This window comes from Porticoccus sp. W117 (assembly GCF_030341905.1).
GTDB lineage: Bacteria > Pseudomonadota > Gammaproteobacteria > Pseudomonadales > Porticoccaceae > SCSIO-12696.
This window is the reverse complement of sequence record NZ_JATAAF010000007.1, coordinates 57,672-115,342: the sequence shown is the minus strand read 5'-3', so window position 1 is coordinate 115,342 and position 57,671 is coordinate 57,672. Positions and strand designations below refer to the sequence as shown.

General features: G+C 53.4%; 54 protein-coding genes, 1 tRNA gene and 1 other RNA gene (2 of these 56 cut by a window edge). 21 read left to right on the top strand and 35 right to left on the bottom strand.

The window, feature by feature from the left end:
• The 4 genes from clpX to QSV34_RS07370 all read right to left on the bottom strand — a co-directional run.
• Positions 1-584, bottom strand: partial view of an ATP-dependent Clp protease ATP-binding subunit ClpX gene (gene clpX, locus QSV34_RS07385; RefSeq protein ID WP_289153333.1) — the start only. The gene continues 706 nt to the left of window position 1, outside the view; the window shows 584 of its 1,290 coding nt (coding positions 1-584); it begins with the start codon at positions 582-584; its stop codon lies beyond the left edge, outside the window.
• Between the two features lie 93 nt (positions 585-677).
• Positions 678-1,313, bottom strand: coding sequence for an ATP-dependent Clp endopeptidase proteolytic subunit ClpP (gene clpP / locus QSV34_RS07380; RefSeq protein ID WP_289153332.1), 636 nt, complete (start codon positions 1,311-1,313; stop codon positions 678-680).
• 154 nt (positions 1,314-1,467) lie between these two features.
• A complete protein-coding gene (gene tig / locus QSV34_RS07375) occupies positions 1,468-2,811 on the bottom strand; it encodes a trigger factor (RefSeq protein WP_289153331.1) in 1,344 nt (447 codons plus the stop codon).
• Between the two features lie 54 nt (positions 2,812-2,865).
• Positions 2,866-2,950: transfer RNA gene (locus QSV34_RS07370), tRNA-Leu, on the bottom strand.
• A gap of 168 nt (positions 2,951-3,118) precedes the next feature.
• Here QSV34_RS07370 and QSV34_RS07365 point away from each other — a divergent pair.
• Positions 3,119-3,439, top strand: a complete 321-nt coding sequence (locus QSV34_RS07365) for a hypothetical protein (protein ID WP_289153329.1) — start codon at positions 3,119-3,121, stop codon at positions 3,437-3,439.
• A gap of 206 nt (positions 3,440-3,645) precedes the next feature.
• Here the strand turns inward: QSV34_RS07365 and fadA are convergent, their stop codons facing one another.
• The 3 genes from fadA to QSV34_RS07350 form a co-directional block, all read right to left on the bottom strand.
• Positions 3,646-4,824 (bottom strand): acetyl-CoA C-acyltransferase FadA, encoded by a 1,179-nt coding sequence (gene fadA / locus QSV34_RS07360; protein WP_289153328.1) that lies wholly within the window; start codon positions 4,822-4,824, stop codon positions 3,646-3,648.
• Positions 4,825-4,826: 2 nt separating this feature from the next.
• A complete protein-coding gene (gene fadB, locus QSV34_RS07355) occupies positions 4,827-6,992 on the bottom strand; it encodes a fatty acid oxidation complex subunit alpha FadB (protein WP_289153327.1) in 2,166 nt (721 codons plus the stop codon).
• Positions 6,993-7,113: 121 nt separating this feature from the next.
• Positions 7,114-7,764 carry a class I SAM-dependent methyltransferase gene (locus QSV34_RS07350; protein ID WP_289153325.1) on the bottom strand — a complete coding sequence of 217 codons (651 nt, stop codon included), beginning with the start codon at positions 7,762-7,764 and terminating at the stop codon, positions 7,114-7,116.
• 121 nt (positions 7,765-7,885) lie between these two features.
• Here QSV34_RS07350 and QSV34_RS07345 point away from each other — a divergent pair, with 121 nt between their 5' ends.
• From QSV34_RS07345 to QSV34_RS07320, 6 genes are all read left to right on the top strand, one after another.
• A complete protein-coding gene (locus tag QSV34_RS07345) occupies positions 7,886-10,210 on the top strand; it encodes a Tex family protein (RefSeq protein WP_502928998.1) in 2,325 nt (774 codons plus the stop codon).
• 184 nt (positions 10,211-10,394) lie between these two features.
• Positions 10,395-11,087: a DUF6249 domain-containing protein gene (locus tag QSV34_RS07340; protein WP_289153321.1), complete on the top strand. Its 693-nt coding sequence runs from the start codon at positions 10,395-10,397 to the stop codon at positions 11,085-11,087.
• Between the two features lie 3 nt (positions 11,088-11,090).
• Positions 11,091-11,636, top strand: a complete 546-nt coding sequence (locus QSV34_RS07335; RefSeq protein WP_289153319.1) for an RNA polymerase sigma factor — start codon at positions 11,091-11,093, stop codon at positions 11,634-11,636.
• Complete coding sequence (locus tag QSV34_RS07330; RefSeq protein ID WP_289153317.1) at positions 11,633-12,004, top strand: hypothetical protein; 372 nt, start codon at positions 11,633-11,635, stop codon at positions 12,002-12,004. Before QSV34_RS07335 ends, QSV34_RS07330 begins: the two co-directional genes overlap by 4 nt.
• An 18-nt stretch (positions 12,005-12,022) precedes the next feature.
• Complete coding sequence (locus QSV34_RS07325) at positions 12,023-12,316, top strand: BrnT family toxin (RefSeq protein WP_289153315.1); 294 nt, start codon at positions 12,023-12,025, stop codon at positions 12,314-12,316.
• A 5-nt stretch (positions 12,317-12,321) separates the two neighbouring features.
• Positions 12,322-12,522 carry a hypothetical protein gene (locus QSV34_RS07320; protein ID WP_289153313.1) on the top strand — a complete coding sequence of 67 codons (201 nt, stop codon included), beginning with the start codon at positions 12,322-12,324 and terminating at the stop codon, positions 12,520-12,522.
• A 5-nt stretch (positions 12,523-12,527) separates the two neighbouring features.
• On the opposite strand, the gene QSV34_RS07315 is transcribed toward QSV34_RS07320, so the two are convergent.
• Genes QSV34_RS07315 through QSV34_RS07300 form a run of 4 tightly spaced genes read right to left on the bottom strand, consistent with a single transcriptional unit; the run spans position 12,528 to position 15,735 of the window.
• The gene (locus QSV34_RS07315) at positions 12,528-13,487 is read right to left on the bottom strand and encodes a hypothetical protein (RefSeq protein WP_289153311.1); all 960 of its coding nucleotides are present in this window, start codon (positions 13,485-13,487) and stop codon (positions 12,528-12,530) included.
• A 47-nt stretch (positions 13,488-13,534) separates the two neighbouring features.
• Complete coding sequence (locus QSV34_RS07310; RefSeq protein ID WP_289153309.1) at positions 13,535-14,281, bottom strand: ferredoxin--NADP reductase; 747 nt, start codon at positions 14,279-14,281, stop codon at positions 13,535-13,537.
• A gap of 14 nt (positions 14,282-14,295) precedes the next feature.
• A complete protein-coding gene (locus QSV34_RS07305) occupies positions 14,296-15,489 on the bottom strand; it encodes an NnrS family protein (RefSeq protein WP_289153308.1) in 1,194 nt (397 codons plus the stop codon).
• 15 nt (positions 15,490-15,504) lie between these two features.
• On the bottom strand, positions 15,505-15,735 hold the full coding sequence (locus QSV34_RS07300; protein WP_289153306.1) for a hypothetical protein: 231 nt from the start codon (positions 15,733-15,735) through the stop codon (positions 15,505-15,507).
• Between the two features lie 93 nt (positions 15,736-15,828).
• Between QSV34_RS07300 and QSV34_RS07295 the strand changes: the two genes are divergently transcribed.
• Complete coding sequence (locus QSV34_RS07295) at positions 15,829-16,260, top strand: Rrf2 family transcriptional regulator (RefSeq protein ID WP_289153304.1); 432 nt, start codon at positions 15,829-15,831, stop codon at positions 16,258-16,260.
• On the opposite strand, the gene QSV34_RS07290 is transcribed toward QSV34_RS07295, so the two are convergent.
• From QSV34_RS07290 to ffs, 11 genes are all read right to left on the bottom strand, one after another.
• Positions 16,250-17,197, bottom strand: coding sequence for an alpha-L-glutamate ligase-like protein (locus QSV34_RS07290; RefSeq protein ID WP_289153302.1), 948 nt, complete (start codon positions 17,195-17,197; stop codon positions 16,250-16,252). The two genes, QSV34_RS07295 and QSV34_RS07290, sit on opposite strands and share 11 nt — an antisense overlap.
• A 271-nt stretch (positions 17,198-17,468) precedes the next feature.
• Positions 17,469-19,010: an inactive transglutaminase family protein gene (locus QSV34_RS07285; RefSeq protein WP_289153300.1), complete on the bottom strand. Its 1,542-nt coding sequence runs from the start codon at positions 19,008-19,010 to the stop codon at positions 17,469-17,471.
• Between the two features lie 42 nt (positions 19,011-19,052).
• On the bottom strand, positions 19,053-19,757 hold the full coding sequence (locus QSV34_RS07280; RefSeq protein WP_289153299.1) for an ATP-dependent zinc protease family protein: 705 nt from the start codon (positions 19,755-19,757) through the stop codon (positions 19,053-19,055).
• A gap of 131 nt (positions 19,758-19,888) precedes the next feature.
• On the bottom strand, positions 19,889-20,275 hold the full coding sequence (locus tag QSV34_RS07275; protein WP_289153298.1) for a hypothetical protein: 387 nt from the start codon (positions 20,273-20,275) through the stop codon (positions 19,889-19,891).
• A 10-nt stretch (positions 20,276-20,285) separates the two neighbouring features.
• Positions 20,286-20,735 carry a YcgN family cysteine cluster protein gene (locus tag QSV34_RS07270; protein ID WP_289153297.1) on the bottom strand — a complete coding sequence of 150 codons (450 nt, stop codon included), beginning with the start codon at positions 20,733-20,735 and terminating at the stop codon, positions 20,286-20,288.
• An 11-nt stretch (positions 20,736-20,746) separates the two neighbouring features.
• Positions 20,747-21,037: a YcgL domain-containing protein gene (locus tag QSV34_RS07265; RefSeq protein WP_289153295.1), complete on the bottom strand. Its 291-nt coding sequence runs from the start codon at positions 21,035-21,037 to the stop codon at positions 20,747-20,749.
• A 52-nt stretch (positions 21,038-21,089) separates the two neighbouring features.
• Positions 21,090-22,232: a ribonuclease D gene (gene rnd, locus QSV34_RS07260; RefSeq protein WP_289153293.1), complete on the bottom strand. Its 1,143-nt coding sequence runs from the start codon at positions 22,230-22,232 to the stop codon at positions 21,090-21,092.
• 24 nt (positions 22,233-22,256) lie between these two features.
• A complete protein-coding gene (gene recR / locus QSV34_RS07255) occupies positions 22,257-22,850 on the bottom strand; it encodes a recombination mediator RecR (protein ID WP_289153291.1) in 594 nt (197 codons plus the stop codon).
• A 95-nt stretch (positions 22,851-22,945) separates the two neighbouring features.
• Positions 22,946-23,266, bottom strand: coding sequence for a YbaB/EbfC family nucleoid-associated protein (locus QSV34_RS07250; RefSeq protein ID WP_289153289.1), 321 nt, complete (start codon positions 23,264-23,266; stop codon positions 22,946-22,948).
• Positions 23,267-23,293: 27 nt separating this feature from the next.
• Entirely contained in the window at positions 23,294-25,018 is a 1,725-nt protein-coding gene (gene dnaX, locus QSV34_RS07245) for a DNA polymerase III subunit gamma/tau (RefSeq protein ID WP_289153287.1), read from the bottom strand.
• Between the two features lie 201 nt (positions 25,019-25,219).
• Positions 25,220-25,316, bottom strand: an RNA gene (gene ffs / locus QSV34_RS07240) — signal recognition particle sRNA small type.
• Between the two features lie 210 nt (positions 25,317-25,526).
• On the opposite strand from ffs, the gene QSV34_RS07235 reads away from it, so the two are divergent.
• The 5 genes from QSV34_RS07235 (at position 25,527) to QSV34_RS07215 (ending at position 33,152) form a co-directional block, all read left to right on the top strand.
• A complete protein-coding gene (locus tag QSV34_RS07235) occupies positions 25,527-27,617 on the top strand; it encodes a S9 family peptidase (protein ID WP_289153285.1) in 2,091 nt (696 codons plus the stop codon).
• Between the two features lie 174 nt (positions 27,618-27,791).
• Positions 27,792-29,447 (top strand): peptide ABC transporter substrate-binding protein, encoded by a 1,656-nt coding sequence (locus QSV34_RS07230; protein WP_289153283.1) that lies wholly within the window; start codon positions 27,792-27,794, stop codon positions 29,445-29,447.
• A gap of 3 nt (positions 29,448-29,450) precedes the next feature.
• Entirely contained in the window at positions 29,451-30,389 is a 939-nt protein-coding gene (locus tag QSV34_RS07225; protein WP_289153280.1) for an ABC transporter permease, read from the top strand.
• Positions 30,386-31,267 (top strand): ABC transporter permease, encoded by an 882-nt coding sequence (locus QSV34_RS07220; protein WP_289153278.1) that lies wholly within the window; start codon positions 30,386-30,388, stop codon positions 31,265-31,267. The genes QSV34_RS07225 and QSV34_RS07220 overlap by 4 nt, the downstream gene beginning before the upstream one ends.
• A 280-nt stretch (positions 31,268-31,547) precedes the next feature.
• Positions 31,548-33,152, top strand: a complete 1,605-nt coding sequence (locus QSV34_RS07215; RefSeq protein ID WP_289153276.1) for an ABC transporter ATP-binding protein — start codon at positions 31,548-31,550, stop codon at positions 33,150-33,152.
• Positions 33,153-33,171: 19 nt separating this feature from the next.
• On the opposite strand, the gene QSV34_RS07210 is transcribed toward QSV34_RS07215, so the two are convergent.
• Genes QSV34_RS07210 through QSV34_RS07195 form a run of 4 tightly spaced genes read right to left on the bottom strand, consistent with a single transcriptional unit; the run spans position 33,172 to position 38,456 of the window.
• Positions 33,172-36,021 carry an EAL domain-containing protein gene (locus QSV34_RS07210; RefSeq protein WP_289153274.1) on the bottom strand — a complete coding sequence of 950 codons (2,850 nt, stop codon included), beginning with the start codon at positions 36,019-36,021 and terminating at the stop codon, positions 33,172-33,174.
• The gene (locus QSV34_RS07205; protein WP_289153272.1) at positions 36,018-37,028 is read right to left on the bottom strand and encodes a cytochrome-c peroxidase; all 1,011 of its coding nucleotides are present in this window, start codon (positions 37,026-37,028) and stop codon (positions 36,018-36,020) included. The genes QSV34_RS07210 and QSV34_RS07205 overlap by 4 nt, the downstream gene beginning before the upstream one ends.
• Before the next feature lie 34 nt (positions 37,029-37,062).
• Positions 37,063-37,389: a DUF4286 family protein gene (locus tag QSV34_RS07200; protein WP_289153271.1), complete on the bottom strand. Its 327-nt coding sequence runs from the start codon at positions 37,387-37,389 to the stop codon at positions 37,063-37,065.
• 17 nt (positions 37,390-37,406) lie between these two features.
• Positions 37,407-38,456 carry a phospholipase A gene (locus tag QSV34_RS07195; protein WP_289153269.1) on the bottom strand — a complete coding sequence of 350 codons (1,050 nt, stop codon included), beginning with the start codon at positions 38,454-38,456 and terminating at the stop codon, positions 37,407-37,409.
• Between the two features lie 54 nt (positions 38,457-38,510).
• Here QSV34_RS07195 and QSV34_RS07190 point away from each other — a divergent pair, with 54 nt between their 5' ends.
• The gene (locus tag QSV34_RS07190; protein ID WP_289153267.1) at positions 38,511-39,329 is read left to right on the top strand and encodes a sulfurtransferase; all 819 of its coding nucleotides are present in this window, start codon (positions 38,511-38,513) and stop codon (positions 39,327-39,329) included.
• A 170-nt stretch (positions 39,330-39,499) separates the two neighbouring features.
• On the opposite strand, the gene msrA is transcribed toward QSV34_RS07190, so the two are convergent.
• From msrA to QSV34_RS07170, 4 genes are read right to left on the bottom strand one after another with little or no spacing between them, the layout of a single operon-like run.
• The gene (gene msrA, locus QSV34_RS07185; RefSeq protein WP_289153265.1) at positions 39,500-40,138 is read right to left on the bottom strand and encodes a peptide-methionine (S)-S-oxide reductase MsrA; all 639 of its coding nucleotides are present in this window, start codon (positions 40,136-40,138) and stop codon (positions 39,500-39,502) included.
• A gap of 13 nt (positions 40,139-40,151) precedes the next feature.
• Positions 40,152-42,179 (bottom strand): transglutaminase TgpA family protein, encoded by a 2,028-nt coding sequence (locus QSV34_RS07180; RefSeq protein ID WP_289153263.1) that lies wholly within the window; start codon positions 42,177-42,179, stop codon positions 40,152-40,154.
• On the bottom strand, positions 42,176-43,150 hold the full coding sequence (locus QSV34_RS07175; protein ID WP_289153261.1) for a DUF58 domain-containing protein: 975 nt from the start codon (positions 43,148-43,150) through the stop codon (positions 42,176-42,178). Before QSV34_RS07175 ends, QSV34_RS07180 begins: the two co-directional genes overlap by 4 nt.
• Positions 43,151-43,162: 12 nt before the next feature.
• A complete protein-coding gene (locus tag QSV34_RS07170) occupies positions 43,163-44,080 on the bottom strand; it encodes an AAA family ATPase (protein WP_289153259.1) in 918 nt (305 codons plus the stop codon).
• Positions 44,081-44,273: 193 nt separating this feature from the next.
• On the opposite strand from QSV34_RS07170, the gene QSV34_RS07165 reads away from it, so the two are divergent.
• On the top strand, positions 44,274-45,428 hold the full coding sequence (locus QSV34_RS07165) for a methyltransferase (protein WP_289153257.1): 1,155 nt from the start codon (positions 44,274-44,276) through the stop codon (positions 45,426-45,428).
• Here QSV34_RS07165 and QSV34_RS07160 read toward each other — a convergent pair.
• Positions 45,425-45,988, bottom strand: coding sequence for a lipid-binding SYLF domain-containing protein (locus QSV34_RS07160; protein ID WP_289153255.1), 564 nt, complete (start codon positions 45,986-45,988; stop codon positions 45,425-45,427). The genes QSV34_RS07165 and QSV34_RS07160 overlap by 4 nt on opposite strands.
• 42 nt (positions 45,989-46,030) lie before the next feature.
• Positions 46,031-46,864, bottom strand: a complete 834-nt coding sequence (locus QSV34_RS07155; protein WP_289153254.1) for a tryptophan 2,3-dioxygenase — start codon at positions 46,862-46,864, stop codon at positions 46,031-46,033.
• Between the two features lie 55 nt (positions 46,865-46,919).
• Here QSV34_RS07155 and recQ point away from each other — a divergent pair, with 55 nt between their 5' ends.
• The 5 genes from recQ to ppk2 all read left to right on the top strand — a co-directional run bounded on the left by recQ (position 46,920) and on the right by ppk2 (position 51,590).
• The gene (recQ, locus tag QSV34_RS07150; protein WP_353738370.1) at positions 46,920-48,809 is read left to right on the top strand and encodes a DNA helicase RecQ; all 1,890 of its coding nucleotides are present in this window, start codon (positions 46,920-46,922) and stop codon (positions 48,807-48,809) included.
• Positions 48,803-49,216 carry an alternative ribosome rescue aminoacyl-tRNA hydrolase ArfB gene (gene arfB, locus QSV34_RS07145; RefSeq protein WP_289153252.1) on the top strand — a complete coding sequence of 138 codons (414 nt, stop codon included), beginning with the start codon at positions 48,803-48,805 and terminating at the stop codon, positions 49,214-49,216. The genes recQ and arfB overlap by 7 nt, the downstream gene beginning before the upstream one ends.
• A gap of 110 nt (positions 49,217-49,326) precedes the next feature.
• Entirely contained in the window at positions 49,327-49,617 is a 291-nt protein-coding gene (locus QSV34_RS07140) for a GIY-YIG nuclease family protein (RefSeq protein WP_289153250.1), read from the top strand.
• A 33-nt stretch (positions 49,618-49,650) separates the two neighbouring features.
• Positions 49,651-50,511, top strand: coding sequence for a PHP domain-containing protein (locus tag QSV34_RS07135; RefSeq protein ID WP_353738369.1), 861 nt, complete (start codon positions 49,651-49,653; stop codon positions 50,509-50,511).
• Positions 50,512-50,591: 80 nt separating this feature from the next.
• Positions 50,592-51,590: a polyphosphate kinase 2 gene (gene ppk2 / locus QSV34_RS07130; RefSeq protein WP_289153249.1), complete on the top strand. Its 999-nt coding sequence runs from the start codon at positions 50,592-50,594 to the stop codon at positions 51,588-51,590.
• Positions 51,591-51,691: 101 nt separating this feature from the next.
• Here ppk2 and htpG read toward each other — a convergent pair whose 3' ends face one another.
• Entirely contained in the window at positions 51,692-53,608 is a 1,917-nt protein-coding gene (htpG, locus tag QSV34_RS07125) for a molecular chaperone HtpG (RefSeq protein WP_289153246.1), read from the bottom strand.
• 108 nt (positions 53,609-53,716) lie between these two features.
• Between htpG and QSV34_RS07120 the strand changes: the two genes are divergently transcribed.
• Positions 53,717-54,304, top strand: coding sequence for a hypothetical protein (locus QSV34_RS07120; protein WP_289153244.1), 588 nt, complete (start codon positions 53,717-53,719; stop codon positions 54,302-54,304).
• Between the two features lie 49 nt (positions 54,305-54,353).
• Here the strand turns inward: QSV34_RS07120 and QSV34_RS07115 are convergent, their stop codons facing one another.
• Together QSV34_RS07115 and QSV34_RS07110 are read right to left on the bottom strand one after the other, a co-directional pair.
• On the bottom strand, positions 54,354-56,471 hold the full coding sequence (locus tag QSV34_RS07115) for a CapA family protein (protein WP_289153242.1): 2,118 nt from the start codon (positions 56,469-56,471) through the stop codon (positions 54,354-54,356).
• A protein-coding gene (locus tag QSV34_RS07110; protein WP_289153240.1) for an N-acyl-D-amino-acid deacylase family protein crosses the window boundary here: on the bottom strand, positions 56,461-57,671 show its 3' portion. It continues 388 nt past the right edge of the window; the window shows 1,211 of its 1,599 coding nt (coding positions 389-1,599); its start codon lies off the right edge, out of view; it ends in the stop codon at positions 56,461-56,463. Before QSV34_RS07110 ends, QSV34_RS07115 begins: the two co-directional genes overlap by 11 nt.

Here is a 57,671-nt window from a genome sequence, read left to right as displayed (position 1 = left end):
CGGGAGATCTTGTCGATCTCATCGATGTAAACAATGCCTCGCTGAGCCTTCTCCACATCGTAATCACAGCGTTGCAGCAGCTTCTGGATGATGTTCTCAACATCCTCACCCACATAACCCGCTTCGGTCAGGGTGGTAGCGTCAGCAATGGTAAAGGGCACATCCAGCAAGCGGGCAAGTGTGTCAGCCAACAGGGTTTTACCGCTACCGGTTGGGCCCACCAGCAGGATATTACTCTTGCCCAGCTCAACGTCGCCGTTAAAACCTTTGCCGTCGCTCTGCAAGCGCTTGTAGTGGTTGTAGACCGCTACGGAGAGAATCTTCTTGGCGCGCTTCTGGCCGATAACGTACTGGTCCAGAGAGCCATTGATTTCCGCTGGAGTGGGCAGCTCGTCGCGAACCGGTTCCCCTTCTGTCTCCTGAACTTCCTCGGAGATGATGTCGTTACAAAGGTCGACACACTCGTCGCAAATGAACACCGAAGGACCGGCGATCAGTTTGCGCACTTCGTGCTGACTTTTACCGCAGAACGAACAATACAGCAGCTTGCCGTTGTCGTCGTCGCCTGTGGTTTCTTTGGTCATACTGTATTTCCCGCATTCAAGCTGTAGAAAAATCTTTATAAAACAAAATGTTACAAAAACATTATCAAGACAATTGGAACCAGACTAGCGATTCTAAGGGCGCTTGTCCAGAACCTGATCAATCAGACCATATTCCATGGACTCCTGAGCGCTCATAAAGTTGTCTCGCTCGGTATCAGCAACGATTTTATCAAGCTCCTGACCAGTATGTTTGGCCATGATTTCATTAAGGCGTTGCTTCAGCTTTAGTATTTCTTCGGCCTGAATCTGAATATCTGTAGCCTGCCCCTGGGCACCACCGCTGGGCTGGTGAATCATGGTACGGCAATTGGGCAGTCCATAGCGCTTACCTTCAGCACCCGCCGACAACAGGAAGGCACCCATACTGGCCGCCTGACCAATGCACATGGTGCTCACATCCGGCTTGATAAACTGCATGGTGTCGTAGATGGACAGGCCAGCAGTTACCGAGCCGCCGGGTGAGTTGATGTAAAGGTGGATGTCTTTGTCCGGGTTCTCAGATTCCAGGAACAACATTTGCGCCACAATCAGGTTGGCCATGTGGTCTTCCACCGGGCCCACCAGGAAGATTACCCGCTCTTTCAGCAGGCGGGAGTAAATATCGTAGGAGCGCTCGCCGCGGGAAGTTTGCTCCACCACCATGGGCACCAGGCCGACATTTTGTACATCTAGTGGATTATTAGCAAAAGGAGGAACTTTATTTATCATTCTTTAATATCCTGGTAAGAACTTGGAAGGCGCAGGGCATGGAAGTTGAGGCATTTTAGCCCTGTTGCCGGGCAAAGGGAACGCACAGAATCTACAGATTACAAAAAAGGCGAGCTGGTATTACCAGCTCGCCTTTCCATACATCCACCAGCTATCAGTCGTCGGCTTGTTCCGACGCTTCTGCCTGCGGTTGAGCATCTGGCTTCAGCGCATCTTCATAGGAAACCGCCTCTTCCTTCACGTTGGCACCTTCCAGAATGTGCTCCACTACCTGCTCTTCCAGTACCGCAGACTGAATGCCATCCAGCAGTTGTGGATTGGCGTAGTAGTACTCAACCACTTGCTCCGGCTGCTCGTAAGTGCTGGCGATTTCGTCCACCTGGGCACGTACGCGATCAGCATCGGCGCTGATTTCGTTGGCTTTTACTACTTCGGCAACAATCAGCCCCAGGGTAACGCGACGCTCTGCCTGAGCCTGGAACATGTCGTCCGGCAATACAGACAGGTCAATATTCTGCTGCTGGCCACCGCCGTACTGTTGCAACATCTGCTGTTTGAGGCCTTGAATCTCTCCGCTCACCAGTGATTTTGGCAGCTCCACTTCGTGCAGCTTGGCCAGTTCTTCCATCACCCGGTTTTTCACTTTGTTGTTGACGGCGTTTTTCAGCTCGCGCTCCATATTGTTGCGCACTTCCTCACGGAATTTCTCCTCACCGCCTTCACTAACACCATAGGCGACGAAGAACTCGTCATTTAGCTCAGCCAGCTGACGCTCAGACACTTCGTTCAGTTTGATAGCAAACTCAACGTCGGCGCCTTTCAGCTCTTCCGCGTGGTAGTCCTCCGGAAAGGTCAACGGTACGGTTTTCTCGTCACCGACAGACATGCCAACGATGGCGTCTTCAAAACCCGGGATCATCTGCTTGGAGCCCAGAACGATGTTGTAACCTTCACCTTTACCACCGGCGAACTCTTCACCGTCTTTGGTGCCGGTGAAATCGATATTGGCCTGATCGCCGTCTTCCGCGGCGCGCTCAACGGCACTCCAGCTGGACTGTTGTTCACGCAATACAGAAATCATTTTATCGATGTCTTCATCGTTGACTTCCGCCACCGGCTTCGACACCTCAATTTTGGACAGATCTCCCAGCGCCACCTCAGGATAAACCTCAAAAGTAGCTACATACTCCAGGTTTTCGCCTTCTTCACCTTTCAGGGGTTCAAAAGACGGCTGGCCCGCCGGGCGCAGTTTTTCCTGTGAAACCGCTTCGTAGAAAGACTGGCTCACTACTTCGCCCATAACTTCCTGACGCACGTACTTGCCGTAACGCTGCTTAACCACCTTGAAAGGCACCTTGCCCTTGCGGAAGCCATTCATTTTGATGGTCTTGGCCTCTTTTTGCAGACGGGCGTCTACGGCACTGTCGATGCGCTCGGCGGGAACCTCTACGGTCAGGCGACGTTCAAGGCCGGAAGTTGTTTCAATGGAAACCTGCATGTTGTTCCTCTAGCGTATTGCTTTCTCATGTAAGGCCGTGGAGGCCCGATAAAATGGTGCGGAAGGGGGGACTTGAACCCCCACACCTTGCGGCACCAGAACCTAAATCTGGCGTGTCTACCAATTCCACCACTTCCGCGCTTTACGGCAGCCTGGCGGTTAGGCCCCCGCAAAAAAGGGGGCAGATTTTGCCACAGGCACTGCCACTGGGCAACCGCTCAATTTTCAGCTAGGATTCAGGTGCAAACAGGCCTGCGAAGACAGGCGAGGTTTTAAATGTAACAAACTGATTACAATGGGGATAACCATGAAAAACTTAATCACTTTTATGACTTTTATTGGTTTGGCAGCCCTGCTCACCGCATGCAGCGGCGACAGCACCACCAATACATCATCCAATGAAGCAGCCAGCAGCATTGAAAGCAGCGCTCAGGATGCGGCCAACACCGCCAACGATCTGGTTGAGCAAGGTAAGGCCGCCGGTGAGGAAGCCATGGACGCAGCCAAAGAGAAAGTAGAGGAAGTCCAAGAAGCCGCAGAAGATAAGATAGAAGAAATGAAAGACGCTGCCGAAGAGAAAGCCGACGAGCTTGGCGATAAGCTCAATGAGCTGGGTCACCCGCAGTAAAATAACATACTGACCTTAAAACGCCCCGCCAATTGGTGGGGCGTTTTTGTTTGAGTTCGGTTTGTTGGGTTGTGTGGCAATCAGGAGCCGGCGGTGCCTTTCCAGACCTTTGGCCGCAGGGATAGCGGCCAAGGAGCGCACTGGGAAGCGTTTACAGCGTGTCTGGAAACCCAAGTAGTAGATGGTTTTCACGCCAATGGTTCAAATCAATTCAGCCGTTCCACAACCGTAGTAATCCCCTGCCCTAGACCAATACACATAGTGGATACACCTAAAGTGCCACCGTGCTGCTTCATGGCTCCCAACAGTGTGCCGGTAATCCGGGCTCCGGAGCAACCAAATGGGTGACCCAGAGCAATCGCACCACCGTGCAGATTCACCTTGTCGTCCATCTTGGCCAGCAAGTCCAGATCCTTCAATACCGGCAGTGCCTGTGCGGCAAAGGCTTCGTTCAATTCCACACAATCGATATCAGCGATTTTCAGGCCAGCGCGCTTGAGTGCCTTCTCGGTGGCTGGCACCGGGCCGTAACCCATAATAGAAGGGTCTACTCCCGCCAGCGCCATGGAGCGTATGCGGGCCACCGGCTCAACACCCAAAGCTTCTGCCCGCTCAGCCGACATCACCAACATCGTGGAAGCGCCATCGGACAGCTGGGAAGAAGTACCGGCGGTAATGGTGCCGTTTCTAGGGTCAAACACCGGACGCAAGGCTGACAGCCCTTCGTAATCGGTTTCCGGGCGAATGGTCTCGTCCGCAGTCACCGAAACCAATCCACCTTCGGCGTTATGACCTTCCATGGGGATAATCTCACCCTCAAACCAGCCATTCTCGGTAGCGGCCGCGGCGCGCTGGTGAGAGCGCACACCAAACTGATCCTGCTGCTTGCGGCTGATACCGTGCAATTTGGCCAGGTATTCCGCGGTAATGCCCATCATATTGGCGGCCTTGGCCACCGACAGGCTCAACGCCGGGTTGATATCCACATCGTGGTCCATGGGAATATGCCCCAGGTGCTCTACCCCACCTACCACATAGATATCGCCGAGCCCGGCCATGATATTGGCGGCGGCAGTGTGCAGTGCTGACATGGATGAACCGCACAGGCGATTAACCGTCATACCGGTGATGGTGTGTGGCAAACGAGTACCGAGGATAATATTGCGCGCCACGTTAAAGGCCTGCTCCCGGGTCTGCATCACGCAGCCCCAGATCAGGTCGTCGATTTCATCTTCCGGCACCTTGGGGTTACGATCCAGCAATGCTTCAACCAGTCGGGCCGACATATCGTCGGCGCGCAGATGACGAAAACAGCCGTTCTTTGAGCGGCCCATGGCCGTGCGAGCATAATCAACAATTACTACATCGCGAGGATTAAGTTTCATTGTTATATCTCCTTGGCGCTGTAGTAGGTTTTACTGTTATTTGCCATAGCTCGCATGGCGTCGGTGGGTTGATAAAGTGGCCCCAGCTCTGCCAGCGGTTCCGCCATAGCACAGAACGTATCCAGGCCAATTTCATCCAGCCAGCGGAATACACCACCCCGGAACGGCGGGAAGCCCACCCCATAAATCAGTGCCATATCCGCTTCCGACGGCGAGCTGACAATGCCCTCCTCCAGGCAACGGGCCATTTCGGTACACATGGGCACCATAAAGCGGGCGATAATTTCTTCGTCACTGAACGAATGAGGTTCAATTGGCTGGCCACCACCGAGCAACTCATAAACAGACTCATCAACCAGCTTTTTCGGTTTACCTTTTTTATCCGCCTCGTAGCGGTAAAAACCAGCACCGTTTTTCTGCCCCAGGCGCTTGGCGGCAAACAGCCGTTGCAAGGGTGAATGTTCAGAGCTGGCCATGCGATCCGGGAAGCCTTTGGACATAACCGCCAATGCGTGTACCGCAATATCGACGCCCACAACATCCATCAAATAGGCCGGGCCCATGGGCCAGCCCCATTTTTCCAGCACTCGGTCCACCTGCTGAAAATCCGCACCGGCCTGCAGCAATGCATCAAAACCCAACACCGATGGGAACAGCACCCGGTTCACCAAAAACCCTGGGCAGTCGTTGACCACCACCGGCTTTTTACCCAGCGCCAGTGCGTGAGATACCGCCTTGGCCACGGTGGTATCAGCAGTTTTCTCACCGCGAATAATCTCCACCAAGGGCATGGCGTGTACCGGGTTAAAAAAGTGCATGCCACAGAACTGCTCCGGCCGCTGTAAGCCTTCTGCCAAACCGGTAATGGAAATGGTAGAGGTGTTAGAGGCGAGAATGGCATCGCTGCCAATCACCTGCTCCACGTCGGCCAGAACTTGCTTCTTCACCTTGGGATTCTCCACCACCGCTTCCACCACCAGATCGACGCCAGACAATTCAACATCGTGCAATGTGGGATTAATGCGAGACAGAATTTCACCGGCTTTCAACGGCGTGAGGCGGCCTTTTGCCACCCGCTTGTTCACCAGTTTATTGGCTTCCGACAAACCCAGATCCAGGGCGGGTTGCGCGATGTCTTTCATCACCACCGGCACCCCTTTCAGCGCGTGCTGGTAAGAAATACCACCACCCATAATGCCTGCCCCCAGTACCCCAGCAGAGGTCACTGGCTTATCAACACCTTTGGCCAGCTTTTTCGCTACCTTGCCCAAATATTGATCATTCAGGAACAGGCCGATCATGGCCCGGCACTGGGGGGTTGTGCCGATTTTGCCAAAGGCTTTCGACTCTTCCACCAACGCGCCGTCTCGATCCAGGGACGCCGCTTTGGTCATCAGGTCTACCGCCAGCAACGGCGCCGGATAGTGCTTGCCTGCTTTGGCTGCCACCAAAGCGCGACAAGTGGTAGCTGCCAGTTGCAGCTCCACCGCATTTAACTGCAAACGGCTGGTTTTGCGCTTGCGGCGACCGTGATAATCCAGCTCACCATCAATAGCGCGTTGTAACATTTTCAGGGCTTCGTCTCGCAGCTGTTCTGGCGCCAGCACGGCGTCTACTGCGCCATCTTTGAGTGCCTGGGGTGGGCGTTTGTGGCTGCCGCTGGCAATCCACTCCACCGCATTATCAAAGCCAATCAGTCGCGGCAGGCGTACCGTGCCACCCCAGCCGGGGATAATGCCCAGTTTGGTTTCCGGCAGGCCCACCTGAGCCTCAGTGCTCATCACCCGGAAATCACAGCCCAGGGAGAACTCAAATCCGCCCCCCAGAGCAAAACCGTTGATGGCCACCAAGGTGGGAAACGGTAAATCTTCCAAGGCACTGAAGTTGGCGTTGTTCTGTTTGGATACCGCACTTAAACCGTCCGCATCGAGCTGTGACAGCTCCATAATGTCGGCGCCGACAATAAATACCGATTTGCCGCTGGTCACTAGCAAACCCTTAACATTCGCGGCACTTTTTAGAGCCTGCAGGGCGTCGGCCAATTCCTTGACGGTTTGCTGATTAAATTTGTTAACCGAATCGGCCTGGTTGTCAAAACACAATTCAGCGACACCGCCGTCGCCCAGGGTTACCGCAAGTGTCTGTCCTTCATAAAGAGGCGCATTCATAACTGGTTTCCATCGGGTTTCTGTTATAACGGGTTGAGTGTAAGGGGAATTTCCCTTCCGTGACCAGAAATACGACCACGGTTTCGTAAATATTGGCTACCTTGTTTGTGACTCAGTGGTTTTATTCAGCCGCTGGTTTGTGCAACAAAATGACATCACTACCGGCAAATTCCACCGTAGCGCCCCACTGCCCCGCCAGCCAGACGAATGTGGCACGACTGAAGAAGCAGATATGGGTTAAATCGTTTTTGTAGTGCCAACTGTTAAAAGCCTCTAGGTCGATAACCAGTTTGGTCATCAGCCCCAGCCAACCATTCGGTTTTAGCAGTTGCCACAGGCGCTGAAGCTCCAACCCCGGCTGTGACAAGTGCTCCACCACCTCGGTAGCGACAATAAAATCGTACTGTTTTTCCAGAGCGTTTCGGTTGGGATGGTAAAAACAATCATACAGATTGACTGGATAGCACACTTCACGAAACATTTCCGCCAGCGCCGGGCCGGGGCCACAGCCAAAATCCAGCCCCTGAGCGCCCGCAGGCAAACGCTCTATCAATGGTGTGTAAAGGCGACTTAAAAAACGGCGATAGCCAGCATCGTGGATCTCGTTTTGATGGAGGTCGTATACCGCTTTCTCTTGCTCGGCACTCAGGTGTTGTTCAGTGGGCACAAACACCAGCTGGCACTGTTGGCAATTCAGGTAGTGGCGGCTTTTATCCCGGCTGTAGGACTGAATATCAGGGCTATGACAAAGTGGGCAATAGGTAGGACTCATGGTTGTGCAGTAAAAACACAGTTACCGGGCAAATACAAGACTACCTGATGCCACCGGTTTGGTTAATAATCGCCGCCTTTCTATTTCCAAACGGCCCGCTTTACCTATGTCTGCAGCAACCCTGAAATCCATTGTCGACACCATTGCCAACGAACTCAGCGTCACCACCCGCCAGGTAGACGCTGCGGTAGAACTGCTGGACGAAGGCGCCACCGTGCCTTTTATTTCTCGCTACCGCAAAGAGGTCACCGGCGGCCTGGACGACAGCCAGTTGCGCACCTTGCAGGATCGCCTTGTTTACCTGCGTGAAATGGAAGAGCGCCGAGGCACCATCCTTAACAGCATCGAAGAACAGGGCAAACTGACCCCGGAGCTGAAAACCAGCATTCTCTCTGCAGACACCAAAACCCGTCTGGAAGACCTTTATTTACCCTACAAGCCCAAGCGTCGCACTAAGGGTCAGATTGCCATCGAGGCGGGCCTGGAACCGTTGGCAGATGCGCTGTTTAACGACCCCAGCCTGGAACCAGAAACCGAAGCGACGAGCTACCTGAACCCCGACCACAAAATTGACGATACCAAGGCCGCTCTGGATGGTGCCAAATTTATTTTGATGGAACGCTTCAGCGAAGATGCCGAGCTGCTGGGTCAGTTGCGCCAGCAAATTCTGGATCAAGGTGTTTTAAACAGCACGGTTGCGCCGGGGAAGGAGCAGGAAGGCAGCAAGTACTCTGACTACTTTGAGCACAGTGAACCTCTGAAAAAGACACCGTCTCACCGAGCGCTGGCCATGTTCCGCGGCCGTCGCGAAGGCTTTTTACATATCAAGGTGGACTTACCGCAGCCGGAAAACGCCAGTCCGCTGGTTAAGCACCCCTGCGAAACTCGCATCGCCAGCCATTTTAATATTGCTGACCAGAGCCGCCCGGCTGATAAGTGGCTGAGCGAAGTGGTGCGCTGGACCTGGCGAGTCAAGCTGCATTCCCATATCGAAACTGACTTGCTGGGCGACTTGCGCCAGCAAGCGGAAACTGAAGCCATTACTGTTTTTGCCGAAAACCTGAAAGACCTGCTGCTGGCCGCCCCTGCTGGACTGAAAGCCACAATTGCCCTCGACCCTGGTCTGCGTACCGGCGTAAAGGTGGCGGTGATCGATGCCACCGGCAAACTGGTGGATCACGGCGCCATCTTCCCCCACGCGCCGAAAAACCAGTGGGATCAATCCATTGCCGTATTGGCCAAGTTGGCAGCAGCCCACAGTATTGAGCTGGTGGCTATCGGCAACGGCACCGCTTCCCGTGAAACAGACAAGCTCGCTGGCGATCTGATCAAACGCCACCCAGAGCTGAAGCTGCAAAAAATTATGGTGAGCGAAGCCGGTGCTTCTGTTTACTCTGCCTCCGAATTTGCCGCCAAAGAATTTCCCGACCTGGACGTCACCATTCGCGGTGCGGTATCTATCGGCCGCCGCCTGCAAGACCCACTGGCGGAGCTGGTAAAAATCGAACCCAAATCCATCGGTGTCGGCCAATACCAACACGATGTTAGCCAGAGCCAACTGGCGCAAAGCCTGGACGCTGTGGTGGAAGACTGCGTAAACGCCGTGGGTGTGGAAGTAAACACCGCCTCCGCCGCCTTGCTACGTCGTGTCTCCGGCCTTAACCAGACCATCGCCGACAATATCGTCACCTACCGGGACGCCAACGGCGTATTCAAAAGCCGCAAAGAACTGAAAAAGGTGCCCCGCCTGGGGGACAAAACCTTTGAGCAGGCCGCCGGCTTCCTGCGCATTGCCAACGGCGACAACCCACTGGACAGTTCAGCGGTTCACCCGGAGTCCTATCAGGTGGTTGAACGCATTGCCAACAAGCAAGGCAAAGACGTCAAGCTACTGTTGGGCGACAGCGCCACACTGCGCAGCCTCAAAGCGGTGGATTACACCGACGATCAATTCGGCATTCCCACCGTCACCGACATTATCAAAGAGCTGGACAAACCCGGCCGCGACCCACGCCCGGAATTCAAGGCCGCCACCTTTATGGAAGGAGTGGAAACCCTGAAAGACCTGGAACCGGGTATGGTGTTAGAAGGCACTGTCACCAATGTGGCCAACTTTGGCGCCTTTGTGGATATCGGTGTTCACCAGGACGGTCTGGTGCATATCTCCGCCCTCTCCCACAGCTTTGTGGAAGACCCCCGCAAAGTGGTAAAAACCGGCGACATCGTCAAAGTGAAAGTGATGGAAGTGGATATCCCCCGCAAACGCATTGGCCTGTCTATGCGTCTGGATGACCAACCGGGGGAAAACAACAAACGCCAACCACAAAGTCGCAATGCTGGCAAACCGCGCCAGAACAAGCCCCAGAATCGCCAGCAACCACAGGCCTCCGGCACAATGGCGGCGCTGTTTGCTAAAGCGCAAAACAACAAGGGCAAGCGTCTTTAAACGTTTCGAGTTGCGGGTTTCGAGTTTCGCGAAACCCACAACCCGTAACACGCAACAAAATTTTTATTTCCCTGCATCCAAACCCCACCTTCCCCGCGTCTAAGTGTTCGAAGGGGCGATTGCGGCTTTATCGGCTACAATCGCCCACAACCTGCAAACACCCCGAAAGACTGCGAGGAATACCATGAAAACCTTGACCGCCCCCCTGCTGACCCTGCTACTGGTGTTAGTTATCTGCGTTCCGCCCTCATGGGCAGAACAGGAGCAAGCACCTGTCGAAGAACAGACGGAATTAGCGCTGCAAGAGCAGGAAAGCAAAAAGCGCAGCAAGGATGAAAAAATCGATCGCTTGTTTGACCGCATCAGCAAGAAGATTGAAGAAGAACAATCCGAACTCTCGGACGAAGAGAAAGAAGAACTGCGAGAAGGCCTTTACGACGCCAAAGAGGCGCTGAAAGAGCTGGGCGAAGTTAATATCAAGATTGGCAGCGAAGGTGACACCCCATTCATGGGCATGTTAATTGGCCTGGTGGCTGTGATACTCAGCTTGGGTGCCCCAGTGATTATCGTCGCCATAGCGCTTTACAGCTCATTTAAAAAGCGCCGCCTGACCCATGAAACTATCAACAATTACGTGGCTTCGGGCAAAGATATTCCCGGCGAAGTCTTGCAAGGTCTGCAACGGCAGCAAGACCCCAAAAGCAACCTGCACAAAGGCCTGGTAATGATCGGTGTCGGCCTGGGCATTATCGGCTTCTTTACCATCGTCGGTGCCACACCTGGAATGGGCCTGGGATTGATCCCTCTCTGTATAGGCTTGGCGCAACTGCTTGTCTGGAAACTGGAAAGTAAAAACAGCGACGGTCTGGGCAAATAATCCATGACCAACGACGACAGAACCCTGATTGCCAGGGTTCTCACCGCCAACGACCAGCGCGCCTACCGCGAGCTGGTCAACCGCTACCAGTCACAGCTGCGCTACAGTCTGCGCCAGCTAACCGGTTGGGACGAAGCACTGGCGGATGACCTGGCACAGGAGACCTTTATCAAGGCCTTTGCCAACCTGAGCAGCTTTCGCGGTGACGCCAATTTCTACACCTGGCTTTACCGCATTGCCTACCGGCAGTTCGCCAGCTACTACCGCTCCCGCAAACCCACGGAGCCGCTGTCGGAAAATGAAGACGACCATGAAGGTCACACCCCAGCCGGAGAAACGGATCTTCACCGGGATATTTCCAGAGCCCTGGCACAACTACCACCGGAACAGGCCATGGCCCTGCACCTGCATTTACAGCGGGAACACACCCATCAGGAAATATCGCAAATTATGGACAGCCCGCTAGGCACGGTGAAAAGCCATATCCAGCGTGGTCGGGAAAAACTAAAAGTGCTACTCTCTGCATGGCAGACAACGGTGACACCATGAACACACCTATTTCAGACAATCACAGCAACTCGCAGCCAGACGCACTGGACGCCCTGTTCAGTTCAGCCCGAACCACTGAACCCTATTTAAGGGATGATGGCTTTAGCGACAACGTGATCGCCGACCTTCCCGCGCAACCGGGCAGCCGCCTCAGCGCTGGTAAAAAGAACGGAATTATTCTGGGTTCTGCGGTGTTAGGAACTGGTTGTGCCGCCGCCCTGCTGCCCTCCTTTGCGGCTCCGGCCAATCAATGGCTGGCACAAATATCGAGCATTACTATTGGACTGCCTGCACTGGCGGCAATTGCAGCTGGGTTGTTGGTGGCAGCAGGAACGGTAATTTGGGCGAATTATCGGGAGTGGATTTGAAACATACAAGGATGACCGGTGCAGTATAATTTTGAGTGGGATCCGGCTAAAGCCAGATCGAATGCGGTGAAACACGGGGTCACTTTCGAGCAAGCGACAAGCGTATTTGCTGACTCCATGGCATTAACCATTTTCGATGAAAGTCATTCCAACGAGCATGAACAGCGTTGGATTACTCTGGGTCAAAGCAATGGGCAGGTTTACTTGGTAGTTGTGCATACTTACCAAGACCAGAAAGACAACACTGTAACCATACGAATTATTTCAGCCAGACCCGCGACCAAACATGAAATAAAGCAGTATGAAGGTTAAAAGCAATGTCTAGAGAGTATGACTTTTCCAATGGCGAACGGGGCAAGTTTTATAACCCCGAAGCGGTTATGAATTTGCCTGTATATCTTGACAGCGACGTATTGAATTACTTTAAAGCCAAAGCTAAAGCCAAGGGTGTTGACCTTAGCGTTATGGTTAATGACCTGTTAAAAAAAGATATTGCTTTGATTGAAGGAGTAAAATAAAACTTTCAAGACGAACCCGAAAAACTAACATTTTCATTTCTTACCCAACGCCCGTCTTTGTACGTGTGAAAACCGGTATCAAGAATCCGCGTTGAACCAACATTTCTCCGCCCGACCTCACCATTGCGACGAGCAACATCCAGTTCCTTGGAAAAATTCTTCAAGTCGTTCTCATCGCCAACATCTTTTCTCATCCTGCAATATTGTAGGATATCAAGCACAGGTTCATGATCCATGCCGTAAACATTGGCACACAGCCTCAAGCACCTTACCTTTAAAAGCCACCCTGAATCCCTGGCCACGATGTGGTCAACCGCCACCTTTAAAAAACCCGACTCAGAGACACGAGAAAAGTTAAGCACATACTCCCCAAACTGGGAATCGAGGTACAGCAGCATAAGTCTTGTAAAGTTTTTCCTATCAAGATTTTGAAGAAAATCCAGGACACGCTCGATGTACTCATGATGCCAAACTTCATGATCCAGATCGCAGACTGCCAAATAGTCAATAAATGAGCTTATGGATTGCAACTGGCTGGTTTTTATATTTTCGGCAATATCAGAACAGAGAACAAATCTCTCTATGTACGCATAAACCGGATGCTGGCCAACCACCTCCTGAGCTTTGCAGTGGGGTAGCTCTCCGCCTTTCTGCCAATTAATAACAGTATTCAAGTATTTTTTGCCAAGTTCAAAATTACCGTTTTGTGAATCATAAACCAACGACCAAAACGTGTACTCGCTGATGCGAAGGTTTTCAGAAATCTCAAATACTATTGGCCGAGATTCCAGATGTGTATCAATGCCGGTCAAATCAAACCTTAATTCGATTGATTCGCACAGAAAGTGACAAATGTCTTCTATAGACTTCAACGTCACGTCATTTAAAGAAACAACCATAGGAGGCGGATTGTCTTCGTCAAACCCAACGCCTGAGTCTTCGTATCTATACTCAACAGAATCCATACTGTTTCCCTAAAAAGTAATTCTATTATTAATTGTCATGGGCGTGACTATTTATAAATCTCCATCACAACCTGCCCCGGGTTCCGGCGACGATGGCGTTTTAAACCCTTTATTTCCAGCTGCGTCACACAGCCTTCCACCATCCCAGGATTACCACACAGCATCACCCGATCTTCGTCTGGGTTTATTGTCACACCCAATAACGCCTCTAAATGACCTGCGGCAATGGCATCGGGAATTCGTTGAGGCAATGCATCGACAACAATTTCCCGGGTAACAGATTTCAGAAACACAAAGTTTTCGCCTTGCTGCTTCTGAATCTCGCTAATCAAATCACTATAAGCCAACTCATCAGCACTGCGCACTCCATGCACCAACATCACTTGCTGATATTGCTGCCACACCTGTTCGGTTTTTAGTATGGAAAGAAATGGCCCCAAGGCGGTGCCAGTAGCCAGCATCCACAAACGCTTACCGGGTGGAATGTCGTCCAGAGTTAAAAATCCGGCCACCATTTTTGACAGCCACACCTTACCCCCTTGTTCCAGGCTGTGCAGACGTGGCGACAGTGGCCCTTCGTCCACTTTATTGAAGTAAAACTCCCCCTCCGCTTCATGGGGAGCATTTACCAAGGAATAAGGGCGCGCCACCAACTCGCCATCGACTTCCAGGCCTAAGCGTAAGAACTGCCCGGCGCGAAACTCAGGCAATTCATCCGCTGTTACTCTCAGTGAACACAGCCGTTGATTCCAACGTTTATTTTCAACGACAGTTGCTTCTACCCAACCTTCCATAAATAGCCTCGCTATTATCCCGGACGCCCATCTACCCGTTTACTGGTAAGAATACGCCAGTAGCCGATCAGAAAGATAACAAACGCCAGCGTCCAAGTCAGTGCCGACAGGTTATAAAAAGGCAACCGCCAAGCAGGCAGCAACGCCGGAGCAAAGCGTGCCAGCGCCGATAACGTTACCAATACAAAAGCTGTATTGATCGCCAGTGAACTGCGCAGCTCTCGACCTGTGTGCCCTAATGACACCCGCGAAATCATGGCCAGAATCATGCCGGAGATAGCACCAATGGCCAGCAGGTGAAGCACGTCCGACGTCCACCAGCTCAGCGGTTCTGACAATCCCCAGGCCAAGGTAAACAGAGGAACAAACAGATAAGCAATATGCAGCGACCACAGTAACGGCACCCGCCACAGACCTGTCGCCTGCCAACTGCACCAGCGAATAACGTGAAATAAAAACGAAGTCACCGCCAACGCCAGCAGAGCCACTTGTGGCAGACCGAAACCAAGCAATGTCTGCAAGGCAAGTAACAACAATGAAAGATGGCAACCCAGTTCCAGCCACAGATGTTTTTTGGCCTGCTGCACACCAAGTTTGTTAGCGGTAAAAAACGGAATCACCCGACCACCGATAACACTCATCATAACTGCGAACAACCAGATCATGGCCTGCAAACTGTGTTGTTGCTGAAGGTAGTCATCATCCGCAGCGGCCAGATAATAGCGGCCATTGGCAATCATCATTAACAACGGCACCACCGCCACCGCAATATTGCGCCACTGCTTTACCAGTATCACCGGGCGCAGTAGCCAAAATAAGCCCAGCAGCTGAAACGCCAAATCCACTGCAGCCACCCATACAAGAACGCCTTCACCAGGCAACAACCAAAGCAGGCGTGCCAGCAACCACAGGCTCCACAACAATATGAGTTGGGTGCCTTTCACTGCAGGCACACCAGTCCAGGTTTGCACAGCGGTCAATAAAAAGCCGTAAACAATGGCCAGGCCAAAACCAAACAACATTTCATGACCGTGCCATTGGGCCGGGCTTAGACTGCCACCGGGCACCAGGTTAACCCCATTGAGAAATAGCCCCCACACCATCAACGCAAAAACACCAAATAGCGCGCCTGAAAGAAAAAACGGACGAAAAGCCAATTGCCAAATCGCCGGCCCTTTAACCGACTCGGAGATATTGAGTACCGCCATTTGTTGTATCTTCCGCTAGTGAGAATTTGAACATTTACGAATTTGCTGCTGAGCATACAGCATAACCACGTAGCCGATTTTCAAACCGACCGGAAAGATGATCGTCATCAAGTGGGCGAATATTTGCTGCACCAAACCAAGGCTTTGCCCAAGGCCATAGGCGAGCCACACGCCAAGCGCCGTAAGGCCAACACTGCCTGCCATCATCCAGCGCCCTATTCTGTCCATTCCGTTCAACTGCTTCATTCGAGTTTGACCACACATAACATGCACCTTACAAGCATCTTTAATAAGATGCATAATATGCGCATCTTTTAAGAAAGTCTACTGGAGTGATTTATGCACCTGACCCGGTTTACCGACTATGGGCTGCGTGTGTTGATGTACGCTGCATTGCAACCACAAGGTGAAAAAGCGCGCATTGCCGAGGTGTCGCAAGTGTTCGGAATTTCACGCAACCATGTGATGAAAATTGTCAACCGCCTGGCCAATGAAGGCTGGCTGGCCACCAGCCGGGGCAAAGGTGGTGGCTTTCAGCTGGGGCAGCACACAGAGAAGATAGGTGTTGGCGCAGTGGTGCGCACACTTGAGGAAAGTTTGGAAATCGTTGATTGCGAGGGCGACAGCTGCCCGATTATCACCTGCTGCCGCCTGAAGTCAGCGCTCAACAGTGCACGTGAAGCATTTCTGGGGGAGCTGGATAACTACACCCTGGCCGACCTGGTCAGCTCTCCTCGTCGCCTGAAACAGGTACTGCAGCTCAGCGGCTGACAAACAATCGACAGCTGTCAGCGATACGAGAATCCACATCCCGTGGGCCCGCTTTCAGCTGGTCAATTTCCGCCAGACGTTTGCGCAAACCAATACGATTGGCAATTTGAATGGCCAGTCCGGGACGCGCATTAATTTCCAGAATGAGCGGGCCGCGATCCGCGTCCAGCACCACATCGGCTCCCAGATAACCCAACCCAGTCATTTCCTGGCAACCGGCGGCCAACTTGAGAATTTTCGGCCATTGGGGGATTTTCAGATTCTCAAACGAGTGCCCGGTGTCCGGGTGGCGATCCACATTCCGATTGTGTTGCACAGCGCAAATGCTGGTGCCGGAAACAATATCAATACCGATACCCACAGCCCCCTGGTGCAGGTTGGCTTTACCGTCTGACTCACGGGTGGAACAGCGCAACATGGCCATTACCGGGTAGCCTTTGTACACCACTACCCGCACATCCGGCACACCTTCGTAGCTGTAATTGGCAAAGCGGTCGTCAAAGTTCACCAGCTCCTCTACCATCGCCACATCCAAACGACCACCGAGGCTAAACAATCCGCTGAGAATATTGGAGACATGCCCTTTCAATTCCCGCAGAGAAAGCTCACAGCCATTGGGCTTGATAAAGCGATTACCGCGACGGCCAACGATCACCAAAATACCTTTACCGCCACAGCCTTGAGCGGGTTTGATGACAAAAGTCTCTCTGTCAGCAATCAGGTTTTCCAAACGACGGGCCTGATATTGATATCGCACCTCGCCGTACAGCTCCGGCACATCAATGCCCCACTCCGTCGCCGCCAGCTTGGTTTTCAGTTTGTTATCCACCATGGGGTAACAACGACGTTCGTTATTGCGGGCGATGTATTCCACATTGCGGCGATTCATACCCACAATGCCTAATTGGCGAAGTTCGGAGGGCCAGATCAGGGGCATGAAACCTCCGGAGGTACAGGCGCGCCAGGCACTCTTTCCCAGACACGCCGTGAATACATCCATGTAGGCTCTTCTGCGGCATCCATGCCGCAGACGGTCTGGGAAAGAGCACCTGACACACCTTCGCAGCATGCCTGACTCTGAAAGATAAGGCTGGGTAGTTGCTTCAGAAACGCCGACAGCATGGATGCTGTCGACGAGCTTACATGGATGTACTCGCAGCGTTTTCTGAAGTAACTACCCAGCCCTATCCAAGCACCAATACAAAACATCACTTCACCTGCTCCTTCAAGTAACGGAACCGGTAAAGCTCACTCAAACGATAGCCACTGTACTGACCAAGAACCAGAATCACCCCAAGCAGACTCAGCATTAATTCCGGGAAATTAAACGTCAGGTGCTCTATGAGATGATTGCTCACCAACAGATAAGTGGCCACTGCAACCACCAGGCTACCAGAACCCTGAATAAACACCTCTTTGCCACCCTCTTCTTCCCACAGCACCGACATGCGCTCGATGGTCCAGGAAAGAATAATGGTGGGGAAAAAAGTCACCGTCAGTGCCTGATCGATGCCCAGTTTGTAGCTGACAATACTGAACGCCGCCATCAAAAGCACTACGACCACCACCACCGCTGACACCCTTGCCACCAGCAATAGATTGAGATGGCTCAGATAAGAACGTATCCACAAACCAATACTGACCACCACCAGAAAAACCCACAAACCGGTAACCAGGGTAGTTTGAATAAACGCCAATGCAATCAGGATGGGCATAAAAGTGCCCGCTGTGCGCAAGCCCACAAACACCCTCAGCAATACCACCAGAAACGCACCGATGGGTACCAACAGGATGTTTTTGAATACGCCCTGCTGCTCTACCGGCAGCGCGTAAATCGAAAAGTCCAACAGGGGCGCACTGGCCACCTCAGGTTCCATCAGCAATACAGTTTTTGCTGGCAGAGAGTTGGATACCATGGCAAATTCAAGACGTGAGCGATTGCCGCCAATCACATCCAGAGTGGAACCCCCGCCCCGTTGCCAGATAAAAAAGTTCTCTGCCAGACCAATTTCGCCGGTTTCCGGGTCGAACAGCAGCCATTCATCTCCCTGTTTCTTATCGCCTAAATACACTTCCAGCAAATCACTCACTTGCTGGCGACGGCGGCCATTTTCCAGATACACACCCTTGATCCGCTGGCTGGCAATGCCCGCCACGGCGAACACTTCCTCCATGGCTGGAAGCGCCTTGCGGTCGTGTTCGGAGAGCAGGAACGTCACCTCCTGGCTGGGTTGGGAACGCACAAATTCGGCAATGAGCAGGCGGGTAAAACTGGCATCGTCCACTGACTTTTCCGTCAATGACGCCACCAAACGATCCACTACCTGCTGACGACGCGCCGGCAGGCTTGGTGGCTGAACGACTTTTGGCGCCATGGCTGGTAGCGGCTGGGATTGCTCGCGATAGAGCTGAATTTTGTAGTAGAGCGTGGTTTTTTCGTCCATGGAGCGACGGCTCCATACCGCACGGCGCTCACCGTCCTGCCCCTGCACGGCAAAACCAAATCCTGCAGAAGCAAAATTTTCATCCAGCAGTTTCCAACCCGCCATCGGGTGAGGCAGTGCCAGAGACACCTCCACCGGGCCATCACCGGGTGTAAAAGTGATCTTGGACTCCAGCGTCCAGACCTGACGGTCCTCACCCGGCCACAATGGAAACCCGAGCTCTACCGCCTTGTAGAGAGTAAGGCCCACACCGACGGCAATCAGCAAACCCGCCACCACAATCAACTGTATTCGCGACGAGTGCATGGGCCTGTCCTTATTGTGAGTTTAGATTACTTAATTGGGATGTTACTTAATGATGTAGCGACGGCTAACGTCAACAACCGCGGTATCTGTAAGCCAGTTGCGGCCAACCAGCAACGGATACGTGAACTCAGAGCGATCAGTCAAGGTGACTTCCACGTGCTCCTTGATCTCACCTAATTGCAGCCACAATTTGACCACATAGCGACGCTGGGAATCGGCGTCGTGGCGTTTGATGCGCACCCGACGCTCCACCGGGCGCTCCAGCACTACCGGCTCGGCATCCGGATTGGCCTGCAGGGTAAAACGCACCCAACGCTTGCCATCCCGCTCAAAGCGCACGATAGGGTCAGCGTGCAGTGAAGTAGTTTCGGCGCCGGTGTCAATGCGTGCCCGCAATTTCAAGCCGGGGGGGCTGATGGTAAGGCGTTCTACACTGCCAACCACAAGCAACTTCTTCTCGCCCATGTACTTGGGTTTTGGTGGTTTGACAGGCTTGGGATCAGGTTTTGGCTGAGGCTTGATGACCGGTTCTGGTTGCGGCTTCGGTACCACTACAGCGACTGCAGGCGCAGCGGCAACCTGCTGGCCATCGTCTTTTAACGGCTGGCTGGCGGCTGATGATTGGTCATTCTCAGGCTCACTGCCAACCGCCGGCTTTTGCGGATTACTGGCCGTTGGGCAGCCTGCCAGCAACACCGTGAGCGCGGCAACGGTTAATAAAGAAAAACTGTTGTTGTTAGCATCCATGTATCACCGTGCCCCCACACAGGTGCTCTTTCAAGCTAGGTCAGTCAAATGGCAGTGCGGAATGATAACGATTGGCCCGCATGCGTTTAATCTACTCAGTCACAAGCCGCATAATAGCTTAAATCGACCGTTTAAACTTGCTCCGCTTCACTATCCTCGGGTTCGGGCTGCTCGGTTGCAGTCTTTTTGTTAAGCCACCATAGCCAGCCTCCATAGCCCACCAGTAGCAACACAAACACGAATAGCATGGGTACCAGGGCTCTGCTGGCGTCTTGCTCTGTGCCGATTATCAACCCTTCAAACAGGTACACCAGAAACGCTGGCGCCAGGTGGTGCAGATTGTGGTCCGAATAGGCCTGCACTGGCGTCAATAGCAGCGCCGCGCAAAACAGCAGCAATACATTGCGCACATGGCGGTAAGCCAGTTTGGACAACAGCCAATAGGCGTACCAAAGCACCACCAGCGCGCCCACGTAATAGGCCACAAGCCCCCAAAAATAATTACTTTCTGTGTACATATGTATGCTCTTATTGGTTATCTACCCAGTAAACCACCCGTTCTTCCAGCTCATCTGGGTGAATATGCAGTTCCGACACAACCCTGCCTTTCACCGATACGCCACTGCGGTGTACAGACTCAGGATCACCACTGACCAGTGGATGCCATCGAGGCAAGTCTCGGCCCTCATGCAGCAGCCGGTAGCTGCAAGTGGCAGGCAACCAGTGAAACTGGTCTATATCTGCCGGGGTCAGGCAGAGACACTCCGGCACCAGTTGTTTGCGCCTGGGGTAGTCCCGACAGCGGCAGCTGGACAAATCCAGTTGCTTGCAGGCCACGTCGGTGTAATACACCGCGCCGTCGTCTGCATCTTCCAGCTTCACCAAGCAGCATTTGCCACAACCATCACAGAGGGACTCCCACTCCTGATGAGTCATTTGCGCCAGGGTTTTGTGCCGCCAAAACGCTTGTTGAGACAACGCTCGCCCTCTTATCTGCCCGCCAGTTTGTGGTTGTGCTGGTTGACCTCCTGCATATAGTCCTCTTTGGCAGGCGGCAATTGCAAGTAATAGCCATTTTCACCGATGGACGCCAACACTTTTGCCGTGTCCGCTCTGGCCAGTTTTCGCTCTGGCGTCAGCGGTAGTGTGGTTACCCGTTGTGGGGTGCCGAATTTTTCCAGCAGCGCCTCGGGCACCCGACTCAGTTGGTCGCGGTGATCCACATACAGGTAAAGCTCATCCTCGTGGGGGCTTTTGTAAATGGTGCAGAGGGTTTTCATATGAATCTCACGGAGAGCAATTTCACGGATAGGACTTTCACGAATAGGAATTTCACGACAGTGACAGCTGGGGCAGCGCACTGAGCATTTTCTCCGCCAGTAACTCTTCACGCCAACTGCCAAGCCAATGCTCTGGCAGCTGAGCGGCACCTTTGTAGGCGGAAGCAATAATGGCTTCCAGATCGGCCTTGCGGGCGAGTATTTCTGGCGCCAGCTGCAGCTCCTCTGCCAGCTCGTTCTGGATGGCGCGCAATTGTTTGACCCATACGCCCGCTTCACGAGGGAGTGGCTGCGGCAGCGGTTTGAGCCAATACTGGCGGTCCAGAGTGCTGATGTCATCGACCAACAGCAAAATGGCGTCACCGTAGCGTCGCTGTGAGCCAGGATGCTTGACCCCACAGGCCGCCAGCCCGGCCATATCCTTGGGCTGCCTGCGGGCAACTTCTAGCAGCTGCTTGTCACTGACAACCCGGTTGCGAGGGCGATTTTGCTCTCGCGCCATGTCTTCACGCCATTCGGCCAGTGCTTGCAGCAACGTTAACTGCTGAGCGTTCAGCTGCCAGGCACCTTTGATACGGCGGTAATACTCACCGTTATCGCCCTCACTGCCGGCTTTGGTCAGCAATTCCGCCATATCGCTCTGTACCCAGGGCAAACGCTGTTGCAATTGGGCCAAAAGGCGGCGGTAAACCTCAACCAGGTAATACACATCTTCCGCGCCATAGCGACACTGCGCCTCGGTTAGTGGGCGCTGCAGCCAGTCAGAACGGGTCTCATGCTTGTCCAGCTGGATGTCTAGCACGTCACCCACCAGAGCGGCATAACCAAGGGAGAAGCCGTAACCAACAAAAGCGGCGGCCACTTGAGTATCGATAATGGGCTTGGGAACCACGCCCATGCTGTGGCGCAGAACTTCCAGGTCTTCGGAACAGGCATGGAAGATTTTCACCACCCGTCGATCTACCAGCAATTCGGCGAACGGCAGCATATCCTCAATGGCTAACGGATCCACCAGCCAGCACTGCTCGCCGTCGGACACTTGCAACAAACCGAGGATGGGATAAAAGGTGTCGGTGCGAATAAATTCCGTATCCACCGCCAGGTGGTCCAATTGGCTCCACTGGTCACAGAGTTCTGCCAGGCGGGCCTCACTATCGACCCACTCAATCCGTTCTTTCTGCAAAATATCAGTCATAACAACCCGCTACCCACTACCAACTTACAGAGGCTTGCGAGAGGTAAAAGCGTGGGCCAGGGTGCCGCCATCCACGTATTCCAGCTCGCCTCCAAGGGGCACACCGTGGGCGATGCGACTGACGGTGACGCCGTGGGGCTTGGCCCGCTCACTGATAAAGTGGGCGGTGGCCTCCCCTTCAACGGTGAGATTGGTGGCAAGAATCAACTCTTTTACTTCACCGCCTTGCAGTTGTTCCATCAATTGATTGATTCCCAGTTGCTCCGGGCCAACACCATCGATGGGTGACAGGTGGCCCATCAACACAAAATAACGCCCTCGGTAAGTGCCCGCCTGTTCAATGGCAAACAGATCGACGGGAGTTTCCAGTACGCACAGTTGGCTGGGGTCACGTCGCGGGCTATCGCAAATGGTGCAAAGCTCACTCTCTGCAAAGGTACGACACTGACGACAGCGCCCCACTCCTTCCATGGCAGCATCCAGGGCTTTTGCCAGGCGCGCGCCACCGGAGCGATTGCGTTCCAGCAACTGCAGCGCCATACGCTGGGCGGATTTGGGACCGACGCCAGGGAGCTGTCTCAGGGCGTCGATGAGTTCGTCAATCAGGCTTCCGAACAATTAAAACCTCCGGTTTTGGGAGATGAGAGATGGGAAACGAGAGACGTGGGACTGTGCTGAACCCATCTCCCGTCTCTCATCTTTCGTCTCCCATTTTAAAACGGCATTTTAAAACCCGGCGGCATTTGCATGCCGGCGGTCAGCTCTGACATTTTGTCTTTGCTGGCAGCTTCAACTTTGCGCACAGCATCGTTGATGGCTGCGGCCAACAGATCTTCCAGCATTTCTTTGTCTTCAGTTAATAAATCCGGGTCGATCTGCACTTTGCGCACATCGTGGCGACCAGTCATGGTGACCTTAACCATACCGGCACCGGACTGCCCTTCCACTTCCGCATTAGCCGCTTCTTCCTGCATTTGCTGCATGCGCTCCTGCATCTGCTGGGCTTGTTTCATTAAATCGTTCAGGCCTTTCATACTGTCTACCTCTGCCTTTCTTGGTAATTAGTCCAGCGGCTGCACGGTATCTTCCAGCAGCCGACCATTCAATTGTTCAGTTAAATCTTTTACCAAAGGGTCGTCACGCATGGTCTGTACAGCAGCGGCCATGCGCTCGGCCCGCAGACGTTCGCTGTGTTTACGCGGCGTATCACCAGTGACCGCCCCCACTTTAATGACAACACGGCAAGGGCTACCGCAATGTTGCTGCAGAGCATCCGCCAAACGCTGTTGTTGCCCTTCTTCGTAGAGCGAGCTGTACTCCTCATCGAGGATGAACTGAAAGTTATTGCCTTCCCTTGCGGTCACCACCAAATTGGCCGCCGTATTGCCAAGCACACCACCCAGCTTCAGCCGCTGGCAGATATCAATCCACTCTCCAGTCAACTCGCCACCGGCAGCGGGCTCAGGTTCTGATTCAACAGTCGTCAGCTGGCTGCTCTCTTGAACACTTTCCACTTCCTGCGAGTGTGGAATTGGTTCAGCTGGAATACTGCTGCCTGGGCTCTGCTCCTGAGCAAGCTGCTCCACAGGCTCAGCTGGGAGCTCAACGGGCTCAGGCTCAATGTCAGGAGTTGGGCTAAGGGGCTTTTTTACCGGGGGTTCCTCCCCGGTTTGCTGCTGAGCGGGTGGGCGCATTTCGCTGCTACCGGGCTTAAAGGCCAGCTGCCGCAACAGAGCCATTTCAAAACCACTGCGCGGGTCTGGCGACAGTGTCAGATCGCGACGCCCCAGCAAGGCAATCTGGTAAAGCAGCTGCACGGTTTCCCGCTCCATACGCTGGGCCACTTCGGTCACCTGCTGGTAGTCACCGTGGCGATTATCCAGCGCCTCCGGAACAGTCTGGGCGATGGCAACACGGTGCCAAAAGCCCAGCATATCCGCCAGTACCGCATTGTAATCCGGCCCCTGCTCCGCCATCCGCGCCACCACTGCCAGTGCCTGATCGCCATCATCGTCGGCAATGGCATTGCACAACTCCATCACCCAACTGCGGTCGATGGTGCCCAGCATGGCGTTGACTTCCGCCTCTGCCACGGTGCCACCGCCGTGGGCTATGGCCTGATCGGTAAGGCTGAGGGCGTCGCGCATACTGCCATCGGCAGAGCGCGCCAGCTGCCACAGGGCTGCGTCTTCAAAGGGTACGGATTCTTCGCCAAGCACAAACTTCAAGTGCTCGCTGATACGCTCCGGGCTGAGGTTTTTCAGATTGAACTGCAGGCAGCGGGAGAGAATCGTTACCGGCAGCTTTTGCGGGTCGGTGGTGGCCAGCAGGAACTTCACATGGGGGGGCGGCTCTTCCAGAGTTTTCAGCAAGGCGTTGAACGAGTGCGTGGAGAGCATATGCACTTCGTCAATCAGGTACACCTTAAAACGCCCGCGGGTAGGGGCGTACTGAACGTTTTCCAGCAATTCGCGAGTGTCTTCCACCTTGGTTCGTGACGCCGCATCCACCTCAATCAAATCGACAAAGCGGCCTTCAGCGATTTCCACACAGGCGCCGCATTCGCCACAAGGGGTAGAGCTGACACCCTGTTCGCAGTTAAGGCATTTAGCCAGAATCCGTGCAATGGTAGTTTTACCCACCCCACGGGTACCGGTAAACAGGTAGGCGTGGTGTAGCCGCTCGTTATCGAGAGCATTAATCAGCGCCTGCAGCACATGCTCCTGCCCCGCCATTTCACGAAAAATACGCGGGCGCCATTTGCGGGCGAGAACCTGATAGCTCATTTCATGCTCTTCTGTCTTCGATAAATGAAGCGAGCATTATAAGAGTTCAGGTGGCACTTGCCAGTGGATATTAGCGAGAGATGGGAGACGAGAGACGTGAGATGAAGAGCAAAATCAACGGCAATGAATAAGGACTTTACGTCTCTCATCTTCCGTCTCACATCTCACAAAAGGCATTCTATACAAGGAAATGGAGGCGACCCCCGCCAGCCACACCCCGGCACATGAATTCGCTGCTACCGTTGCTCCCTTCCGGGCCTGGCGGGGTTTACAGGTCGTCATTGCGAGGGGACCGACGGGGGCCACCATTGAGAGCGCGGCATTATGGGTGCTTTAAAGGGGCAAATCAAGAACCAGCAACGTGCATTATGCAAACCAAACCGTACAGCTACGGCGATGTTTTCTTAACCACCAGCCCATCCACATGTAACCGCCAATAGAGGTATACTCACCCTCCCTTCCAAAAACAAATAACACCATAACCAAAAGTAATTTCAAGGAGACTCAGGTGCCCAAATTACTCTCGACGCTGATCATGGTCGGCGCACTTCTCACCTCGCCCTGGACGCTGGCGGAAAAACGCCCCATGACTCTGGATGATATTGCCAGAGTGTCCCAGGTGACTTCCGTCGCCAGTTCCCCGGATGGGCAGTGGGTGGCTTATACCAAAGGCGTACAGCGTACCCCTTACAAAGACGATGACGGCCCCGACTGGGGCGAACTGCACATCAGTGATACCCAGGGCAACTCGCGTCCGTTTGTTTCCGGCAGCGTCAACGTAGCCGGCATTAAATGGTCTGCAGACAGCCAGCATCTCTACTATCTGGCAAAGCGCTATAACGACAAGTTTATTAGCCTCTACCGCATCCCTCTGGGGGGCGGCGAGTCTGTTCCTGTGTATACCCACACATCGGACATTATTGGCTACGACATCAACGGTTCTGGGGTCGCACTGCTGCTGACCACCGCCACAGCGCCAAAAGATCAGGAAAAACTGATCGCCAAGGGTTTCCAGCCGAAAGTGTATGAGGAACAACTGAAGTACAACCAGTTGTACCGCCTGAACCTCAACAACGAAGGTGCCAAAGCCGAACAAATCTCAGTGGAAGGCCATCTGATGCGTATCGCCTGGAACCCCAAAGGCGACAGCATCATCGCTAATGTGTCCCCCACTCCGCTGGTAGACGACACCTTGATGAAGCCCAAAGTGGTTATCCTCGGCAGCGATGGCAAAGTGCAGGCCACCCTCAATGGCGACGGCAAAGTAGGCAACGGGCACTGGGCACCCAATGGCAATGATGTGGCCTACATCGGTTCACAGGACACCCACGACCCTCGCGAAGGCATTGTCAAATATTACAAGAGTGGCAAAACCACAGAACTGCAACCGGGGTTATTGGCTCACACCCAGGATATTGAATTCCTGCCCGGCGGCGACCTGCTCGCCCTCAACCATATTGGTACCGGCAGCGAAGTGGTAATCCTCAACCCCGGCAAACCGGGCAAGGGTAAAAAACTCAATACCGGCAAGCGCATCGTGCGCTCTCTGTCGACCCCGAAAAAAGGTCGTGGTTTTGCCTTTGTTGCCGACGCACCCAACCACCCCCGCGAAGCTTTCTGGTATCAGGGCGGCAAGGTGACCCGCCTCAGCAACAGCAACCCCTGGTTGGATGACGTTGCTCTCGGCAAGCAGGAGAGCATTACCTGGAAAGCGGAAGACGGCACTGAAATTCAAGGTGTCCTGGTATACCCGCTGGATTACAAAAAAGGGCAAAAATACCCGCTGATTAACTTTGTTCACGGCGGCCCGGAAGCTCATATCTCCAACGGTTGGCACAGCCGCTATTCCGAGCCCGTCCACGTGTTCGCTGGCAAGGGCTATTTCAGCCTGTGGCCCAACTACCGGGGCAGCACCGGCCGTGGCGTGGATTTTTCCAAAGAAGGTCAGCACGCCTACGCCGATCCGGAATTCCTCGACATTGTCGCTGGTAAAGATTACCTGGTAGACAAAGGCATGGTAGACCCCACCAAGGTGGGCATTACCGGCGGTTCCTACGGCGGTTTCGCTACCGCCTGGAGCTCCACTGCGCTCAGCGAGCACTATCAGGCGGCAGTGATGTTTGTGGGCATTTCCAATCAACTGTCCAAGTTTGGCACCACAGATATTCCTAACGAGATGCACCTGGTACACGCCCGCGCCTGGCCCTGGGACGACTTCCAGTGGATGCTGGAACGCAGCCCCATCTACCACGCCCAAAAACACCGCACTCCCCTGCTGATCATGCACGGCGAAGCAGACCCACGAGTGCACCCGGCGCAATCCCTGGAAATGTATCGCTACCTGAAAACCCTGAACAACGCCCCGGTACGCCTGGTGTTGTATCCCGGCGAAGGTCACGGCAACCGCAAAGTAGGTGGCAAGTACGACTATTCCCTGCGCCTGCTGCGCTGGATGGATCATTACCTCACCGGCCCCGGCGGCAAACCCCCGGAGCAGGATTTGAAGCATGAGGAAAGGCTGGAAAAACCCAAACCGACGCCACTGGCCAGCACCCGAGAAGTTGGCGATTCCCATGAAAGCTGCTGCGGCCATCACTGATGATTGAAGGTTTGCAGTAGTGTTAATAAAAACGGCGGCCCTGTGGTCGCCGTTTTTATATCTGCACTGAAAGCACTAAAAAAACAAACCAGAACGGCCACAAACCTGTCTACCTTTGTTAGGATCACCCGTTATAAGCACAAATATTTATTCTGATTATTCCTTGGAGGGTGCGTGAATCTATCTCTATCGGCACAACGCCTTGTGCCTGCTGTTGCCGTTGCCCTATTGGTGTTACTCACTGCCTGCAGCGCTGGCGAAACCAATGTGGAGCGGGGTAACCGAGAGGGAATTCTCTATTGGGGTAATGGCACCGAACCCCAGGAACTTGACCCCCATATAACCACCGGCGTACCGGAGTCCTATATTCAGGAAGCGCTGTTCGAGCCCTTGGTAAACAGTCACCCGGAAACTCTGGAGCCAGCGCCCGGTGTCGCGCAGCGTTGGCAGGTCAGTGATGACGGCACCACCTACACATTTTATTTAAACCCCAAGGCGCGTTGGTCTGATGGCGAGCCGGTGACCGCCGAAGATTTTCGCTGGAGCCTGTGGCGCGCCATGCACCCCAAGCTGGGCAACCAGTACAGCTATATGTATTACCCCATCAAAAACGCCACGCCCTATCTGCGCGGTGACATCAGCAATTTTGATGAAGTCGGTATTCGCGTTATTGACTCCCACACTTTGCAAATTCAGTTGGAAAACCCCACGCCCTACTTTCTTGGCCTGCTCAGCCACCACAGTTATTACCCGGTACCTCGCAACGCTATCGAAGCTCACGGCGACCCATGGAAGCGCGGCAGCCATTGGACGCGACCCGGCAATATGGTCAGTAACGGTGCCTTTCAGTTATCGGAATGGAAGCTGTTTAACTATATTGCGGTGGATAAAAATCCTCACTACCACAAGGCAGATGAGGTTGCCCTTAACGGTATTCGCTTTCTGCCCACGGAAAACGTCACCACCGAGGAGCGAATGTTTCGCGCCAACCAGCTGCACTACACCTACGAATTACCCGCCGATAAAACCGAGTTCTACCGCACAAATGCACCGCAGCAATTGCGCAACCAGCCCTACCTCGGCACCTATTTTTATCGCCTTAATACCCGCATAAAGCCCTTGAATGATCCAAAAGTACGACGGGCGCTAGCGCTGGCTATAGACCGCCAGAAAATTGTTGAACGCATTACCAAACAGGGGCAATTGCCCGCGTACACCATTACGCCACCAAACACCGCCGGTTACAGTGCCGAGTCCAGCCTCATTTACGACCCTGAACGGGCTCGGGAGCTGCTGGCAGAAGCGGGATACCCCAACGGCGAAGGTATCGATTCTCTGGAAGTGCTTTACAACACCAAAGAAACTCACCGTAAAATTGCCGTGGCTGTTCAGCAAATGTGGAAAAAGGAGCTGAATATCAACATCATCCTGCGCAACGAAGACTGGAAGGTATATCTGGATTCGGAAAAACGTGGGAAATTTCAAATATCCCGCGCCTCCTGGATCGGTGACTATTTGGATCCCAATACCTTTCTGGATATGTGGATCAAAGACGGTGGCAACAACCGTACCGGCTGGCACAACCCGGAATACGATCGCCTGGTGCTGGAACAGGCACCCCAGGCCACCAGCCGCGAGGAGCGCCACAATCTGTTAATGAAAGCAGAAAAAATTCTTCTCGATGAAGTGCCAGCCATTCCCATTTACACCTACGCCACTCGTCACCTGGTAGATCCTTCTTTGAAGGGGTTTAGCTCGAACCTACTGGATCGCCCATTCTTCAGCCACTTTTACCTTGAACCCGAACCAAACCCTGACAGCGAGCAGTAATTAATGTTGCGATTTACCTTGATACGACTGCTCCAGGCCATACCGGTGTTGTTTGCAGTGGTGACTTTAACGTTCTTCCTGGTGCGCGCCGCCCCCGGTGACCCGCTAGCCTCCGACAAGGCTATGCCTCCGGAAGTGTACGCCGAGCTAACAGCCCTCTACGGGCTGGACAAACCTGTATGGCAGCAGTATGTCAGTTACCTTGGCAACCTGCTGCAAGGGGAGTTTGGCCCTTCTTTCAAATACGTGGGTCGCACGGTGAATGAACTGATCGCTGCCGGTTTGCCTGCCACCGCCGAGTTGGGTATTTACGCCATGTTGGTGGCGGTACTGATTGGTGTGAGCGCTGGGGTATTTGCAGCGCTGCGCCCCAACAGCGCCCAGGACTATGTGCCCATGTCAGTGGCCATGATGGGCATTTGCATGCCGTCCTTTCTGTTGGGGCCGCTGTTAGTTTTGGTATTCGGGCTGTGGCTGGACTGGCTACCGATTTCCGGCTGGGGGGTGATACCCGGCGATAAAATTCTACCCGCAATCACTCTGGGTGCCGCCTACGCCGCCTATGTAGCACGCCTGTCCCGCGGCGGCATGCTGGAGGTGATGTCTCAGGATTACATTCGCACCGCCCGCGCCAAAGGCTTGCCGGAATGGCGCATTGTCTTCAAGCACGGACTGCGAGGCGGCCTGATCCCGGTAGTTGCGTTTCTGGGGCCCGCTTTCGCCGGGTTGCTGTCCGGCTCCTTCGTTGTGGAAACCGTCTTCCAGATACCCGGCATGGGGCGTCTCTACGTTCAGGGCGCGTTTAATCGTGACTACACCTTGATTATGGGCACAACCGTACTGTTCGCCACCTTGATTATTGTTTTTAACTTGCTGTCAGACATTCTCTCGGTATGGCTCAACCCCAAACTGCGCCAGCAATATCAGGGGAGCAGCCAATGAGTACCACCACATCCACACTGCCCGCTGAAAAAGGCACCAGCCTGTGGCAAGACGCCTGGGTACGATTGGGCAAAAACCGTCTGGCACTGTTTGGCCTCGGGGTGCTTTCCCTGCTGGTCGTGGTATCTCTGCTGACGCCCTGGCTTGCCCCTTACCCTTACGACCTGCAGAATCTGGAACTGGGCGCCACCCCACCTTCATGGGATCACTGGTTGGGTACCGACACCTTTGGCCGTGACCTGCTCACCCGTATTCTGTACGGCGGCCGTGTATCGTTGGCCGTGGGGTTTGTGGCTACCGGCGTGGCGCTGCTTATCGGCGTGCTGTACGGCGCTATTGCTGGCTATGCGGGGGGCCGCATTGACGCTGCCATGATGCGCTTTGTGGATATTCTCTACGCACTGCCCTTTATGATTTTTATTATTTTGCTGATGGTGATATTCGGCAAAAATATTCTGCTGCTGTTTCTCGCTATCGGCGCGGTGGAGTGGCTGACCATGGCCCGCATTGTGCGAGGCCAGGTACAGAATCTCCGTCATCAGGAATTTGTGGAAGCGGCCACTGCCATCGGCCTGTCCCGCTGGGCGATCCTTCATCGCCATATCATTCCCAACACCCTGGGGCCGGTGATTGTTTACACCACTCTTACCATCCCCAATGTGATGTTGCTGGAAGCATTTTTGAGTTTCCTGGGCCTCGGCATCCAGCCACCAGAGAGTTCGTGGGGTCTGTTGATTAACTACGGCGTGGAAACCATGGAAGAATATCCCTGGTTGTTGATCTTCCCGGGGTTGGCACTTTCCATCACGTTATTTGCCTTGAATTTTCTGGGTGATGGTTTACGTGATGCGCTGGACCCGAAGGCAAGTAAGGATTGATTTCTCCATCCGGCATGAACAGAGGGTTGTCTGCTATGACACGCCGTAAATACATCCCTGTAGGCTCGTCGCCAGCATCCATGCTGGCGGCGGTCATAGCAGACAACCCTCTATTCATACCTTCGAGCTCCGCAATAGGGTCTTGGGCTGGTGAAGCTTTTCAGACCTTTGGCCGCAGGGATAGCGGCCAAGGAGCTTACAGGGAGGTATTCACAGCGTGTCTGAAAAGCTTTACCAGCCTAAGGCCCGGATATCCACGCAAAAACTATATAGAGCCACTATGTCTTTATTGGATGTAAAAAATCTCCGCACCTACTTCCACACCCGCAACGGTGTGGTGAAGTCGGTGGACGATGTCAGTTTTTCCATCGATCGTGGCGAAACACTCGCCATTGTCGGTGAATCCGGTTCCGGAAAATCCGTCAGCTGCTATAGCCTGCTCAATTTAATTCCACAACCGCCGGGGAAAATTGAAAGTGGCAGCGCCCTGTTTGATGGCCGCGATTTATTGCAAATGACTGCAAAAGAATTGCGTCAGGTGCGCGGCAACGAAATCGCCATTATTTTTCAAGACCCCATGACCAGCCTGACGCCGCACCTGACTGTGGGCGAACAGCTGATTGAGCCTCTACTGGAACACCGCGACATCACCCGCAGCGAAGCTCGCCAGCGAGCTATCGCCATGCTCGATGAAGTGGGTATTACCAATCCGGAACAACGCTACCATGACTATCCCCATCAGTTTTCTGGCGGTATGCGCCAGCGGGTAATGATTGCGATGGCATTGATTACCGAACCCAAACTGTTGATATGCGACGAACCTACCACGGCGCTGGACGTTACCGTACAGGCGCAAGTGTTACAGTTGATTCACCAGCTGCAACAACGCCACAACATAGCCGTGTTGTTTATCAGCCACGATTTGGCGGTGGTGTCAGATATTGCCGACAACGTGGCAGTTATGCAGAAAGGAAAAGTGGTCGAACAGGGGTCGAAACAAGATATTTTTGAACAACCTCAACACCCTTATACCAAACAACTACTGGCGGCCATTCCCCATGGGGGCAAACAAAATGCGCCATCTATCGATAATGTTCCGCTGGTTAGCGGCCGAAATTTGCAGGTGGCGTTTGCCGGTGCAAAGCAACAATGGACGACCGCAGTAAACGGCGTCAGCCTGGATATTCATCGCGGTGAAATATTGGGATTAGTGGGAGAATCCGGTTCAGGAAAGTCCACCACTGGGCGTGCACTGCTGAAACTGATTTCTGCCAGTAACACCAAAATTGGCGGCCAGATCAGCTATCAGGGTGAGGAAATCCAGGGGCACGACAATCGTCAAATGCTGCCTTTGCGGCGGCGTATGCAAATGATCTTTCAGGATCCTTACGCGTCCCTGAACCCACGTATGACGGTATTTGACACGTTAGCAGAACCCCTGCTCTACCACAGTTTGGCAACTCGCAAAAACGTTACGGAAAAAGTGCTTGCACTGATGGACGATGTGGGGCTGGCCAGAGCCTTTGTGCGCAAGTACCCTCACGAATTTTCCGGCGGCCAGCGCCAGCGCATTGCCATTGGCCGTGCCATCGCTACCGACCCGGAATTTATTGTCGCAGACGAACCTGTCTCCGCTTTGGATGTGACCATACAGGCGCAGATTCTGGAATTGATTTTACAGCTCAGTCGAGACAGGCAATTGACCATGCTATTTATTTCTCACGACCTGTCAGTGGTGCGAGTGCTCTGCGACCGGGTGGCGGTAATGTACCAGGGGGAAATTATTGAAAGCGGAAAAACCGAACAGCTGTTTAACCAACCGAAAACCGATTATTGCCGACGGTTATTGGCGGCAGTGCCAAGTGCTCTGGTAACCAATGAATGAGCAAAAAGAGTGAACAGGCTTAAACCACTTGGGAAAAACGCTGCCAGCTTTCCACCGCCAACAACTCTTCGATGGGGAACGGCGCTGATATAACATAGCCTTGAATGTAATCCACACCTACTTCTTTTAGAAGTTCTACAGTTTCTGCATCTTCCACCCACTCGGCGACCGTTTCCATACCCAGAGCGTGACCAATATCGTGCACAGATTTCACGATGGAATAATTTACCTCGTTTCCAACCATATCCTTCACAAAGGAGCCATCGATTTTTACGGCGTCTACAGGCAGCTGCTGTAAATAGGCAAAAGACGACATACCGCTGCCGAAGTCATCCAGAGATATCCCTTCACAACCCAGTATTAAAAACTTCTCAATAAAACTGCTGGTCACAGCAAAATCTTTGACCGCTGAAGTTTCTGTCACTTCAAAGTGCAGGTGTTGCATATAATCTGGATACTGTTCGCAATTTTTGGTCACCAATTCCAGAATCTCTGTATCACCCAATGACGTGCCCGACAGGTTGATACAAAACACCGGATTATGTTCGGCAATATAATCGGTGTGCTGTGCCATAAACTGGAAAATCTTATTGACCACACAACTGTCAATCAATGTGATCTGCTTAAAGCGTTCCGCCGCGGGCAAAAAAGCACCCGGCGGGATGAGTTCACCATTGTCATCTTTCAAACGCACCAACACTTCATAGCGGGGTCTGTCGTCCGATGGCTTGAGTGCCACGATGGGTTGCACAAACAGGCAAAACCTGTCTTTTTCCAGCGCTCTGGTGATTCTCGACACCCAATGCATTTCATTGTGTCGGGTGGAGGCCTCTGAAGCCTGCTCCTGATAAAGGTGAATATGCTTGCTGGCCTCTTCTTTGGCGGAATAACAGGCCACATCTGCCTTGCCCATCAAGTCTTCCACACCACTGCCACCATCATCGACTCTCACTACGCCGATACTTGCCCCCACATCAAAAAACAACTCATTCCAGGTAAAACGGAAGCCCTGCATGATGGCGGTAATTTTTTCAGCCACTTTCATGGCAGCGTCCACATCGCAACCCCAGAGAATTACACCAAATTCATCACCGCCAAGACGACCAACAATGTCACTGCTGCGCACGGCTTCGTTAAGAATACGGGTGACCTGTTTTAACAGCTCATCTCCGGCCACATGACCGCAGGTGTCGTTGACAATTTTGAACTGGTTGAGATCGATGTACATCAGGGTATGAACCAGAATTCCGTTGGCGGCACTGAGCACAGCGGCGTTCAGTTCCTGTTCAAAAGCTCCACGATTGATCAGCCCGGTCAGGTCGTCGTGGTAGGCCATATAAGCGAGTTCTTTCTCCGCTTTTTTGCGTGCAGTAATGTCGCGGCTGTAAATATTGATATAGGGAGAACCGGCAACCGGAATAATCAATAACAGAAAGCAGCGGCCTGCCGACTCTACTTCCACTTCCTGGTTGCGGCCAGTACGGCGCAGGTCTTCGAACAACAGCTGCCAGGTTTCCGGCACCCTGTCTCCCTGAGCGATATCCCAGTGATTTAACAAGTAGGTGGCCGGTTTATTGGCGTAGACCACACGGTGTTGTTCGTCGATACGCAGTACTGCTTCCGGGTTTTCTTCAGGCAGGCGCGCCAGTACCGATATCTCCGCTTCGGCACGTTTTAATTCGCTGATATCGGTACGGATAAAAATGAACTCGACAATTTCCCCGTGGCGGTTTTGCTTGGGGATAATAGTGGTGATGGACCAAAACTTTTCACCATTTTTGCAGTCCAGGCAGACTTCTCCTTTCCAGGTTTCGCCGCTGTTTATCAATTGCCATACTTTTGCGTAGGCGTCTCTGTCGTGTTCCGCGGAAAAAAGTACTGAACGGGGTTTACCAACAAGCTCATCACGCTGGTAACCGAGCACCTCACAGAACCGATCCGATACCTGCCGAATAACACCATCGGTATCTATAATACTCACCATGGCGTGTTCATTGAGCACGTACTGCTGGAAGTCCGCTTGTTCCTGGGATGCGTCGAGTTTGCGCGAAGTGCGATATATACCTTTTAGCAGATAGATAACTACTCCACTGAGGAAAATTGCCCCCAACAGAGCCGCAATACGCAGCAGCCCGATGCGTTGCTCTGAAGCCTGGCGCTTTTGCAATAAAAAGCGCTCTATCTGATCAAATGCTGCTTCCAGACGATGCTCATAAATCTCGACCGTCAAATCGTCAAGGACGCCCTGAGAATCAATTATTTTTTCCGAATAAGCAGCCAGCAAATTAAGGTCTTCTTCGTGGCTACCGAAGCGTTCCCGCAAGCTATTGAGTGCTTTCAGGTCGCCCCGCACACTATCTGCACTTTGATCACTGTTTACAAACAACGAGGTGGACATCGCCAATTTTTTAGCCAGCAGTAACAGTTCAACACTCGTCGCATCACCGGAATTCGCGTGCTCTTCCAGGTTTTGCAATGTGCCCAGAGTCAGCGTTGGATAGTGGTGCCAGGTTAATCGCATCACCGAATTGTGAAATTTAAAATCTTCAATACGCTGCTCTTTTCCTGACAAAGCCGCCCTGAAATTTTGCAGGCGACCAGCACTGTTCTCTATCGTTTCAACCTGCCTGGCAAACTCCGTGGCTTTTCCCTGCAGGTTATTGAGGTAACTAATCAGCGGATCGTAGTTGGCAGAGATGCCGATGTAGTTGCGCCCTACTTCTTCGTTGAGCTGACCATTCATGGTGCGCAGCTCCGCCAAGCTGGCCAAAAGGCGGTCGTCCTCATCCACATTGGCCGCCAGTGCCACCCAGATCAGTACAAAAATCGCACACAGCGAGAGTGCAAACAATCCGCGATTAACAATCACTGCACAGGCTCCGGTTTTTTACCGGTGAGGGATTTGAGAAATTCGACGATCAGTTCTGCCTCATCATCGGGGATGTCTCGCCCCAGTTGGTAGTAGCCCATGGCGGTAACTGCTTTTTTCAGGCTTTGGGTACCGCCGTTATGAAAATAGGGGGCGGTCTTTTCTACATTTCGCAAGCTAGGTACCCGCATCACATAGCGATCAGATTCCACGCCGGTAACGTTAAAACGCCCCAGATCAAACTCATTGGCCGGCACCACAGACTGATAAGGCTTCACGAACACGCCAAAGCGAGCGAACATATTGCCACCTACATTGATGCCCTGATGGCAGGCAATACAGCCGTAATCCACAAACAGTTTTAACCCCTGCTTCTGGCGTTCACTGATGGCGTTATTGTCGCCGCGCAGGTAATGATCGATGGGCGCGTCCGGAGTAATCAGGGTGCGTTCGTATTCCACAATGGCGTCACTGACTGTGTGCTCATCAATAACGCCACCGTAAAGCGCTTTAAATTGTTGCTGGTAATCCTGGCGGCTGCGCACGTATTGCAAGGCTACAGACCAGCCAGCCCCCATGTGGCGCTCGTTATCCATAACCATATCGATTTGGTCTTTAGGGGTGGCCGCAGCGCCATTCCACAGCAGCCGAAAATTGAACACAGCGTTAAATACCGTCAGGGTGTTCATATCGTCGAAGCCACCGCGAATATCGATGGACTTCGCCATTCCATCGGCACCCCATTGTTCCAGCACATGGCAGGTACCGCAGGCAGCACGTCCTGCAGCCAGACCCGTGTCGTGAAACAGGGCTTGCCCCAGCAGGGCTTTTTCCCGGTCTACGGGGAGCGATTGCGGCAGGGGCTTGATGTAATTGAGGTAAAGAGCGCCTTCAGAACCCGCACCAGGATCGGCTTCTTGGGCAAGGCACAAACCACTTGTCAGCGGCGTCAGACAGATTGCCAGCATGACAACAAAAGCGCGGGCACAGAATTGGTTTTTTATCATTATTCTTCCTTCTGCAATGAGCTGTGGCCGCTATTCAGCCATTCTCATCGACAAACTTCTCCAGAGGCTCCAGCACCCGGCGATTGGCACTGAATTTACCACCAAAACGCTTAATACCCTCTTCGCGCATCCCATTGGCCGGGCCATCAAAATAATCGTTAAGGGCGGCACGGCTATCGACAAAGTAATGCACTGTCCAACACTCACCGTCGCCTCCTGCTTCATCGGCATCCCGCTGATAGAATTTAGCGGCCTGAAAACCGGAATTCTTTAGCATTTCTTCAATATGGGATTGCAGCCAGATTCGGTATTCTGAGGCAATGTCCCGACTCACGGTGAGATTTACTTCATAGATCAGCATAGCGCGACTCTCATTTGTTATAACCAATCGGTCAATTGGAAACCAATGCCGATGGTTTCGTGCTTCACATTATAGTCAATCAGGCTTTCCCCATAGCCGTTAAAGTACTTCATGTAGCCCTGCAGGCGGTCGTTGATGGGGAAACTCCAGCCCAGTTCATAGGCTCCTTCAGCGGTAATCGGATCGCGTATCATCAAGCTGATGCTATGGCCGCCGCGGTCGTAAACCCCCTGCCACTCGAAATGGCCGAGAAAATCAGTGATATCCGGGTTGTCGTCACCGGTTGTTTCCAACGGGTCTGTTTTCAAGGCTTCCGGCAGGCGGTACCAGGGCTTAACGGAGAACGCAAAGTTGTCACCGTATTCGAAAATAAAATCCATCATCAAACGGTTCCAGCTGCGGGAAAACGGCACATTGCGGCCATTGGACTGGTGATTGAAAATAAACTGGTTGGAAACATTGCGCAGCTTGCCCCATTGCCAATCGTTGTAGAACGACACAATCATTTCCGGCTCATGGTTGGTCTCCCGGAATGGCGCCGACAGCTCGCTGTTGTACACCTGCCAGAAAGAGCGATTTGTATAAGCAAAACTGAGGTTGCCGTTTTCCCCAAACACCTCTTTTAGCAGTGGTACCTCGCGAAACAAACCGCGATACAGGGGAATCTTGAAGCTCATCTGGAACTGGGCTTCTACATCGTCCAGCTCTCCCTCCTGAACATTGACCGATTCATCAATGCCGCCGTTGTAAACACCGGTGAGGAAATAGGTGGGGCGATGGGCAATCAAGGCGAAGGGGTTATCGGAAGCGGATATTTCATGGGCAATACGGCGTTTCAAGGCCGTGTTTGCCTGTGTTTCAGAGAGCTGAAATTGCTCCTCGATAAGAAAGGTACGCTGGCATTGTTCTCGTAATTGGCCAACAGTGGTGTCGTCGCTGGCAGTTACCAATGCTCTGGCCATACATTCCTGCAATTGCTGGTCAGAATCAGTGAGTTCCCCCCCGTAACTCTGCTGAACAAAAGAAGTAGCCAGTAGTAACAACCAGATTTTTAAATGCTTTTCCATGGACTCTCTATCCGCGAAGTGTAAACTGGCGAAGTGTACCACTGAGGCCAAGCAATGACCGCTGCACCTGTAATTTCCATAGAAGAATTTCAACGCCATTCCGATAGCAACTGGATAGTTTTTGATTGCCGTTTTAATCTGGCAGACACCGAAGAAGGTCAGTTGGCTTACAATGACGGCCATATACCCAGCAGCCACTATCTTCATCTGGACAATCACCTCTCTGGCGCCAAAGCAAAGCACGGTGGCCGTCACCCCCTGCCAAGCCCAGAACAATTTGCCACCACCATGACCGGCTTTGGCGTCAACCGAGATACCACCGTAATCGCTTACGACGACAACAGATTCGCTTACGCCTCGCGGCTCTGGTGGCTATTACGCTATTTTGGCCACACTGAGGTTTATGTTCTCGACGGCGGGTATAGCGGTTGGCGCAAACAGGGCTTACCTATATCGAAAGAAGCCTCGGTAGTTCAGGGGGAAGGAAATTTTAAAGCCCAGCCGCAAACGGGCTGGACAGTGGACTACAAGAATATTTGTGAGCAGCTCGAAAACCCACGGCGACTATTGATCGACTCCCGGGAAACGCCTCGCTATCAAGGATTACAAGAACCCATCGACCCCATTGCCGGGCATATACCCGGCGCCGCCAACTTTCCCTGGCAGGAAGTCACCGACGAGCACGGCTTTGCCCGCTGCCCCAGCCATCAGAAGCAACGCTTGTCGTTGCTAAAAGAAGATAAGGAAATTGTGGTGTACTGCGGCTCCGGAGTCACCGCCTGCGTCAACCTGCTGGCAATGGAAATGGCGGGCATCCATGACGCCAAACTCTACCCGGGGAGTTGGAGTGATTGGTGTTCGTACGAAACATAGCTTCGAACGGCGCGCTACGGGCTACGCGGTGGATGTAGGTCGCCCTTTAGGGCGTCAAGTAAAACGCATCAGCGCCCCAATTTGTCGGTCTGAAGACCGACCTACAGGATACATTCGATGAATTACGCTCGATCTGCTCGCAGCCCGGAGCCAGCAGCTCGCGGCCTATATCAACCCCACTGAATCTTCACCCCGGTACCATCCAGCTCAATATCACAATCGGGGTTTTTCGCCAGATATTGCTGCTGCTCTGCCTCGGCGTAGTAGAACTCAGGAGCCATTTCCACCGCAGTGGTGATATCGCCAAAGCCTTTCTCAGCCAGTCGCTTTTGATAGTGTGCCAGGCTTTCCTCAGCCTGTTGCAGTTGGTCGTTATCAAAGCAAAAAATCGCCGAGCGGTACTGGGTTCCCACATGCTCCCCCTGGCGCATTCCTTGAGTGGGGTTGTGGCATTCCCAAAAAATTTTCAGCAGGCGCCGATAGCTGATCTCGGAAGAATCGAAGGCCACCAACACCACTTCCGTATGGCCGGTTTGCGAGCTGGCGACTTCTTCGGCATTGGGATTGGGAGTATAACCACCGGCATAGCCTACGGCAGTGGCGTAGATGCCATCCTGTTGCCAGTAGAGAAATTCCGGCAACCAGAAAGGGCCCATGGCGAACATGGCCTGTTCAATACCCAGGGGGAACGGGGTCTGCATATCATTGCCGGTCACATAGTGCTCATCGGGCACGGCCACCGCTGTAGTTCGCCCCGGCAGCGCCGAACTGGCACTGACCATCTGCTGTTTGTGGCGATCATTTTCCATCGTTTAGCACTCCTTACCGAAAGCGTTTTGCCTCCCGATAAAACGCCTCGGTGTATTGGGGTTGTTCCCCATAGCAAACCTGTTCGTACAATGTCAGCGCCATCAAGGCATTGTTGCCATTGGCCACTTTCTCGGTCAAGCGCTCGGCTTGCAGCCGTTGCCGGTAAGCCCTTGGCCCCTCACCGTGGTGTCTTGGCCAACCCGCCTTGGCCAATTTGCTGCACAGGCTTTCAAACAAACGCTGCAACGGTGTGCGACGGCGGGCCTGTAAGCTGCCGCGCAGCAACCAAAGCAACACGGCGCCAATCACCAGCGCACCGGTGGCCAGTAACAGCAGGCCTATACTGCGCCAGCTAACTTCCCCCAACCAACGTTGCAACAGCGACTTTTGTTGACTCTGGTAGCCCAAAACCCAGGTACTCCAATAGTAGTCCAAGGCATCCAGTTGCAGCCGCAGTTGGTTTAACAGGTCAATATGACGAAACCGCGACAGGGAAAAGCCACCTTCAGTCAATGCACTCTGGCTGTTGCTGAAAAAGCTCTCTGCCCCCTGCTCTATCCGCTCCGGCGCCACGGCGGCAGTCGGGTCTACCCGCACCCAGCCTTTGGCCGGCATCCATACCTCTGCCCAGGCGTGGGCATTGTATTGGTGTACCAGCAAGTAACCATCTGGATGCCGCTCCGCCCCCTGATAACCGGTAACCACCCGTGCTGGCACACCACCAGCGCGCATCAGGAATACAAAGCTGCTGGCAAAGTGCTCGCAAAACCCCCGCTGGCTCTGCCACAAAAACTCATCCACGCTGTGGGTGCCCAAGAGTGGCGGCTCCAGGGTGTAGCTGAAATCCTGGTTAAACCACTGCAGCACTCTCTGGATATAGGCTTCTTCGGTCACCGTTTCCGTGCGCCACTGGCGGGCCCGCTGCCTTGTCTTGGGGTTATAACCAACGGGAATTTCCAGAACTTTACGGCGCTGCCATGGTACCAATGTATCGGCAAAGTAGCGGTATTGGGGCCACCAGCTGACCGAATAGTGCTTTTTGGTACTTATCGGCTGCTCACTTACCAGTCGCATTTCCCGTGTAAGCCCCACATCCAAATCAGTGGATTCCGGGGCTGGCAAAGCAAATAACCAGGGCCTTTGTGTGGGTTCCATAATCAGTGTGTAACCACGTCGCTGGCCGCTCTTTTCGATACGCTCTTGCCAATGTTGGCCTCGCTGAGTAGAGGTGTTTCCGCCCCAGATGACATGGGCGCCATCACGAAAGTTCACCGGATCCATCTGACTCCAGCGGCGGCCATCAAAGTGAGTCAGTATCGGCCCGCGCCAGTAGAGCAGTTGGGCCGGTGGCGGAGTGCCATCATCAAAAGCCACCCGAAACGCCAGATCGCCATTTTTACCTAACCGGGAGAAGTCCCCAGGGGACATTTCGCCACTCACCCCGGTAGACGCCTGTTGCTGGCCGGGCACGCCCCAGAATGCCGGCAAACGGGGCAGCACCAAAAACAACACCAACATCAGCGGCAGAGATTGCAACAGCATTGCCCCACTGCGCTGTAACGGCGACCAGCTACTGCCCCGCCCTTCAGCCCGCTGGTAGATTCCAGTCAGTGCGGCGGTTACCAACAACACACAAAACAAAGTGTAAACAGCAACGGCGATGGTTTGTTCGTAGAGCAGCTGCAATACCGCGGTGAAATAACATACGAATACCAGCTTGATGCCATCTCGGCGATGGTGCATCTCCAACAACTTAAAGCCGGCAGCACTCACCAGCAGAGTGGTGAGGGGCTCCAGGCCGGTAAAGCGCTGAAAGGAAACCACCATCCCTGCCATGGTGGCCAGCAGCAAAAACACTTTGGCCCAGCGGCCAGGGTAGCGCCACAGTCCCCTGTGCACCTGTAGTCGCCACAGGAAGTTGACCGTCAGCAACAGCAAAATCCACACCGGCAAAGCGGCAGATAGGCCCACGGCAATGGCAGCCTGCGCGCACAGCAACCACACCAGTCCAGAGCGGGGCATTTGCCACTGGGGAGTCATATCATCCCCTCGTGGCTGTCAATCTCAAACAGAGCCAGCTGGCGCAACACTTCCTGACGTTGGCTATCACCCCGCCCCAGAGGCACTTCAACGCCGGGCAATTGCAGGCCGTATTCAACTTGTTGGGGAGCGAGCTCCACTACCCGCGCGCACAAACGTGACAGGCGCGCCTCACGATCCAAGCCTGGGTAATCCTGCCAGCGCAACCACAGGCGCTCATCAATGGCGTCGGCATACTCCTTACCCAACAGCCCGCGCTCACGGGCGTAGTGTTTCCAGGACAGGTGTTGTAATGGCATTCCCTGTTGATACTTTTTGAAGCCAGCAAAATCATCACTGCCCACGGTGGCCTGCTTTTGCCCCGCCGCGCCAGTTGCCGGAGCAGAGGCTACCGCGCTTCCTGATAGTGGTTGCGGGTACACCAAACCGCAGCAGTTGAGATCCAGGTAGGTCCACACTCGCAGCAGGCCGACCGGATAACGACTTTCTACCGTCACCCTCCCTGGCCGCAGCCAGCCCCTGTCGCGAGTATCCAGCGGCACCAGTACGTCCTGACGCTTACTGTCCAACAGGTTCAGCACCTGGTGATCACCGCGACCAAAGTGAAAGGCTATGTCCTGACGTTGACGTTTGTCGGCGCAACAGGCCGCTATTCGAAACAACATGCGTTGACCGGCAAATACCGGCTCGGCGGCGACAAAGGAAATTTCCAGCCCCGCCAGGTTGGCGTAACTGTGCAGAATGGCGGTGATAAACAGAGAACTCAGCAAGCAGGCAATGGCAAAAATCGGACTGTTTTCATAATTTGTAGCCAGAAGCCAAAGTATTGCGATTAAGCCCAGAAAGCCCCAACCGGCCTTGGTGGGCAAAATAAACAGCCGTTGCTGATTAAGGCGGATACGCCGTGCCGCAGGTAAGCGCTGGTTTAACCAGTGGGCGAAGTGACGGCGGATAAAACCCGGTGCTGTCATAGCTGTGAACTCTTAGACAATATCCACACTGTCGAGCAGCTTTTCTACCAATTGGCTACCGGGTATTCCCGCCAGCTCGTTGCTGCCTCGCAGGCGATGGCCCAGCACCGCTTCTGCAACCTGCTGAAGGTCTTCGGGAATCACATAGTCGCGCCCTTCCAATAGCGCCCAGGCGCGGGCACTGTGCAACCAGGCCAGAGAGCCACGGGGAGACACACCAAACTCAAACCCCGGTTCACTGCGGGACTGGCCGGTGAGCCGCTGCAGGTAGTCCAGCAAGCTGGCAGAGGCTTTTACTTGTTCTACTTGCTGTTGCAATTGCAGCAGCTCCGACAGCTCGATCACCGGCTGCAAGTCTTTTAGCAGTGACCGTGGGTTCAGACCACTGAGCAACTTGCGCTCCGCCGCCTGATCCGGGTAGCCCAGCGACAGGCGCATCAAGAACCGATCCAGCTGGGATTCCGGCAGTGGGAATGTTCCGGATTGATGAGTCGGATTCTGGGTGGCAATCACAAAGAATGGCGTTGGCAGTTCGCGGGTTTCCCCCTCAATTGTTACCTGCTGCTCGGCCATGGCTTCCAGCAGTGCACTCTGAGTTTTTGGGGTGGTGCGGTTGATTTCGTCCGCCAGAAGCAGTTGATTAAAAACAGGGCCTGGGTGGAAGCGGAACTGTTCGCTGTCGCGGTTGTACACCGATACACCGAGAATATCCGCTGGCAGTAAATCGCTGGTAAATTGAACGCGGCTGAAATCCAGTCCCAGCACAGCCGCCAGGGTATGAGCCAGGGTGGTTTTACCCATACCGGGCAAATCCTCAATCAGCAAATGACCGCGAGCCAGCAGACAAGCCAACGCCAGACGAATCTGGGGCTCTTTGCCCATCAGCACCTGTCCTACGGCATCGACGATTTTATCGGTAACGGGTTTCATTGAGGTTTTTCCTTATTCTTATTTAGTCTTGCAGAGAAGGATATGTGACTTTGCTGACACGCCGTTAATACATCCCTGTAGGCTTGTTGTCAGCATCCCTGCTGACAACAGTCAGAAAAGTCACATATCCTTCTCTGTTGCCAATTACTATACTGCGCACCTTTGACCACAATAAAAGCAAAACTGCTGTTTTATGGAAATTTATCAGTCCCCTTTCGGCCCAGTGGCACTCGCTCGCTACCCAAAGCGTAGGAGTGAGACTCTACGCGCCTGGGATGCCGCCGACGAGTATCTGATAAACCATATCGTCGAACAGCAATTAATCAGCTCTGATAATCGTCTATTGATATTGAACGACAGCTTTGGCGCCTTGGCTGTGACCCTGTGCACAGGTTTCCCAGAGCTGCAGCTGCTATCCACTGGCGATTCCTGGCTATCCCAACGGGGAGCCGAGGCCAATATGGCAGCAAATCACCTTACAACCAATGCGGTTAACCTGTGTCACTCTCTTGAGTGGCCTGAGCGGGGGCAAACGTTCAAGCTGGTTATCATAAAAATCCCAAAAAGCCTTTCGCTACTGGAGGATCAGTTGCACCGTCTGCAGCCCTATATAACCGACAGCACCACCATTGTGGCCGCTACCATGGCCAAGCATTTGCACAACTCCCATCTACAACTTTTCGAAAAGCTGATTGGCACCACCAAAACATCCCAGGCAAAAAAGAAAGCGCGCCTAGCGTTCATCAGTGCAGATAGTAAAGCGGAGAACTCAGATAACCCCTACCCCAAATCTTTGGAGCTGAGAGAGTTGAATTTGCAGTTACAAAACCACGCCAATGTATTTTCTCGGGATGGGCTGGATATAGGCAGTCGGTTTTTTCTGCAGAACTTGCCCCGCAATGAGCGCTATCGAACCATCATCGATCTGGGCAGTGGCAACGGTTTATTGGGTATTGTTGCCGCGCAGAAAAACCCCGCTGCAGAGATTATTTTTACCGATGAATCTTTTATGGCGGTGGCATCGGCAAAACACAACTTTTCGATTAACTGCCCGAACAGAGTGGCCAGCTTTCAAGTGACCGACTGCCTGCAAGGTATCGAAAAAAACAGCGCCGATTTAATCCTTTGTAACCCACCCTTTCACCAGCAAAACACCATCACCACCCATATTGCCGAGCAGATGTTTCGAGAATCAAAACAGGTATTAAAAACAGGTGGAGAGTTGTGGGTAATTGGCAACCGCCATCTCGGCTATCACGTAAAACTAAAGCGGCTGTTTGGTAATTGCCAAACAGCCGCCAGTAACAACAAGTTTGTAATTTTGCAGTCTGTGGTTTCGAAAAATTAATTCAACTCATCATCCTGCCAAAACTTCATTCCATCCACCGTCGCCTCAAGTGCCACACCGGCTTTGGTCAGTTCATAACTGATGATATCGAAGTCCACTGACTTCACTACATTCACTGAGCCACCTTGATCGTCGGATTGGGCCGTAGCGCCGGCTTGGCCGGAAACATCCCAGCCGTTATCGGCGAAGTTTTCCAGGTCGTGGGATTTTTTGAAAATCAGTACCAGGCGCATATCCCGCAGGCCAGCACCAATGCCCAGGCCGCCACCGGCCATTTTCATATAGGTTTTGCCGCCGCCTTTGCGAGTCACTACGCCGTAACCGCCGCTGGTGGTGACAAAAATCAGGTTGGTGTTGATGTTACTGAATACCGCGTAACCGGCAGCATCGGCAATTTGCTTGCGGGCCTTGGGGTGTTCCTTGTAGAGATCACGCAGGGTTTCGCTGCGCATATTTTCCACGTAACCGCGGCGCTCCTGCACGGAATCGCCTTTGATGGTGGAGCAGCCGGTAGCCAACAGTGCAAAGCCAATAAAGGCGGCTGTGATTGCAATTTTCATTGTCCATTCCTCATTGCGCTGGATATGGGTAACTATAGCTGCTTAAAGCGCGGTGCGCACGGACCACAACTCTGGATAAAAACTCAGATCCAGCGCCTTCACGAGGTAGCTAACTCCGCCAGTGCCACCACTGCCGCGACGGTGACCGATAATACGTTCCACAGTTTTCATGTGGGAGAAACGCCAGGTCTGAAAGCGGTGTTCAATATCCACCAGTTTCTCCGCCCAGTCGTACAGTTCCCAGTACTTGTCGCCGTTGCGGTAGATTTCAGACCAGATGGCTTCAATGGCCGGGCTGGCGTTGTAGGGCTCGCTCCAATCCCGGTCCAGGTAGTCTGCAGGCACATCAAAACCCCGTTTAGCCAGCAGCTGGATGGTCAAGTCGTAGATGCTGGGGGTGCGCAGGGCATCATCCACTTTTTTGTGTATTTCAGGGAACGCCTGATGCGCCGCTACCATGCTAGGATTTTTGTTGCCCAGGGAGAATTCAATAATGCGGTACTGGTAGGACTGAAAACCAGAGCTTTGCCCCAGGGAATCGCGAAAGCTCAAATAGTCTTTCGGCGTCATGGTGGAAAGCACACTCCAGGCACTGATCAGCTGCTCCTGACAACGGGCGATGCGGGCCACCATTTTCATCGCCGGCCCCAGGTTATCCTGCTTGACGCATTCCATGGCGGCGGTGAGTTCGTGAATCATCAACTTCATCCACAGTTCAGACGCCTGATGGATAACAATAAACATCATCTCGTCATGGCTGTCCGACAAGCAGTTCTGGCCATCGAGTATTTTTTCAAGGTCCAGGTACTGACCGTAGCTGATGTCCTGATTCCAGTGGATATCCTCGCCGCTGAGATCGACGGCATTTTCAGACATGGGGCATTTCACGTTGGCTTCTCCGCTAGAAAGCTTGACACGTAAAGCATTTTACGTGGATCACCGAGAAAAAGAAAATCATTTGCGCCACTGCCGCTATAATGCCGCCATGATTGAACAGGCCCATGAAATACTCCGGGAAACCTACGGCTACGAGGCTTTTCGCGGCACCCAACGGGAAGTCATAGAAGCCGCCCTGGACGGCAGCGACACCCTGGTGCTGATGCCTACCGGCGGTGGCAAGTCCCTGTGCTATCAGATCCCCGCCCTGGTGCGCGATGGCCTGGGCATTGTCGTGTCGCCGTTGATTGCCCTGATGCAGGATCAGGTATCGGCGCTGGTACAGCTGGGCATTGAAGCGGCATTTCTCAACTCCACACAAAACCCTGCCGAACAACAACAGATCGTCGAAAAAATGCACCGGAGAGAGTTAGATATTCTCTACATCGCCCCGGAGAGGTTGCTGCAAACGCGCACCCTCAACCTGCTTGAATCACTAACCATTTCCCTGATTGCCATCGACGAGGCCCACTGCGTATCCCAATGGGGCCATGATTTTCGCCAGGACTATCTGTCACTACATGTGCTGCGGGAACACTTCCCCGGTGTTCCACGTATGGCACTTACCGCCACCGCCGATCCACGCACCCAACAGGAAATCCCTCAACGCCTGCAACTGGATGAGCCCAAACATTTTGTCAGCGGCTTTGACCGCAGCAATATCCGCTACACCGTGCAGCCAAAAAGCGATGCCAAAAAGCAGCTGTTGCGTTTTCTGATCGGCCATAAAGACAACGCTGGCATCATCTACTGCATGTCTCGCAAGAAAGTCGAGGCGACCGCCGAATGGCTGTGCACCCGCGGCCTTACCGCCCTTCCCTACCACGCTGGCCTGCCTGCCGATACCCGTGCCGAGCACCTGCAGCGCTTCCTTCGAGAAGATGCGGTGGTTATGGTGGCCACCATTGCCTTTGGCATGGGCATCGACAAACCGGATGTGCGTTTTGTGGCCCACCTGGATTTACCCAAAAGCATGGAGGCCTACTATCAGGAAACCGGCCGCGCCGGCCGCGATGGTGAGCCCGCCGACGCCTGGATGGTGTACGGTCTGCAAGACGTGGTGCGTCTGGTGCAAATGATGGACAGCTCCACCGCCCCGGATCAGCAAAAGCGCATTGAGCGCAGCAAACTGGATGCCTTGCTGGGCTGGTGCGAAGTCACCGAGTGCCGCCGCCGTTCCCTTTTGGCCTACTTTGGGGAGGCGTATCCTGGTGAGAAGAGCCATGGCCCGAACAGCGATGGCAACTGCGGTAATTGCGATATCTGCCTGACACCGCCGCAAATCTGGGACGGCACTGAGGCGGCGCAAAAGCTGCTCTCGGCGGTATACCGCAGCGGCCAGCGCTTTGGCGCCGGCCATGTGATTGATATTCTGCGCGGCAAACAAAACGACAAAATCAACCAGTGGAATCACCAACAGCTAAGCACATTTGGCATCGGCAGTGATTTAACCGACAACCAGTGGCGTTCCGTAGTCCGTCAACTGGTGGTGCAAGGGTTTTTAATTGCCGACGCGGAACGTTACAACGCTCTGCGACTCACCGAGCGCAGCCGCCCGCTATTGCGTGGCGAAATGAATTTGACTTTACGCCAAGATACGGCGGAAAAAGCCCTGCGCAAACCCGCTCGCAAACAATCTAATAGCGCCGTTAGTGAAGGTGATCGCCAATTATGGGAAGCACTGCGAGCACGGCGCAAACAACTGGCGGACGAACAGGGTGTGCCACCCTATGTGGTTTTCCACGACGCCACGTTGATGGAAATGATGGAGTACCAGCCCACCAGCGAAGCGGAGTTACTGAATATCAGCGGTGTGGGCCAATCCAAACTGGACAGATTTGGCGCCGAGTTTCTGGAAGTGCTGCGGGAGCACGCGCCGTGTTGAACTTATCCAACAACGTTACGATTCCAGAACACGAATTGCAGTTCAGTGCCATTCGCGCTCAAGGCGCTGGCGGCCAGAACGTCAATAAAGTATCCAGTGCCATCCACCTGCGTTTTGATATTCGTGCCTCGTCGCTGCCGGAATTTTACAAAGAACGATTGTTGGCCTACCGGGATCAGCGCATCTCAAAAGAAGGCGTTGTTGTGATCAAAGCACAGGAATTTCGCACCCAGGAAAAAAACCGCGACGCCGCCCTCGCTCGCCTCAAGGAACTGATCCTCGCTGCCACCGCTGTACAGAAAAAACGCCGCCCTACAAAACCAACCAAAGCTGCCAAAAAGCGCCGCCTCGACAACAAAACCAAACGAGGCCAAGTAAAAGCCTTACGGGGAAAGGTCAATGAGTAAATAGAATACGTCATTGCGAGCGTAGCGAAGCAATCCAGCGGCTTTGAAACAATAGACACTGGATTGCTTCGCTACGCTCGCAATGACGGAGTAAGGAGAGGTAATAGATTATGGATAAACAGCCAGCTATTTATATTCTGGCGAACAAGCGAAACGGCACTTTATACACAGGCGTAACGAGCGACCTTGTTCAGAGAATATGGCAACACAAGCAGCATTTAGTGGAAGGTTTTACCAAACAGCACAGTATTAATATTCTGGTGTATTACGAATTACACCACTCAATGTACGATGCCATCACTCGAGAAAAACAAATCAAAGCTGGTTCAAGATCAAAAAAGGTTAAATTGGTTGAGAGCAAAAACCCCTACTGGAATGACCTATATGAGACATTACTTTAACACTCGTCATTGCGAGCGCAGCGAAGCAATCCAGTGTCTGCAATAAAATTCGACCTCCATTGCCACAGCACCGCATCGGACGGCTCATTGACGCCTGATGAATTGGTGCAGCGCGCCCATGAAAACGGTGTGACCCACTTGTCGATTACCGATCACGATACGGTAGCGGCCTACAAGCAGATTGACTGGAAAGCATGCCCGCTAACACTGATACCCGGCATTGAAATATCGTCCACCTGGAGCAAACGAGGGGTACATATTGTCGGCCTGGGTATCGACCTGAAATCCGCCGCCATTGCAGAAGCCGTGCAACAACAAAGCCTGGCTCGCCAGTTGCGGGCTGAGAAAATTGCCGAACGATTAACCAAAAGCGGTCTCCGTTGCCCGCTGGAAGAAGTTGAACAACTGGCTGCTGGGGGGCAATTGGGGCGCCCTCACTTCGCCCGTTATCTGGTGGCCAGCGGTCAAGTAAAGGACAGCCAACAAGCTTTTAAAAAATACCTGGGCGACGGCAAACCCGGCGATGTAAAACAACATTGGGCCAGCCTGGAACAGACCGTTCAGTGGATTCTGGACGCTGGCGGTGTAGCCGTATTGGCGCACCCGCTAAAGTACAAATTAACACGAACCAAACTGCTGGCTCTGGTGCAAGATTTTAAAGCACTTGGCGGGCAAGCCATGGAAGTGGTGTCTGGCAAACAGACGCCCCAGGAAAGCCGCAAAATGGCAGACATCTGCCAACAGAGTGGCCTGTTGGCCTCCTGCGGTTCCGACTTTCATCACCCGGATACCCGCTGGGCAGAGCTGGGGATGTACTCTACTCTGCCGAGTACGGTTGACACGGTATTTTCGCACTTAGACTTTTCCCACCAAAACAAAGCACAACTTGATTGATTTGCATCAACCCCAAAATCATCACCAACATTTGGCGGCTTCTATAATTAAAGGATAAACCCTACAACAAGGAGACTGCGATGGACGCAACCCGCCCTCACAACACCTCAGCCAACTCTGAGAATGCCGGCAACAATTCCAGCGATTACGACGCTGCACTAAAAGATGCACAGCTGCCACCGGCCTCTGATCGCAATACCGACGGTCGCCATCGCCTGTCTGAATTGCGCCACGACAGTGAGGCCATTCGCCGCTCTTTTGAGACCGGGGAATACCCATACAAAAACAAATTGAGTCGCAGCCGCTACGAAAAACACAAAGCGTTTTTGCAAACCGAATTACTCAAGGCCCAGCGCTGGGCCAAGGAAAGTGGCGAGAAGATCGTCGTTATTTTTGAGGGCCGCGATGCCGCCGGCAAGGGTGGCACCATCAAGCGCTTTATGGAGCACCTCAACCCACGGGGTGCTCACGTGGTGGCACTGGAAAAGCCCACAGAGGCTGAGAGTACCCAATGGTATTTCCAGCGCTACGTACAACACCTGCCCTCTGCTGGCGAAATTGTTTTATTCGACCGTTCCTGGTACAACCGCGCCGGTGTGGAACGGGTGATGGATTTCTGCAGCCCCAGCCAATACCTGGAATTTATGCGCCAGTGTCCAGAGTTTGAACGTATGCTGACCCGCTCTGGTATTCGCTTGTTTAAATACTGGTTTTCAGTGACCCAAGAAGAACAGGCCAAGCGTTTTGCCGCCCGTAAAAATGATCCATTGAAACAATGGAAGCTGTCACCGATTGATAAAGCGTCACTGAATAAATGGGACGATTACACCGAGGCCAAGGAAGCCATGTTTTTTTACACCGATACCGCTGATGCGCCCTGGACGGTGATTAAATCCAACGACAAAAAACGCGCGCGACTCAACACCATGGCGCATTTTCTCGCCAGTTTGCCCTACACGGGAAAAGACAGAGAAATAGAGAAAGGTCCGGATCCACTAATTGTCGGTCACAGCGCCCATGTGATTGGCAACAGCGAGCATATTCTGGGGAAATCGTTGCATCCGAAACAGCGGAGGTAAAGCAATATTGTCATCGCGAGCGCAGCGCGGCGATCCAGTGTCTTTGTTGATAAAAGTCACTAGGTTGCCGCGTCGCTGCGCTCCTCGCAATGACGAATAAGTTACTTAAACAACAACTTGTTCAAACGCTGCACAAAGGCAGAAGGATCTTCCAACTGCTCACCAGCGGCCAGTTGCGCCTGTTCGAACATCAATTGGGCCAGATCCGCCGCGCGATCTTCATCCTGTTCCACATCCAGTTGTTTCAACAGATCGTGATCGGCGTTGATTTCCAGAGTCGGCTTGCTCTCAGGCACATCCTGACCGGCGGCTTCGAGGATACGGCGCATTTGCATACCAACGTCTTGATCGCCCACCACCAGTACCGCAGGTGAATCGGTCAGGCGATTACTGGTGCGTACATCTTCCACGGTATCGCCCAACAGTTCTTTAACACGATCTACCAATGCGGATTGTTGCTCAGAGGGCTTGTCGTCTTCGGCCTTTTCCTCTTCACCGGTGATCTTGCCCAGATCCAGTTCGCCGCGAGCCACATCCTGAAAAGACTTACCGTCGAATTCGGTGAGGTAGCTCATAAGCCACTCGTCGATGCGATCGGTGAGCAGCAGTACTTCAATGCCGTGCTTGCGGAACACTTCCAGGTAGGGGCTGTTCTGGGCAGCGCTGTAGCTGTCGGCGGTGAGAAAGTAGATTTTCTCCTGGCCTTCCTTCATGCGCTCAACATAATCTGCCAGCGCCACAGTCTGGTCGCTGTTGCCGGTATGGGTAGAGGCAAAGCGCAGCAGGCCGGCAATTTTTTCCTTGTTGCCGTGGTCTTCCGCCGGGCCTTCTTTTAATACCGGGCCAAAGGTGTTCCAGAAGTTCTGGTAGTCGTCCCCTTCCTGCTTGGCCAGTTTGCCCAGCATATCCAGTACCCGCTTGGTCAGTGCGGAACGAATGCTGTCCACCGCCGGAGTCTGCTGCAGAATTTCACGGGAAACGTTGAGAGGCAGATCAGCGGAATCCACCACACCTTTAACGAAACGCAAATACAGAGGCAGGAACTGCTCGGCGTCGTCCATGATAAAAGTGCGTTGAATGTAGAGCTTCAGGCCTTTCGGTGCATCACGGTTGTACATATCGAAAGGCGCGTGGGCCGGTACGTACAGCAAGCTGGTGTAATCTAGTTTGCCTTCCACCCGGTTGTGGCTCCATACCAGCGGATCCTGAAAGTCGTGGCCGATGTGCTTGTAGAACTCTTTGTAGTCTTCGTCCTTCAGCTCGCTTCGGGAGCGAGTCCACATGGCTTTGGCGCTGTTAACCACTTCAAATTCGACAGGCTTGTCTTCTTTTTTATCGTCTTCAGATTCTTCGGGGTTTGAATAGTTTGGCTTGACCATCTCTACCGGCACGGCGATGTGGTCAGAGTATTTTTTCACGATGCTGCGCAGGCGCCAGTCATTGGAGAATTCGCTTTCATCGCTTTTCAGGTGCAGGGTAATGGCAGAGCCGCGTTCGGCGCGTTCAATGCTTTCCACCTGGAATTCCGCTTCGCCTTCACAAGTCCAGCGCACACCGGCATCGGCGCTGTCACCGGCACGGCGAGATTCAACAACCACTTTGTCGGCAACGATAAAAGCGGAGTAAAAACCCACACCAAACTGGCCAATCAACTGGGAATCGGATTTCTGGTCACCGCTCAGGGAAGACAAAAACTGCGCGGTACCTGACTTGGCGATGGTGCCCAGGTTATCGATGATCTCTTCCCGAGACATGCCGATACCGTTGTCGCTGATGGTAATGGTGTTGGCCTCACTGTCAGCGGTAATGCGTACCTTCAGGTCACTGTCGTTTTCGAACAGGTCAGCATTTTCCAGTGCTTCAAAGCGCAGCTTGTCGGCGGCATCAGAAGCGTTGGAAATCAGCTCTCGCAGGAAAATCTCCTTGTTGCTGTACAGGGAGTGAATCATCAGGTGGAGAAGCTGCTTGGCTTCTGTCTGAAAACCGTGGGTTTCTGTCTGGGTGGCAGTATCGCTCATGGTGTTATTGCTCCGTGGAAAAAACAGGATGACAGGTAAATTGGGTCGAGTTTCCGACTTTCAAGGGCTACACTTTTATCTAATACAAGGAGATATAAGGAGATAGCCATGAAAACCACCCTTCCCCTGATCGCTGCCCTGCTGCTTGCCTCCCCTGCCTTTGCTGACAAAGTAACCGAGCAGATTGAGCTGGGCATCGAGGCCTACAACGACAAAGACTACCAGGCTGCCATTGACGAGCTGCAATACGCCATATCGCAGATACAGAGCAAGCTGGACAAAGACAACGCCCAGCTTTTACCAGAGCCTTTAGAGGGCTGGAAGGCGGAGGATGTAGAACACAACAACGCCGCCATGGCGATGATGGGTGGCGGCACCCATATGTCGAAACGCTACCGCAAGGGCCGTGAGAGCGTTGAAATCAGCATCAGCGCCAATTCCCCCATGGTCACCGGGTTGGGCGCCATGATCAACAACCCCATGCTGCTGCGCAGCGACCCCAATGCAGAGCCGTTTCGCTACCAGCGCAACAAAGGCATCAAACGCAAAGAGAGAAACTCGGTGGAAATCACCTTGATGCTGGCGGGGCAGATTCTTTTACAGGTCAAAGGTCAGAACCTCAGTGATGAGGCTGTTTTGGAGGAGTTTTTGGCGGCGATGGATTTAAAGGCGATTAAGCTGGCGTTGTTGCAGTGAAAGTCGTCGCTGTCATCCTGAGCCGCTGCGCGGCCCAGGATGACGAGCATTATTGAGTAACAATGCGAACCGATTGCCCTTCCCCACTCACCTTCAGACGATCAAAATTGGTCACCTCACCGGAAGGCAGTTCGCTGCAATCCACCGGCTGTTGCCAGGCAGTCCAGGAAAGGTCATCCACACGCACTGGTGCAGCAAGCTCCCCCTTGCTTTGCAGGCGAATCCGGTAGCCTTTCAGCAATTCATGATCAACCGGTGGGAAGTCAAAGGTAAAAGGCGTCCACTCGCCACTTCCGGTGGCAATGGTTCCCAGACACTCCAGCGGCGCGTTATCCAAAGATGCAGTGAATGACTGCGCTCTGGGTGCGTATTCCAGGCAAACATCCAGGCTTTGTGGCTGTTCAGAATAAATCATGCCGGTAAAGCTGTGTGTGGCCTTGTCTTCGGCCTCGACCAGGCGATGGAAACCACGGGTCACCATATGACTTTTGCCACCTGGCAGAGGCGCCAGCTCTACCGCCAAATCACCACTGTGGGTATCGCCAACCCGCAAACCGCTGCCATCACTAAAATTCCAGGTACCGGGATTTTCCGGAAGTACCGGTGCTGACTCAAAACCACCGGTCACCAACAAATCCCTCCCCAGCTGACAACTGGTACCGCCTTCTACTGTCACCAGGCGTTGTTGCCAATCCGCAAGGACGCGGCCTGACCATTGGCCATCCACCAACGATTGGGTTTGGGTTTGGGGTTCACCTGTCTGAGCGGCACCCGCCGGGCTAATAGTGCTGTGCCCACCACTGCTACCCAAGGTCAAACCCGCCAGGCTGGATTGGTGGCCAACACGTCGCAATACGTGCTGCCTGACCGCCCCTACTGCCGGAGTGGTCTGGTAATGCTGCACATACAGCGGCACCACCTCGCCGTGTACAAACTGTTCGCCGTCCATCCACACATAGAGCATGGCGGAGCGATGGGTCTCCTGAAAGTATTGATCAAACAGGAAGTTGCCCAGGGAATAGGCAATCAATTTGCCGTTGTAAATTTCAAAGCCCTGCACCACGTGAGGGTGATGGATCACCACCAAATCGGCGCCGGAGTCGATAGCCAGTTTCGCCCGGCTAACGGTTTCCTCGGTGGGCTCATAGGTGTATTCGTTGCTGCCGTGGTATTGCACCACCACTGGATTACCCGAGGCTGCTTCCCGTTTTACCGTGGCCTCAATGTTCGCCTCACTACCCCAGGCAGCACCACCTTTATCCGCTTCTGCAACCTGGTTAGGACTGAAGTTGCCTTTCCAGCCCACATAGCCAAGCATCTGAAAACGATTGTCGCCATGCACCATCTGATGAGCTTTAAGGGCTTGCTCTTCATTGAGGCCACCACCGGAATACGGCATCTGGTACTGATCCAGATATTTTTGGGTAACCACGACGCCTTCATCGCCAAAATCGTAAACGTGGTTATTGCCCAAGGTGACATAGTCCACACCCACCTGTTTCAAAGCATCAATCAATGGTGGCCGAGCGTAGAAGATCACACTTTTTGGGGTCTCTACTTTAGGTTTTTCCGCCGCGACCACGATTTCCAGATTGGCGGAGGCAATATCCGCATCCACCAGGTAAGGTTTGATATTTTCCAGTAACTTGATGGTGTCCGCCGTTTCACTTTCCGGGCGAATTAATGGTTGATCGTCTGTGAGTGGCTTGTAGTAGCGCCGCCCGGCCATCACATCGCCACCAAAGGCAAACATGGTACGACCGGGCTTGCGGGCCACCAGGGTAACCGGGGGAATGTTGCCGTCGTTATCTACCAGTTCACCGCGAGAAAACGTGTGTGTGATGGGGTAAAACTTTGGTGCCTCGAAGCGCAATTGATACACAGGAGTGCTGTCCACCGACACCTGAAACTGACCGTTTTCAATGGTCGCCAGTGATACCCCGTTAACACTCAGCGCACCAAAGGCCAGTGGCTGGCCCAATTCGTCGTTGACGGCTCCAGACAGGGAAATTTTCGGCCCTTGGGTTTCGTCGGTAGTCGAATCGTTGTCCTTTAGAACAACCGCAACGGCAACAAAACCAACCAACAAGAGAATTGCCAGCATGGAGCCGGCAACCCGGCCTCGATGCCGGTAAAAACCGGAAACAACTGCAGTATCAGTCTGCACGACGCAGCGCCTTGCCCGCCAAAGTACCGGTGTATTTGCCATTGTCTATTGCCACCTCGCCATTCACCAAGGCGTATACAACACCTTCGGAGAGCTTATTCCAGTTTTTAAAATCCGCCACCGGGCGGAAGTTATCTGTATCGATAATGACGATGTCCGCAAAATAGCCTTCCTGCAGGTAGCCTCTGTCGGCTATTTTGAAAGTGTCCGCCACCATGCCGGAGCTGCGATAGATAAACTCCTGCTCGCTGATAATGCCTTTATCTTTCACGTAATTTTGGTACTTCCTGGGGAAACTCGCGTATTTACGTGGATGGCCATCTGTGCCATCTGAGCTGGTCATTACCCAAGGCTGCACCATAAAGTGGCCGATATCCTCTTCATTCATATTGAACGAGGCAATCCCTACAGACCCTTTCAGCACATTTTCAATCACCACGGTGACTGGGTCTTTGCCCTGTTCTTCAGACAATTCCTTCAGAGTCTTGCCAATGATTTCAGGCACTTCCCCCTGCACCATCAAAAATGATTCCGGCCCGCCGCGACGGCGAATGTTTTCGGCAATGCCCGCACGAATTTCCGGTAATAGCTCAGGGTCTTGCAAGCGTTTGCTGTACTGCTCATAACCACCAGCTCGCACTTCACTGGGCACAGCGGCGTTGTGTAAACGGGTGCTGGAAGCATTCCAGGGGTATTGGTCTGCTGTCACGACCTGACCGTTGGCTTGAGCCTTCTCAACCAGATCAACAATAGCCGCACTTTCGCCCCACACATCCACACCCAGCGCTTTGATATGGGCAATGTGCACGGGAATATTGGCGCCTTTGCCAATATCCAGCAGTTCCTGAACCGCCGCTACCACACCGATGTTGTAGGAGCTCTCGTCACGAATATGGCTTTCATAAATACCGCCGTACTCAGCCGCCACCTTGGCAAGCTCAATCACTTCGGCGGTATCGGAAAAGGTGCCAGGCACATAGAAAAGGCCGGTTGAAAGGCCCAAAGCGCCCTGCTCCATGGCCTCAGCTACCAGCGCTTTCATGGCGTCCAGTTCCGCATCTGTTGGGTGGCGATTTTCTTCACCCATCACATGCCTGCGCACGGCGCCGTGGCCAATAAATAAGGCAGTATTGGTGCCCAAGCCACGCTTATTGAGCGAACGGATCAAGTCGCCGGTTTTAATGGGGCCACCGCCGTCAT

Bases quoted from the DNA above. Each gene is read 5' to 3' on its own strand.
- clpP (WP_289153332.1), bottom strand. From the start codon at position 1,313: ATGATAAATAAAGTTCCTCCTTTTGCTAATAATCCACTAGATGTACAA.
- tig (WP_289153331.1), bottom strand. From the start codon at position 2,811: ATGCAGGTTTCCATTGAAACAACTTCCGGCCTTGAACGTCGCCTGACC.
- QSV34_RS07365 (WP_289153329.1), top strand. From the start codon at position 3,119: ATGAAAAACTTAATCACTTTTATGACTTTTATTGGTTTGGCAGCCCTG.
- fadA (WP_289153328.1), bottom strand. From the start codon at position 4,824: ATGAAACTTAATCCTCGCGATGTAGTAATTGTTGATTATGCTCGCACG.
- fadB (WP_289153327.1), bottom strand. From the start codon at position 6,992: ATGAATGCGCCTCTTTATGAAGGACAGACACTTGCGGTAACCCTGGGC.
- QSV34_RS07350 (WP_289153325.1), bottom strand. From the start codon at position 7,764: ATGAGTCCTACCTATTGCCCACTTTGTCATAGCCCTGATATTCAGTCC.
- QSV34_RS07340 (WP_289153321.1), top strand. From the start codon at position 10,395: ATGAAAACCTTGACCGCCCCCCTGCTGACCCTGCTACTGGTGTTAGTT.
- QSV34_RS07335 (WP_289153319.1), top strand. From the start codon at position 11,091: ATGACCAACGACGACAGAACCCTGATTGCCAGGGTTCTCACCGCCAAC.
- QSV34_RS07330 (WP_289153317.1), top strand. From the start codon at position 11,633: ATGAACACACCTATTTCAGACAATCACAGCAACTCGCAGCCAGACGCA.
- QSV34_RS07320 (WP_289153313.1), top strand. From the start codon at position 12,322: ATGTCTAGAGAGTATGACTTTTCCAATGGCGAACGGGGCAAGTTTTAT.
- QSV34_RS07315 (WP_289153311.1), bottom strand. From the start codon at position 13,487: ATGGATTCTGTTGAGTATAGATACGAAGACTCAGGCGTTGGGTTTGAC.
- QSV34_RS07310 (WP_289153309.1), bottom strand. From the start codon at position 14,281: ATGGAAGGTTGGGTAGAAGCAACTGTCGTTGAAAATAAACGTTGGAAT.
- QSV34_RS07305 (WP_289153308.1), bottom strand. From the start codon at position 15,489: ATGGCGGTACTCAATATCTCCGAGTCGGTTAAAGGGCCGGCGATTTGG.
- QSV34_RS07300 (WP_289153306.1), bottom strand. From the start codon at position 15,735: ATGAAGCAGTTGAACGGAATGGACAGAATAGGGCGCTGGATGATGGCA.
- QSV34_RS07295 (WP_289153304.1), top strand. From the start codon at position 15,829: ATGCACCTGACCCGGTTTACCGACTATGGGCTGCGTGTGTTGATGTAC.
- QSV34_RS07290 (WP_289153302.1), bottom strand. From the start codon at position 17,197: ATGCCCCTGATCTGGCCCTCCGAACTTCGCCAATTAGGCATTGTGGGT.
- QSV34_RS07285 (WP_289153300.1), bottom strand. From the start codon at position 19,010: ATGCACTCGTCGCGAATACAGTTGATTGTGGTGGCGGGTTTGCTGATT.
- QSV34_RS07280 (WP_289153299.1), bottom strand. From the start codon at position 19,757: ATGGATGCTAACAACAACAGTTTTTCTTTATTAACCGTTGCCGCGCTC.
- QSV34_RS07275 (WP_289153298.1), bottom strand. From the start codon at position 20,275: ATGTACACAGAAAGTAATTATTTTTGGGGGCTTGTGGCCTATTACGTG.
- QSV34_RS07265 (WP_289153295.1), bottom strand. From the start codon at position 21,037: ATGAAAACCCTCTGCACCATTTACAAAAGCCCCCACGAGGATGAGCTT.
- rnd (WP_289153293.1), bottom strand. From the start codon at position 22,232: ATGACTGATATTTTGCAGAAAGAACGGATTGAGTGGGTCGATAGTGAG.
- QSV34_RS07250 (WP_289153289.1), bottom strand. From the start codon at position 23,266: ATGAAAGGCCTGAACGATTTAATGAAACAAGCCCAGCAGATGCAGGAG.
- dnaX (WP_289153287.1), bottom strand. From the start codon at position 25,018: ATGAGCTATCAGGTTCTCGCCCGCAAATGGCGCCCGCGTATTTTTCGT.
- QSV34_RS07225 (WP_289153280.1), top strand. From the start codon at position 29,451: ATGTTGCGATTTACCTTGATACGACTGCTCCAGGCCATACCGGTGTTG.
- QSV34_RS07220 (WP_289153278.1), top strand. From the start codon at position 30,386: ATGAGTACCACCACATCCACACTGCCCGCTGAAAAAGGCACCAGCCTG.
- QSV34_RS07215 (WP_289153276.1), top strand. From the start codon at position 31,548: ATGTCTTTATTGGATGTAAAAAATCTCCGCACCTACTTCCACACCCGC.
- QSV34_RS07205 (WP_289153272.1), bottom strand. From the start codon at position 37,028: ATGATAAAAAACCAATTCTGTGCCCGCGCTTTTGTTGTCATGCTGGCA.
- QSV34_RS07200 (WP_289153271.1), bottom strand. From the start codon at position 37,389: ATGCTGATCTATGAAGTAAATCTCACCGTGAGTCGGGACATTGCCTCA.
- QSV34_RS07195 (WP_289153269.1), bottom strand. From the start codon at position 38,456: ATGGAAAAGCATTTAAAAATCTGGTTGTTACTACTGGCTACTTCTTTT.
- QSV34_RS07190 (WP_289153267.1), top strand. From the start codon at position 38,511: ATGACCGCTGCACCTGTAATTTCCATAGAAGAATTTCAACGCCATTCC.
- msrA (WP_289153265.1), bottom strand. From the start codon at position 40,138: ATGGAAAATGATCGCCACAAACAGCAGATGGTCAGTGCCAGTTCGGCG.
- QSV34_RS07180 (WP_289153263.1), bottom strand. From the start codon at position 42,179: ATGACTCCCCAGTGGCAAATGCCCCGCTCTGGACTGGTGTGGTTGCTG.
- QSV34_RS07175 (WP_289153261.1), bottom strand. From the start codon at position 43,150: ATGACAGCACCGGGTTTTATCCGCCGTCACTTCGCCCACTGGTTAAAC.
- QSV34_RS07170 (WP_289153259.1), bottom strand. From the start codon at position 44,080: ATGAAACCCGTTACCGATAAAATCGTCGATGCCGTAGGACAGGTGCTG.
- QSV34_RS07165 (WP_289153257.1), top strand. From the start codon at position 44,274: ATGGAAATTTATCAGTCCCCTTTCGGCCCAGTGGCACTCGCTCGCTAC.
- QSV34_RS07160 (WP_289153255.1), bottom strand. From the start codon at position 45,988: ATGAAAATTGCAATCACAGCCGCCTTTATTGGCTTTGCACTGTTGGCT.
- QSV34_RS07155 (WP_289153254.1), bottom strand. From the start codon at position 46,864: ATGTCTGAAAATGCCGTCGATCTCAGCGGCGAGGATATCCACTGGAAT.
- QSV34_RS07140 (WP_289153250.1), top strand. From the start codon at position 49,327: ATGGATAAACAGCCAGCTATTTATATTCTGGCGAACAAGCGAAACGGC.
- ppk2 (WP_289153249.1), top strand. From the start codon at position 50,592: ATGGACGCAACCCGCCCTCACAACACCTCAGCCAACTCTGAGAATGCC.
- htpG (WP_289153246.1), bottom strand. From the start codon at position 53,608: ATGAGCGATACTGCCACCCAGACAGAAACCCACGGTTTTCAGACAGAA.
- QSV34_RS07120 (WP_289153244.1), top strand. From the start codon at position 53,717: ATGAAAACCACCCTTCCCCTGATCGCTGCCCTGCTGCTTGCCTCCCCT.